We start from the raw sequence: 52,411 nt of genomic DNA, 5'->3' as shown, positions 1-52,411 counted from the left end.
CCGGCGAGAGCCGAAATAACAAGGAAGGTACGTGGCAAGTCCTGCCAACGACTTCTCGAAACGGGAAACCTGATGGTCCGGAAGGGCTTGAATGGAATCCTTAAACAAAGAGGCAAGCTTCGGGTTCTTCGGAACCTGGTGCGACTCTCAAGAGGAATGAACCAATGCGTTCAGGTGTGATTGCACAGAAAGTGGGAATGACGCGCGTCTACAACGACGCCGGCGAGCATATCCCGGTAACAGTTCTGCGTCTGGATAACGTACAAGTCGTTGCCCAGCGTACGACCGAGAAGAACGGCTACGTCGCCGTACAGCTCGGCGCCGGCCAGGCGAAGGTCAAGAATACCTCGAAGGGCCTGCGCGGCCATTTCGCCGCAGCAAGCGTCGAGCCGAAGGCGAAGCTCGTCGAGTTCCGCGTCTCGGAAGACAACCTCATCGACGTCGGCACCCAGCTCACCGCTGGCCATTTCACCGCAGGTCAGCTGGTCGACGTGACCGGCACGACCATCGGTAAGGGTTTTGCCGGCGCCATCAAGCGCCACAACTTCGGCGGTCTCCGTGCGACGCACGGTGTGTCGGTTTCCCACCGTTCGCACGGTTCTACCGGTTCCAACCAGGATCCGGGCCGCGTATGGAAGGGCAAGCGCATGGCTGGCCACATGGGTCAGACCCGCGTCACCACCCAGAATCTTGAAGTCGTTTCGACCGATGAAGATCGCGGTCTGATCCTTGTGAAGGGTGCCGTTCCCGGCTCCAAGGGTTCCTGGATCATCGTACGCGACGCCGTCAAGTCGGCAGCGAAGTAAGGGAGCCACACCATGGAATTGAACGTCACAACCCTCGAGGGCAAAGACGCCGGCAAGGTTTCCCTGTCGGATGCGATCTTCGGTCTCGACCCGCGCGAGGACATCCTCGCCCGCATGATCCGCTACCAGCTCGCCAACAAGCGTCAGGGCACCCACAAGGCCAAGACCCGCGCGGAAGTTTCGCGCACCGGCGCCAAGATGTACAAGCAGAAGGGCACCGGCCGCGCGCGTCACCATTCGGCACGCGCTCCGCAGTTCCGCGGCGGTGGCAAGGCTCACGGCCCGGTTGTTCGCAGCCACGCCCATGACCTGCCGAAGAAGGTTCGCGCGCTCGCTCTGCGTCACGCGCTTTCGGCCAAGCTGAAGTCGGAAGACCTGATCATCATCGATCAGCTCGTCGCCGCCGAAGCAAAGACCAAGGCTCTCGTCGGCAACTTCGAGACGCTCGGCCTCACCAATGCTCTGGTCATCGGCGGTGCCGAGATCGACAGCAACTTCAAGCTCGCAGCCGCAAACATCCCGAACATCGATGTTCTGCCGGTTCAGGGCATCAACGTTTACGACATCCTGCGTCGTGGCAAGCTCGTGCTTTCCAAGGCTGCGGTTGAAGCTCTGGAGGAGCGGTTCAAATGACTGATCTTCGCCACTACGACGTGATCGTCTCTCCGTCGATCACTGAAAAGTCGACCATGGTATCCGAACAGAACCAGGTTGTCTTCAACGTCGCCAAGGGTGCCAGCAAGCCGGAAATCAAGGCTGCTGTTGAAGCACTCTTCGGTGTCAAGGTCACCGCTGTGAACACGCTCGTCCGCAAGGGCAAGGTAAAGCGTTTCCGCGGCTTCGCCGGCAAGCAGAAGGACGTCAAGAAGGCGATCGTTACGCTCGCCGAAGGTCAGTCCATCGACGTGTCGACGGGCGTCTGAGGTAGGGAACAAGAACAATGGCATTGAAACATTTCAATCCGATCACGCCGAGCCAGCGTCAGCTCGTCATCGTCGACCGCTCCAGCCTCTACAAGGGCAAGCCGGTCAAGGCGCTGACGGAAGGTCTGTCCAAGAGCGGCGGCCGTAACAACCTGGGTCGCATCACCGCCCGCTTCATCGGCGGTGGTCACAAGCGCACCTACCGTCTGGTCGACTTCAAGCGTCGCAAGTTCGACGTCGAAGGCACCGTCGTGCGTCTGGAATACGACCCGAACCGCACCGCCTTCATCGCTCTGGTGAGCTATGCCGACGGCGAACAGGCCTACATCCTGGCTCCGCAGCGTCTGGCTGCCGGCGACAAGGTGATCTCGTCCGAGAAGGCCGTCGACGTGAAGCCCGGCAACACCATGCCGCTGCAGTCGATCCCGGTCGGTTCGATCATTCACAACGTCGAAATGAAGCCGGGCAAGGGCGGTCAGATCGCTCGTTCGGCTGGCACCTATGTACAGCTCGTCGGCCGCGATTCCGGCATGGCGATCCTGCGCCTGAACTCCGGCGAACAGCGCCTGGTTCCGGGCTCGTGCCTGGCCACCGTCGGTGCCGTATCCAACCCGGACCACGGCAACATCAACGACGGCAAGGCCGGTCGTACCCGTTGGCGTGGCAAGACCCCGCATAACCGCGGTGTCGTCATGAACCCGGTCGACCACCCGCACGGTGGTGGTGAAGGCCGTACGTCCGGTGGTCGCCACCCGGTTTCCCCGTGGGGCAAGCCGACCAAGGGCAAGCGGACCCGCTCGAACAAGTCGACCGACAAGTTCATCATGCGCTCCCGCCACCTGAAGAAGAAGTAAGAGAGGTTAGTCAGAAATGGCTCGTTCAGTATGGAAAGGCCCGTTTGTTGACGGCTATCTTCTCAAGAAGGCTGAGAAGGTTCGTGAAGGCGGTCGTAGCGAAGTGATCAAGATCTGGAGCCGTCGCTCCACGATCCTGCCGCAGTTCGTCGGCCTCACTTTCGGCGTCTACAACGGCAGCAAGCATGTTCCGGTCAGCGTCAACGAAGACATGGTCGGCCACAAGTTCGGTGAATTCTCTCCGACCCGGACCTATTACGGTCACGGTGCGGACAAGAAGGCGAAGAGGAAGTAACGATGGGCAAGGCAAAAGCCGAACGTCGGCTGAAGGACAACGAGGCGCAAGCTGTTGCGCGCACGATCCGCGTCAGCCCCCAGAAGCTCAACCTGGTTGCTGCGCTCATCCGCGGCAAAAAGGTCGAGCGGGCGCTCGCCGACTTGGAATTCTCGCGCAAGCGTATCGCTGGCACCGTTCGCAAGACTCTGGAATCGGCGATCGCAAACGCCGAGAACAACCATGATCTCGACGTCGACCAGCTGATCGTGGCGGAAGCCTATGTTGGCAAGTCGATCACCATGAAGCGTTTCCACGCTCGTGGCCGTGGCCGCGCATCGCGCATCGAAAAGCCATTCTCGCATCTCACCATCGTGGTGCGCGAAGTCGAAGCCAATGGGGAGGCCGCATAATGGGTCAGAAAATCAATCCAATCGGTTTCCGTCTGGGCATCAACCGCACCTGGGACAGCCGTTGGTTCGCCGACAACGCCGAATACGGCAAGCTGCTCCATGAGGATCTGAAGATCCGCGCTTACCTGATGGAAGAGCTGAAGCAGGCCGGTATCGCCAAGGTGGTCATCGAGCGTCCGCACAAGAAGTGCCGCGTCACGATCCACTCGGCTCGTCCGGGCCTGATCATCGGCAAGAAGGGCGCTGACATCGAGAAGCTTCGCAAGAAGCTCTCGGAGATGACCAACTCCGAAACGCACCTCAACATCGTTGAAGTGCGCAAGCCGGAAATCGACGCAACGCTCGTTGCCCAGTCGATTACCCAGCAGCTGGAGCGTCGTATCGCTTTCCGTCGCGCCATGAAGCGCGCCGTTCAGTCGGCCATGCGTCTCGGTGCCGAAGGCATCAAGATCACCTGCGCCGGCCGTCTCGGCGGAGCGGAAATCGCCCGTACCGAATGGTACCGCGAAGGCCGCGTGCCGCTTCACACCCTGCGCGCTGACATCGACTACGGCGTTGCCGAAGCCGAAACCGCTTACGGCATCTGCGGTGTCAAGGTCTGGATCTTCAAGGGCGAAATCCTTGAGCACGATCCGATGGCTTCCGAGCGTCGCGGCATGGAAGGCGATGCGCAGGGTCCCGCAAGCCGCGGTGATCGTGGTGATCGTGGCGACCGTCGCCGCGAGAACGCTTGATTAGCGCTGGCGAAAGATAAGTTCGGAGAATAAGAAAATGTTGCAGCCAAAGCGTACTAAGTACCGCAAGCAGTTCAAGGGCCGCATCAAGGGTGTTGCCAAGGGCGGTTTCGACCTGGCATTCGGCGAGTTCGGTCTCAAGTCTCTTGAGCCGAACCGCGTCAACGCCCGCGAGATTGAAGCTGCTCGTCGTGCGATCACCCGCTACATGAAGCGTGCAGGTCGTGTCTGGATCCGGGTATTCCCCGATGTTCCGGTCACTGCCAAGCCGACCGAAGTGCGTATGGGTAAGGGCAAGGGTTCGGTCGAGTACTGGGCCTGCAAGGTCAAGCCCGGCCGTATGATGTTCGAGATTGATGGTGTGTCCGAGGAAATCGCCCGCGAGGCGCTCCGTCTCGGTTCGGCCAAGCTCTCGGTCAAGACGCGCTTCGTTCAGCGCATTGCAGAGTAAGGATCAAGCCCATGAAAGCCGCAGACGTTCGCGCCATGAGCGCCGATCAGTTGAATGACGAGCTTGCCAAGCTGAAGAAGGAGCAGTTCAACCTGCGCTTCCAGAAGGCGACCGGCCAGCTTGAAAAGTCTTCGCGTATCCAGGAAGTCCGTCGTGACATCGCGCGCGTGAAAACCATTGCCCGCCAGAAGGCGGCAGAAGCCAAGGCCTAAAGGACCAGAATAATATGCCTAAACGCATTCTGCAGGGCGTCGTTGTCAGCGACAAGAACGAAAAGACTGTCGTGGTCCGGGTCGAGCGCCGATTCGCTCACCCGCTTCTTCAGAAGACGGTTCGTCGTTCGAAGAAGTACAAGGCACACGACGAGAACAACCAGTACAAGGTTGGTGACGTGGTTTCCATCGAGGAATGCGCACCGATCTCCAAGGATAAGCGCTGGACGGTTATCTCCGCCCACGCTTAATTTGCAGAGTTTTGCGCCTGGCCCTTGCGCCAAGCGCAGAAATCTGTATGAAGCAGGCCATTGGCGCAGGAACGCTCCGGCAACGGGCGTTCTTTTGCTTTGAGCGCACGGAAGGTCCTTAACCGGAAACCACCCTGGCAAGATCTTCTCGCGCGACGATAGAAATTACACATAAGCCGGAATAGGGGGCTTCCAGCCCAACCGTTCCGGTACAACAAGAAGGCGACCTGACATGATTCAGATGCAGACTAACCTCGACGTGGCGGATAATTCCGGCGCACGTCGTGTCATGTGCATCAAGGTGCTGGGCGGCTCCAAGCGTAAGTATGCTTCTGTCGGCGACATTATCGTCGTCTCGATCAAGGAAGCTATTCCGCGCGGCCGCGTAAAGAAGGGTGACGTGATGAAGGCGGTCGTCGTGCGCACCGCCAAGGACATCCGTCGCGCCGACGGCAGCGTCATCCGCTTCGATAACAACGCTGCCGTTCTTATCGACAACAAGAAAGAGCCGATCGGCACCCGTATCTTCGGACCGGTTCCGCGCGAACTTCGCGCCAAGAACCACATGAAGATCATCTCGCTGGCTCCGGAAGTACTGTAAGGAGCAATGGCGATGCAAAAGATCCGTAAAGGCGACAAGGTCGTCGTATTGACCGGTAAGGACAAGGGCCGTACCGGTGAAGTCGTTCAAGTGATGCCGAAGGAAGACCGCGCGGTCGTGCGTGGCGTGAACATGGTGAAGCGTCACCAGCGCCAGACCCAGACCGCAGAAGCCGGCATCATCAACAAGGAAGCCTCCATCCACCTTTCCAACCTCGCTGTCGCTGACAAGGACGGCAAGCCGACCCGCGTCGGCTTCCAGGTCATCGAAGGTAAGAAGGTGCGGGTGGCCAAGCGTTCGGGAGAAGTGATCGATGGCTGAGGCAAAGTATGAGCCGCGGCTCAAGCAGGAATATGTGACCCGCATCCGCAAGGCGCTGCAGGAACAGTTCTCGTTCTCAAACGAAATGCAGATCCCGAAGCTCGACAAGATCGTGATTAACATGGGCGTTGGCGAAGCGACTGCTGATTCGAAGAAGCCCACCGTTGCTGCCGCCGACTTGGCTGCCATCGCTGGTCAGAAGCCGGTCATCACCCGTGCTCGCAATTCGATCGCCGGCTTCAAGCTGCGCGAAAACATGCCGATCGGCGCAAAGGTCACCCTGCGCGGCGCTCGCATGTACGAATTCCTGGACCGCCTGATCAACATCGCGCTCCCGCGCGTTCGCGACTTTCGTGGTCTGAACCCGAAGTCCTTCGATGGCCGTGGCAACTTCGCCATGGGCATCAAGGAACACATTGTGTTCCCTGAGGTCAACTACGACAAGGTTGATCAGATGTGGGGCATGGACATCATCGTTTGCACGACGGCAAACTCGGACGACGAAGCACGGGCTCTTTTGAAAGAGTTCAACTTCCCGTTCCGTCAGTAACCGTAACGACGAGCGTAGAAGAGGAACTTCGATATGGCGAAAACAAGCGCAGTTGAAAAGAACAAGCGCCGCCGCAAGACAGTTGCCCAGCATGCTGTGAAGCGCGCTGCCCTCAAGGCAACTATCATGAACCAGTCGCTTCCGATCGAAGAGCGGTTCAAGGCAACACTGAAGCTGGCAGAACTGCCGCGCGATGGCTCCAAGACCCGCATTCGCAATCGTTGCGAAGTGACCGGTCGTCCGCGCGCATTCTACCGCAAGCTCAAGATGTCGCGTATCGCGCTTCGCGAGCTGGGCAATTCCGGCAAGGTGCCGGGCATTGTCAAGTCGAGCTGGTAAGGAGACGGGCAAATGACGATGACTGATCCGTTGGGCGATATGCTCACCCGTATCCGCAATGGCGCTGCACGCCGCAAGAGCTCGGTTTCGACCCCGGCCTCCAATCTTCGTGCACGCGTTCTCGATGTCCTTCAGGCTGAAGGCTACATCCGCGGTTATTCCGAAGTTAAGTTTGACAATGGCAAGGCCGAACTGCAGATCGAACTGAAGTACTACGAAGGTGCTTCGGTCATCCGCGAAATCGGCCGCGTCTCCAAGCCGGGCCGCCGAGTTTATGTCTCGGTTAAGTCCATCCCGCAGGTCGCGAACGGCCTCGGCATTACGATCCTTTCGACTCCGAAGGGTGTAATGGCCGATCACCAGGCTCGCGAACAGAATGTTGGTGGCGAGGTTCTTTGCTCGGTCTTCTAAGACTGAGCAAGGATCTCCCTAGCGAACAGACAGGATCAAAACATGTCTCGTATCGGTAAAAAGCCCGTTCCGGTTCCTGCAGGGATCACGGCCGTCGTCGACGGCCAGAAGGTGACTGCAAAGGGCCCCAAGGGCGAACTGTTCTTCGTCGCGAATGACGAAATCTCCGTAGCGCTCGAAGACAACGCTGTTGTTGTCATGCCGCGCAACGACTCCAAGGATGCTCGTTCCAAGTGGGGCATGTCCCGCACGATGGTCGAGAACATCTTCAAGGGCGTCAAGGACGGTTACGAGCGCAAGCTCGAAATCAACGGCGTCGGTTACCGCGCTTCTCTGCAGGGCAAGAACCTGCAGCTGGCTCTCGGCTTCAGCCACGATGTGGTCTATGAGCCGCCGGTCGGTATCTCGATCGCGGTTCCGAAGCCGACTGAAATCGTCGTCTCCGGCATCAACAAGCAGCAGGTCGGCCAGGTCGCTGCTGAAATCCGCGAATATCGCGGCCCCGAGCCCTACAAGGGCAAGGGTGTCAAGTATGCCGAAGAGCGGATCGTCCGCAAAGAAGGCAAGAAGAAGTAAGGAACGCGCGAAATGGCAAGCAGAAAAGAAGCACTTGTTCGCCGTGCGAACCGCGTACGGCGTCAGATCAAGGCGGTGGCAAATGGCCGTCCGCGTCTGTCGGTACATCGCTCTTCGAAGAACATCTACGCTCAGATCATCGACGACGTTGCTGGCAAGACCCTTGCCGCTGCCTCGACGCTCGATGGCGGCCTGAAGGCCGAGCTCAAGACCGGCGCCGACACAGCTGCAGCCGCAGCGGTTGGCAAGCTGGTCGCCGAGCGGGCCGTCAAGGCTGGCGTCAAGGACGTTGTATTCGACCGTGGCGCTTTCATCTACCACGGCCGCATCAAGGCCCTGGCGGAAGCAGCCCGCGAAGGCGGTCTGAACTTCTAAGAATTTCCGCCCGGGCTTGCGCTCGGGCGGATTTCCGGCTTATTGCCGGACACTCCCGGATTCGCGTCCATGCCCGAAGGGCAGGGCGGAATTATAAGTAATCTGCCGATTGCACCCGGAAAAGAAAAAGGAAAAGGACAATGGCACAAGAAAAGCGTGGTTCGCGGGACGACCGTCAGAACCGTGAAGAGCGTGACAGCGAATTCGTCGACAAGCTGGTCGCGATCAACCGCGTCGCCAAGGTGGTGAAGGGTGGTCGTCGTTTCGGCTTCGCAGCCCTCGTCGTCGTCGGCGACCAGAAGGGCCGCGTCGGTTTCGGCCACGGCAAGGCACGTGAAGTGCCGGAAGCCATCCGCAAGGCGACGGAAGCTGCCAAGCGCGAACTGATTTTCGTACCGCTGCGCGACGGCCGTACGCTCCACCATGACGTCAACGGTCGCCACGGCGCCGGCAAGGTTTTGCTGCGCTCGGCCAAGGCCGGTACCGGCATCATCGCAGGCGGCCCGATGCGCGCTGTCTTCGAAACGCTCGGCATGCACGACGTTGTCGCCAAGTCGACCGGCTCTTCGAACCCGTACAACATGGTTCGCGCCACGTTCGACGCCCTGAAGCATCAGGTGCATCCGAAGGACATCGCAGCTCAGCGCGGCATCAAGTTTGCCACGCTTCAGGCTCGCCGTGCCGCTTCCGGCAATGCGTCTGAAGAATAAGAGGAGTCTGATCCATGGCTAAGGCTACGAAGAAGACTGAAGCAAAGACGGTTACGGTCGAACAGATCGGCAGCCCCATTCGCCGTCCGGCGGTGCAGCGTTCGACGCTCATCGGTCTGGGCCTCAACAAGATGCACCGGGTCCGCACCCTGGAGGACACTCCTTCGGTTCGCGGCATGATCCGTGCTGTCCAGCATCTCGTTCGCGTCGTCGACGAGAAGTGAGACGGGGGAAATCATCATGAAACTGAATGAAATCAAAGACAACGAAGGTTCCAGCAAGGACCGTATGCGCGTAGGTCGCGGTATCGGTTCGGGCAAGGGCAAGACCGGTGGTCGCGGTGTCAAGGGTCAGAAGGCTCGTTCGGGCGTTGCGATCAACGGCTTCGAAGGCGGCCAGATGCCGATCTATCGTCGCCTGCCGAAGCGCGGCTTCACCAACATCTTCAAGACTGACTACGCCACCGTTTCGCTCGGCCGTATTCAGACCGCGATCGATGCCAAGAAGCTCGACCCGAAGGCAACGATCGATGCAGCTGCCCTCAAGGCAGCCGGCGTGATCCGTCGCGCCAAGGACGGCGTTCGTGTTCTCTCCGACGGTGAACTCACCGCCAAGGTAACCCTCGAGGTTGCCGGCGCGTCGAAGGCCGCCCTCGAGAAGATCGAAAAGGCCGGCAGCACGATCAAGCTGCTCGTCGCTGCGGCCGAAGTCGCTGAATAAGTCATGAATAGATCGCCCGGGGTGCTTCACACCGGGCGATTTTGCTCCCATATGTGAGCCTCACGATCCCAGGACGGAGTGACGTCGTTTCGTCTTCCGGGATATTCTGGAAAACAAGGGTGAGGCATGCGATTGCTCAGCAATCCCTCCGACGCCCGGTTTTCTTAAAAACATTGGACGATAGCCTCCGGCCCTGGCGTATGCACGCCGCCGGTTTTGGTTTTGCGGAGAATTTTATGGCTTCTGCAGCGGAACAATTGGCCTCGAACCTCAACTTCTCGACCTTCGCCAAGGCGGAGGATCTGAAGAAGCGTCTGTGGTTCACGCTGGCCGCCTTGCTTGTCTATCGCTTGGGCACTCACATTCCGCTGCCCGGCCTCAACCCCGAAGCCTATGCGGCGGCCTTCAAGGGCCAGTCCGGCGGCATCCTGGGTCTGTTCAACATGTTCTCCGGCGGTGCCGTCGAGCGCATGGCGATCTTTGCCCTCGGCATCATGCCCTATATCTCCGCCTCGATCATCGTGCAGCTGATGACCTCGGTCGTCCCGGCGCTCGAGAACCTCAAGAAAGAGGGCGAGCAGGGCCGCAAGATCATCAACCAGTACACCCGCTACGGCACTGTGCTGCTCGGCACGCTCCAGGCCTACGGCATCGCCGTCGGTCTCGAAAGCGGGCAGGGCATGGTTGTCGATCCGGGTTGGTTCTTCCGTATTTCGACCGTCGTGACGCTGCTCGGCGGCACGATGTTCCTGATGTGGCTCGGTGAGCAGATCACCTCGCGTGGTATCGGCAATGGCATTTCGCTGATCATCTTCGCGGGCATTGCCGCAGGTCTGCCGACGGCGCTTGCCCACACGCTCGAACTCGGCCGTACCGGCGCGCTTTCGACCGTGCTCATCCTGCTGGTCATCGTCGTCGCTATCGCCGTCATCGCCCTGATTGTCTTCGTCGAACGCGCCCAGCGCCGGCTGCTGATCCAGTATCCGAAGCGCCAGGTCGGCAACCGCATGTTCCAGGGCGATACCTCGCACCTGCCGTTGAAGCTCAACACCTCGGGCGTCATTCCGGCCATCTTTGCTTCGTCGCTGCTCCTGCTGCCGGCGACGGCCGCAGGCTTCGCCGGCACCTCGACGCTGCCCGGCTGGGCAACCACGATCGTCTCGGCGCTGGGCCATGGCCAGCCGCTCTACATGGCGCTCTACGGCGCGCTGATTGCCTTCTTCGCCTTCTTCTACACGGCCATCGTCTTCAATCCGAAGGACACGGCCGACAACCTGAAGAAGCACGGCGGCTTCATCCCGGGCATCCGTCCCGGCGAGCGCACCGCCGAATACATCGACTACGTGCTGACCCGCATCACCGTGATCGGCGCGCTCTACCTCGTCTTCGTCTGTATCCTCCCCGAGATCCTGGTTGCCCAGACGGGTATTCCATTAGCCCTTGGTGGTACTTCGCTTTTGATTGTTGTCAGCGTCACCCTTGATACTGTAGCACAGATCCAGGGTCACCTGATTGCCCAGCAATATGAGGGCCTGATCAAGAAGTCGAAGTTGCGTGGAGGAAAGAGGGGACGATGAGACTTATCCTTTTGGGGCCGCCGGGTGCTGGGAAGGGCACCCAGGCCCAGCGTATAGTCGAGAAGTACGGCATTCCGCAGCTTTCGACCGGTGACATGCTGCGTGCAGCGGTTACCGCCGGTACGGAAGTGGGCAAGCGGGCCAAGGCGGTCATGGATGCCGGCAATCTGGTGTCCGACGACATCGTCAACGCCATCGTCTCGGAACGCATCGATGCGCCGGACTGTGCCAAGGGTTTCATTCTCGACGGCTATCCGCGAACGCTCGTCCAGGCTGATTCGGTCGAGGCGATGCTTGCCGCCAAATCCATGCAGTTGGATGTGGTCATCGAGCTGCAGGTGAATGATTCGGTCCTCGTCGATCGCGTCTCGGGCCGCTACACCTGCGCCAAGTGCGGCACGGGTTATCACGACCGGTTGCAGAAGCCGAAGGTCGAGGGCGTCTGCGACAAGTGCGGCTCGACCGAGTTTAAGCGTCGTCCCGATGACAACGCGGAGACCATGACCACGCGGCTACAGGACTACTACAAGAAGACCTCGCCGCTGATCGGCTACTACTACGCCAAGGGCATTCTGAAGTCCGTGGACGGCATGGCCGAGATCGACGCCGTCACGGCGGACATAGAAGGGATACTCGCCGGGCTCTGAGCTTGGCGGGATCTTAAGAATCTTCGCGGGACCGGTTGCTTTCGGCAACTGATTCCGCTAAATAGCGCGCCAACTCGCGGCAATTATGCGATCGGCGCGTTCTTCCTTCGGGAAGACCGGGTTCGATCGTTTTGACTTGTTGAGAACCTTATATGTAATTGCGGCCCCCAAAGGCCGTGTAACGAGACACCACTTGCCGGATGGCAACTGGAAGCAAGGAGAATAGGCGTGGCACGTATCGCTGGCGTCAACATCCCGACCGCGAAGCGCGTAGTAATTGCGCTCCGCTACATTCACGGGATCGGTCCGAAATTCGCGCAGGAGATCATTGAAAAGGTCGGTATTCCGGCTGATCGCCGCGTACATCAGCTGACGGATGCCGAGGTTCTGGCGATCCGCGAAGCCATCGACCGCGACTATCAGGTCGAGGGCGATCTTCGTCGCGATACCGCGATGAACATCAAGCGTCTCATGGACCTGGGTTGCTACCGCGGCCTGCGTCACCGTCGTGGCCTTCCGGTCCACGGTCAGCGCACGCACACCAATGCCCGCACCCGCAAGGGTCCGGCAAAGGCGATCGCTGGTAAGAAGAAGTAATTTTTCGAGGCAGTAGCCAATAGGCGGTAGGCGGTAGTTTCAAACTGCCGCCTACCGCCTGAATGCTATTGCCTCGAATGGTGTAGCCGCTGGAACTACGGCGGTGTTCAGATCAACGAAAGGGAAGTCATGGCCAAGGAAGCCACCCGCATTCGCCGTCGCGAACGCAAAAATATCTCGTCGGGCGTTGCCCACGTCAACTCGACGTTCAACAACACCATGATCACCATCACCGACGCGCAGGGCAATGCGATTGCCTGGTCGTCTGCTGGTGCCAAGGGCTTCAAGGGTTCGCGCAAGTCGACCCCGTTCGCCGCCCAGATCGCCGCTGAAGATGCTGCCAAGAAGGCGCAGGAACACGGCATGAAGTCGCTCGAAGTGGAAGTCTGCGGTCCGGGTTCGGGTCGTGAATCCGCTCTGCGCGCTCTGCAGGCTGCGGGCTTCATGATCACCTCGATCCGCGACGTGACCCCGATCCCGCACAATGGTTGCCGCCCGCGCAAGAAGCGTCGCGTCTGATCATCTTTCATCCCGCCGATGAGCGCTAAGGCGCTCCTCTCGGTGTTAGCTCGGTAGCCACGATTGGATGGTGGCGACGAACGGAAGGTAAAATAATGATTCAGAAGAATTGGCAGGAACTGATCAAGCCGAACAAGGTCGAGTTCACCTCGTCCGGCCGCACCAAGGCGACCCTCGTCGCCGAGCCGCTGGAACGTGGTTTCGGCCTGACGCTCGGCAACGCGCTGCGTCGCGTGCTCTTGTCGTCGCTGCGTGGTGGTGCCGTTACCGCCGTCCAGATCGACGGCGTGTTGCATGAGTTCTCGTCGATCCCGGGCGTCCGGGAAGACGTGACCGACATCGTGCTCAACATCAAGGAAATCGCCATCAAGATGGACGGCGATGATCCGAAGCGCATGGTCGTGCGCAAGCAGGGTCCGGGCGTCGTGACCGCCGGTGACATTCAGACGGTTGGCGATATCGAAATCCTCAACCCGAACCATGTGATCTGCACCCTCGACGAGGGCGCCGAGATCCGCATGGAATTCACCGTCGCCAACGGCAAGGGCTATGTGCCGGCCGATCGTAACCGCGCTGAAGATGCTCCGATCGGTCTTATCCCGGTCGACAGCCTCTACTCGCCGGTCAAGAAGGTGTCCTACAAGGTGGAAAACACCCGCGAAGGACAGGTTCTCGACTACGACAAGCTGACCATGACCATCGAGACCGACGGTTCGATCACCGGTGAAGATGCTGTCGCTTTCGCGGCCCGCATTCTCCAGGACCAGCTCGGCGTCTTCGTCAATTTCGACGAGCCGCAGAAGGAAGTCGAAGAGGAAGCCGTCACCGAACTCGCGTTCAACCCGGCCCTCCTCAAGAAGGTCGACGAGCTCGAGCTTTCGGTCCGTTCGGCCAACTGCCTGAAGAACGACAACATCGTCTACATCGGCGACCTCATTCAGAAGACCGAAGCAGAAATGCTCCGCACTCCGAACTTTGGCCGCAAGTCGCTGAACGAAATCAAGGAAGTTCTCGCTTCCATGGGCCTGCACCTCGGCATGGAAGTGCCGGCATGGCCGCCCGAGAACATCGAAGATCTCGCCAAGCGCTACGAAGACCAATACTAAGAAACAAAAAGGCAGGTTCACCTCTGCCTTTCCAGTCAAACTGCAGGCGGATGCCTGTATGTGTCAGGAAACGGCAGGGCCGCCGCATAGAGCGGGAGCCTGCGTAGAAGGAGAATAGCAATGCGCCACCAGAAAGCCGGTCGCAAGCTGAACCGTACCGCCAGCCATCGTAAGGCGATGTTCGCCAACATGGCTGCTTCGCTCATCACCCATGAGCAGATCGTCACCACCCTGCCGAAGGCGAAGGAAATTCGCCCGATCGTCGAAAAGCTCGTCACGCTCGGCAAGCGCGGCGACCTGCACGCTCGTCGTCAGGCCATCTCGCAGATCCGCGACCTTGACGCCGTCAAGAAGCTGTTCGACGCCATCGCTTCGCGCTACGCCACCCGCAACGGCGGCTACCTGCGCATCATGAAGGCCGGCTTCCGCCAGGGCGACAATGCCGCCATGGCCGTCATCGAATTCGTCGAGCGCGACGTCGATGCCAAGGGCGCAGCCGACAAGGCCCGCGTCGCCGCCGAAGCCGAAGCTGAAGCAGCGTAAGGTTCTTCCCCGCAAGGGAATGCCATTGAAAAGCCGGGTGAGCGATCACCCGGCTTTTTTGCGTCTGTGGCGTTGCTGGCGGGTCGTCAGAACGTGGTCGATCGCTGCGGCGACGGCGATCCCGGTCAGATAGGCGACGATGTTCCAGACGGAGAAGATTCGCCCGAGCAGCAGCGCCCCGGCGAGCGTGAGGCGGAAATCGTCCAGCCACGGCGTGTGGTAGAGCCTCAGAAGTTCGACCGCGACCGCGATCGTCACCGATAGAACGAGCTGCAGTCTCGGGCGACGGGGCAGGATTGCCGTCACCAGCAGGTAGACCATGACGCCCCACAACAGCGAGCCGCCGTATTTCACGAAGCCATAGGGCAGGCCGGCTTCATAACCGGTCAGCCGCAGCGTCGTACCGGTTGCGATCACCGCAATCGCGGCGAAGAACCGTTTCAGTCGGTCTGGGGATATCGCCTTCATTTTGTCCATCCGCTCCTTCTAACTGGAGTATAGGGACAGGCAAGCGCGGAGCGAGTGGAGCGACAATGAGCATGACAACCTTGCCGACCCGGCGGCTCTCTGGGCTGGAGAGCCTCGACCGCATGCTGATCGATCCTCCGCCGGCACCGGGTCTTTCCGGTTTTCCGCGTTTCGTCGTCGAGTTCTTGCTGTTCGGGATCAAGGAGGCGCGCGCCTGCCTCTTTGCCGGGCTTTTCTTCGTATCGATCTTCGCCACCCCGCGTGAGGGGCTGTTCGGCATTCCGCGCTATGATCTGCTGCTGATCATCGCGATTGCCATCCAGGTCTGGATGGTCTGGGCGAAGCTTGAGACACTGGACGAAGCAAAGGCGATTTGCCTGTTTCACATCGTTGGCTTCGCGCTTGAGGTCTTCAAGACGTCCGGTGCGATCCAGTCCTGGTCCTATCCGGATTTTGCCTACACGAAGGTGCTGGGTGTGCCGCTGTTCTCCGGCTTCATGTATGCGGCCGTCGGCAGCTACATCATCCAGGCTTGGCGATTGTTGCATGTGAGGATACGGCACCATCCGCCTTACTGGATGGCGACACTGGTCGCGCTGGCGATATACGCCAATTTCTTCACCCATCATTTCATAGGCGACTACCGGTGGTATATCGCGGCGCTGGCGATCGGGCTCTATGCGCGCGCCACCGTGATCTACCGGCCTTTCGATCGGGATCGGAAAATGCCCCTCATCTTGTCGTTCATCCTCATCGGCTTCTTCATCTGGCTTGCCGAGAACATTTCAACCTTCTTTGCTGTCTGGCACTATCCGAACCAGCTCGGAGCATGGTCGACGGTTCACCTCGGCAAGTGGAGTTCGTGGACGCTTCTGGTGATCATGACCTTCACCATCGTGGCCTCGCTCAAGCACATCCGGGAGCGCATCTACATCCCGACGTAGGCATCGCGGACGGCTGTCGAATCACGGGGTTTGGCAGTCTTCCGCGCGCCGCATCAGGAACGCCCTTTCGCCGGCATTGCCGCTGAGTTCCGCCGCCCGCTCGAAGCAAGCTTGCGCCTCCGCCCGCCGCCCGGCCCGCAGCAGGAAATCACCCCGCGCGGCCGCCATCGGTGCGTAACCCTTGAGCGCCGGCTCGTCCTCCAGCGCATCCAGCAGCGCCAGCCCCGTTTCCGGCCCAAACGCCATCGCATGGGCGACGGCCCGGTTGAGCGCCACCACGGGGGAGGGCAGGACGGTGAGCAGCCGATCGTAGAGCCCGGCGATCATCCGCCAGTCCGTGTCCTCGAAGCGTCGGGCGCGGGCGTGGCAGGCCGCCAGCGCCGCCTGCAGGGCGTAAGCGCCGTCCTCTCCGCCGAGCGCACGGACCCGCTCCAGCGCCGCGAACCCCCGGTGAATGAGCAACTGGTCCCAACGCGACCGGTTCTGCGTCTCCAACGTCAGCGGCACGCCGTCCGGGTCATTGCGGGCGACAAGCCGTGACGACTGGATTTCCATGAGCGCCAGCAGCCCGTGCACCTCCGGTTCATCGGGTGCGAGACCGGCGAGAATGCGGCCAAGGCGCATGGCCTCGGCGCAGAGTTGCGGGCGGATCGCATCCTCGCCGGCGCTCGCCGCATAGCCCTCGTTGAAGATCAGGTAGACCACTTCCAGCACCGAGGCGAGACGCGCGTCGCGCTCGGCCCCGCGCGGCACCTCATAGGCGATGCCCGCTCCGCCGAGGCTCTTCTTCGCCCGGACGATCCGCTGGGCGATCGTCGTCTCGCTCGACAGGAAGGCGCGGGCGATCTCGTCCGTCGTCAGCCCGCCGATCAGCCTGAGCGTCAGCGCCACCCGCGCATCGGTCGAAAGCACCGGGTGGCAGGCGGTGAAGATCAGGCTCAGGCGTTCGTCGCCGATATCGTCGTCCATGCTCGCCTCGATCGCTTCGATCGTGCTGTCCTGTTCGAGCTCCAGATCGCGGCCGATCTCGTCATGCTTGCGTTCCATCATGCGGGCGCGGCGCAGCGTATCGATGGCGCGCCGCTTGGCGGTCGCCATCAGCCAGGCGGCAGGATTGTCGGGAATGCCGCTCGTCGGCCAGCGGTCGAGCGCCACCACCAGCGCATCCTGCGCCAGCTCCTCGGCCCGGCCGACATCGCGCACGATCCGGGCGAGCCCGGCGATCAGCCGGGCCCGTTCCATGCGAAAGACGGTCTCCGCCGTCCTGTGCGCTTCGGATGTCTCCATGCGGCGGCAGTATGCGGGCTCGACCGCTTCAGTCAACAGCCGGCCGTGACCGTGACCACAGCCGCAATCCTGCCTGCCGCATGGATCCGTCTAGGCGTCCGGCGGTCCGCCGGCCGCAGCCGCCGGATCCATCCACAGGATCTCCCAGACATTGCCGTCCGGATCCTCGACCGAGCGGCCATACATGAAGCCGAGATCCTGGGCCGGGTTGGGGTCTGCCCTGCCGCCGGCGGCAGCGGCCGCGCCAAGGACCGCCTCGACGCCGTCGCGCGTCTCGACGCTGAGCGCCAGCAACGCCTGGCTCTGCGCCTTGGCGTCGCCGATCGGCCGGCTGGTGAACTGCCCGTAGCGCCCATGCGTCAGCAGCATCACGCCGATCGCCTCCGAGAACAGCAGGCACTTGGCCTCTGCGTCGGAGAACATTGGGTTCAGCGTGCCGCCGAGGCCTTCATAGAAGGCCTGCGACGCGGCAAGGTCGCGCACCGGCAGGTTGACGAAGATCATCCTTGTCATGTCGGTTCCCTTCTGCCGATCCGGGCTCAACCGGCCTTGCCGTCGCGCGCGGCCAGCGTCTCGCCGGCGCGGTCATGGCTTGCCTGTCCCTCGGGCGAGGCGATCTCGGCGAAATCCGCCATCTCGTAGAACGGACGGATCTCGATCTCGCTCGGTCCGGGCATCGGATTGGGGCAGCGCTTGACCCATTCCACCGCCTCGGCCATGTCCTTGACCTCCCAGATCCAGTAGCCGGCGACCAGTTCCCGCGTCTCGGCGAAGGGGCCGTCCATCACCCGGCGGCTGGCGCCGTCGAACGCAACCCGCTTGCCGAGCTTCGACGGCTTCAGACCGTCGCCCGACATCATGATGCCGGCATTGGCCAGTTCCTCGTTGAACTTTCCCATCGCCTCGAACATCTCGGTCGAGGGCATGATGCCTTCTTCGCTGTCTTCCGTCGCCTTCACCATCACCATCACACGCATTTCTCATTCTCCTCTTTTTTTGAAACAGCGCTCCCAAGGGGGGCGTAATGTCATGACGAACGGCTGCGGATGGATTCGACATCGCGCCGAACTTTTTCTTCACATAGCGCGGCCGGCCGCCATGACACCCCATGGGTGTGCTGGACGCAAGGCTTGGCGCTTGATTTGCCCCTCGGGCGTGCTAGTCGATGAGTTCGGTCATCGGGGAAGGGAAGCGCATGTCAGTCGAATCCGGGGGAGCGCCGTTTGCCGCGCCCGCACGCCTGCTGATCGACGGGACGGCCGAAGGGCCGCTGCTCTTTTCCGACACGGCGCTCAGCTTCTGGGGCGGAGTCGATCCGGAAACGGGCATGGTGATCGACCAGGCGCACCCGCTGCATGGCCGCTGCCTTGAGGGCACGATCCTGGCGATTCCCGGCGGCCGTGGTTCCTGCACCGGCAGCGCCGTGCTGATGCAGCTCATCCTCAACGGCAAGGCGCCGGCCGGCATGGTCTTTTCCCAGGCCGAGGAGATCCTGACGCTCGGCGTCATGGTCGCCGAGGAAATGTACGGCCGCTCGCTGCCGATCGCCGTCCTCAGTCCGGAGGCTTTCGCCCGCCTCGACGGGCTGTGCAGCATCCGCATCGAGGCCGGCATGGTTTCCGAGCCCGGCGCCAGCCAGGGACCGGACGACGCTGCGCCGCCCGCAGCCTTGCCGAAACTCGCCTTGAGCGACAAGGACCGACACCTGCTCTCTGACGTCGTACCGCAGGCGACGCGCACCGCCATGCGGATCGTCGTGCGCATGGCCGAACTGCTCGGCGCCGAGAGATTGATCGACGTCGCCCAGGTCCATGTTGACGGCTGCATCTATACCGGCCCGGCGAGCCTCGACTTTGCTGAGAAGCTGGCGGACTGGGGCGGCAGGGTCGTCGTGCCGACATCGCTCAATGCCATTTCCGCCGACCAGGCCCGCTGGCGCGAGCAGGGCACCGATCCGGTTCTCTCGATGGCGGCCAGCGCGCTGGCCGATGCCTATGTCCGCATGGGCGCCCGCCCGACCTTCACCTGCGCGCCTTACCAGCTGGACGGCGCGCCGGCCGAGGGCGAGAACATCGCCTGGGCCGAATCGAACGCCGTCGTCTATGCCAATAGCGTGCTCGGCGCCCGCACGATGAAATATCCGGATTTCCTCGACATCTGCATCGCGCTCACCGGCCGGGCCCCCGAGGCCGGCTGTCATCTGGACGAGAACCGCAAGGCGCGGCTGGTCGTCGAGGTGGAGGCGATGGAGGGCCGCGACGACAGCTTCTGGCCGCTGCTCGGCTACCGGGTCGGCACGCTGGCACCGAACACCATCCCTGCGGTGACGGGCCTGGAGCAGGCCAGACCGAGCGCCGACGACCTCAAGGCCTTCGGCGCCGCCTTCGCCACGACGTCGGCTGCGCCAATGTTCCACATCATCGGCGTCACGCCGGAGGCGCCCGCGCTGTCCGCAGCGACCGGCGGCCAGGCACTTCCGACCGTCAGCGTGAGCCGAAGCGACCTTGCCGCCGACTGGCATCACTTCAACCCGACGATCGGCGAGCCGATCGATCTCGTCGCGCTGGGGAATCCGCATTTCTCGCTTGATGAGTGCCAGGCGCTGGCCAATCTCTGTGCCGACCGGACGAAACACGCGGACGTGGCGGTCACCGTCACCCTGAGCCGCGCCACCCATGCCCGCATCGTCGAGGCCGGCATTGCCGCCGCCCTCGAATCCTTCGGCATCACCTTCGTGCGCGACGCCTGCTGGTGCACGGTGATGCAGCCGATCGTCCCGCCGGCAGCCCGCACCATCCTCACCAATTCCGGCAAATACGCCCATTACGGCCCGGGCCTCAGCGGCAAGCAGGTGCGCTTTACCGCCCTTGCCGACTGCGTCACGGCGGCCGTCACTGGCCGGTCGCCTGCGGCCGCGCCGGCCTGGCTGGGCTGAGCGGCACACCGCCTGCCGCCCCGCCGGCCTGGCTGGCCTGAGCGGCACGCAGAGACCGGCGGCTCTTCGAGTCGTTTTCCGGGAAGCGTTCATCGAGGTGATGTCAGTACGACGGCCGCATTTTCGGGGCCGGCATTGGATCTCCCTCTTCTCCCCAGCGGGGAGAAGTGCCGAGCGCATGCGAGGCGATGAGGGGGGCGAAGCCACCATATGCACAGCGAACATGAGCTTCGCTCCCCCTCATCCGGCGCTACGCGCCACCTTCTCCCCGCTGGGGAGAAGAGGGACGGCCACCGCTCGCAATCATGCAGCGTCTTTCGCTTCCGCTAGGGTAATGGCCACCAATGCGCGCTCTTCTCATGGCTTTGCGTTGCAACTCGGATAGGGCGGTTCTTCGCCGGCGACGGCGTCGCAGAGGCGGATCGGCAGGAGCTGGGCGAGGCGTGGTTTCCAGGTGTCGATGTCGTACTCCGGCCGAGCGGCCACGGGCGGGCCGCGCTCGGCCCATTGCACCGTGACATAGCCGAAGGCCGATTTGACGTAGATTATCACTGCGGTTTCGCTCTGCGCGTCCTGCCCCTCCTCGGATGGCGCCACGGTGCCACAGCCGAGAAAGACCACCAGTCCGGCCAGGCCGTTGATCTCGGTCGCCCCGAACGAGGTTCCGGTGAAGGTCTCCGCACAGGCCTGCTGGAAATGTCCTGCCTGCACCTGGGCGGCGTCCTCCAGCATCTGGGCTTGCCCCTCGGCGTCCTTGATGCCCGTCATGGTGATCATCTGCGACCAGTCGTTCACGGTCTCGCCCGCCGGCACGGCTTCCTGGATGTAGCCGTCCGCGCCGGCCTCTTCGTAGCTCGGCTGAAAGCCCGCCGGCAGCTGGTAGGAGACGATCTGGCCGAATACCGGCGTCGTCGTCGTCATGCCGTCTTCGGAGTGTGCCGGCAACGGGGCGGCCAATGAGGTCATCGCCAGAAACAGAACCGCGACCTTCGCTTTCATGGACGTCTCCGCATGTGGTTGCCCCGGCATTCCGGGGACTGGTGCGGAGTCTATCGCATGGATGGGCCGCCTCTGTCGTTGCACGGCCGCGATTGTGCAGACTTTGATTGGTACGGAGAGGACGCCGCGCCGCGCGCGCCTGTCAGTCGCCGGTGCTTGCCACCGGCGCGCGGACGGTTCTGTTGCCTGGCTTGTTGGCCCGCTTCCAGGCCATGATCCTCGGCCGCACCAGCCGGTAGGCCAGAAGCACGATCACCACGGCGATGTAGAAGGCCGGTTCGGCGGTGATCGCCTTCAGCGACAGCGCATAGTGCAGCACGGCGGCGGCCGCGATCGCATAGACCAGCTTGTGCAGCCGGTTCCACTTCTGCCCGAGCCTGCGGATCGACCAGCGGTTCGAGGTGGCCGCCAGCGGAACCAGCATCGTGAGCCCCGCCATGCCGAGCATGATATAGGGCCGCTTCAGAATATCGCCGGCGATCGACGACAGGATCAGCCCGCGGTCGAGGGTCAGATAGACGGCGAAATGGGCGAGCACGTAGTAGAAGGCGAGGAGGCCGAGCGCACGCCGATAGCTAATTAGGTTAATGCCTAACAGGTCGCGCGCCGGCGTGACCGTGAGCCCGAGGCAGAGGAACCTGAGCGCCCAGAGCCCGAGCAGGTGTTCGAAGGTCCGCACCGGATCGGCGCCCAGCCCGCCGAAAATGCCGAGATAGAAGGCATAGAGCCCCGGCAGCAGACCGATCACATAGAGCCCCCAGACGGAGGCGGGCTTGTATCGGGCGGGCAGGGCAGGCATGGCCATCGTCAGGCTCCGGTATCAATGGGGCCGCGCCCTCGGCGTCCCATGCCTTGAAGGGGCAGGGCGGCGGCGTCACCTCTTCTCCCCATCGGGGAGAAGAGGTGACGCGCAGCGCCGGATGAGGGGGCGAAGCATTGTTCTGGGTTTCGTCAGTAGAACTTCGTCAGGTCCATGCCGGTATAGAGCCCCGCCACTTCGTCGGCATAGCCGTTGAAGGGCAGGGTATCGATGCGCGCCCCGCCGAACAGGCCGCTTTCCTCGCCGATGCGCCGCTCGGTCGCCTGGCTCCAGCGCGGATGGTCGACCGCCGGATTGACGTTGGCATAGAAGCCGTATTCGCCCGGCTGCATGACGTTCCAGCTCGCCGGCGGCTCGTTTTCGGTGAGCGTGATGCGCACGATCGACTTGATCCCCTTGAAGCCGTATTTCCACGGCACGACGAGCCTCAGCGGCGCGCCGTTCTGGTTCGGCAGGGTCTCGCCATAGAGGCCGGTCGCCAGTATGGTCAGCGGATGGCGTGCCTCGTCGAGGCGAAGGCCCTCGACATAGGGCCATTTCATCGGCTGGAACAGGCCGCGCTGACCCGGCATCTCGTCCGGCCGCACCACGGTTTCGAAGGCGACATATTTGGCCGAGCCGAGCGGTTCCACCCGGTCGAGCAGGCTTGCCAGCGGAAAGCCGACCCAGGGGACGACCATCGACCAGGCCTCGACGCAACGCATCCGGTAGACGCGCTCTTCCATCGGGAAGTCCTTGAGGATCGCCTCGATGTCGATCACCTGGGGCTTGGCCACCAGCCCGCCAACCTCGATCGTCCAGGGCCGCGTCTTGAAGGACCCGGAATTGTTGATCGGGTCGATCTTGTCGGTGCCGAACTCGTAGAAATTATTGTAGCTGGTGACGTCCTGCTTGGATGTCGGCTTTTCGGTCAGCACATAGGCGCTCGGCTTTGCGGCAATGGCCGCGGCAAAGGCCTTGGGCGCCGCCGCAAGCGCCAGTCCGCCCGCGGCCGCTCCGATGAGGCTGCGGCGGTTGAGGTAAAGCGATTGCGGCGTGATCTCGCTCGAGGCGATCTTCGGCGGGCGGTAGCGGGCCATGGTCTGCTCTTTCGCTGTGGATGCGGTCTATGTCTCTCTACGTAGCAAATCTCGCCAAAGTTTCATCGTAACGAAAAGAAACTCCCGACCACATTTTCGTGTAGGTGCCTTGAGCGACCGGTTCGGTCTGGCCGGCATGCCCCGGCGGGCTGCGCCGGATGAAGCGGCCGGGATGCCAAGCGTACCGTTTTACGCTATGCTGATAGTGACACAATGGGGGCCTTGCCCTATCACAAGGTCAAATTCCGGTGCGCAAACGCGTGCAGCCGATGCTTTTCGGCCAGCCCCAAGCCCGGCAAGAACCAAGAGAAGATCCGAGGTAACACCGATGCCAGCCTATCGTTCGAGAACCACGACCCACGGCCGCAACATGGCGGGTGCGCGCGGCCTTTGGCGCGCCACCGGCATGAAGGACAGCGATTTCGGCAAGCCGATCATCGCCGTGGTCAACTCGTTCACCCAGTTCGTCCCCGGCCACGTGCACCTCAAGGACCTCGGCCAGCTGGTCGCCCGCGAGATCGAGGCATCCGGCGGTGTCGCCAAGGAATTCAACACGATCGCCGTCGACGACGGCATCGCCATGGGCCATGACGGCATGCTCTATTCGCTGCCGTCGCGCGAACTGATCGCCGACAGCGTCGAATACATGGTCAACGCCCATTGCGCCGACGCCATGGTCTGCATCTCCAACTGCGACAAGATCACCCCCGGCATGCTGATGGCCTCGCTTCGCCTCAACATCCCGACGATCTTCGTCTCGGGCGGCCCGATGGAGGCCGGCAAGGTCGTCATGCACGGCAAGAAGGTCGCGCTCGACCTGGTCGATGCCATGGTCGCCGCCGCCGACGACAAGATTTCCGACGAGGACGTGCAGACCATCGAGCGCTCGGCTTGTCCGACCTGCGGCTCGTGCTCGGGCATGTTCACCGCCAACTCAATGAACTGCCTGACCGAGGCGCTCGGGCTGTCGCTCCCGGGCAACGGCTCGACGCTCGCCACCCATGCCGACCGCAAGGAACTCTTCCTTGAGGCCGGCCGCAGCATCGTCGGGCTCGCCAAGCGCTACTACGAGCAGGATGACGCAACCGCGCTGCCGCGCGTCATCGCCTCCAAGGGTGCCTTCGAGAACGCCATGGCGCTCGACATCGCCATGGGCGGCTCGACCAATACCGTTCTGCACATCCTCGCCGCCGCCCACGAGGCCGAGATCGACTTCACCATGGACGACATCGACCGCCTGTCGCGCAAGGTTCCGTGCCTGTCCAAGGTCGCCCCGGCCAAGGCCGACGTGCACATGGAAGACGTGCACCGCGCGGGCGGCATCATGTCCATTCTCGGTGAACTGAACCGCGCCGGTCTGCTCAATGCCGATCTGCCGACCGTTCACGCCAGGACCCTTGGCGAAGGACTGGCCAAGTGGGACATTTCCGTCTCGGAGGACCCGGCAGCCCTCAAGCTGTTCAGCGCCGCCCCGGGCGGCATTCCCACCCAGGTCGCCTTCAGTCAGGCGGCCCGCTGGGAAGAGCTCGACCTCGACCGCGAAAACGGCGTCATCCGCGATGCCCAGCATCCGTTCTCCAAGGACGGTGGTCTGGCCGTTCTCAAGGGCAATCTGGCGCTCGACGGCTGCATCGTGAAGACGGCCGGCGTCGACGAGTCGATCCTGAAGTTCACCGGTCCGGCCAAGGTCTATGAAAGCCAGGATGCGGCGGTCAAGGCGATCCTGTCCAACGAGGTCGTCGCCGGCGACGTCGTCGTTATCCGCTACGAAGGCCCCAAGGGCGGCCCGGGCATGCAGGAAATGCTCTATCCGACCAGCTATCTGAAGTCGAAGGGCCTCGGCAAGGTCTGCGCGCTGATCACCGACGGCCGCTTCTCCGGCGGCACGTCCGGCCTTTCCATCGGCCACGCCTCGCCCGAAGCCGCCAATGGCGGCACGATCGGCCTGGTGCGCGAAGGCGATACGATCGAGATCGACATCCCGAACCGCACCATCAACCTGGCCGTTGCAGAAGACGTGCTGGCCAAGCGCCGTGCCGAGCAGGATGCCTTCGGCTGGAAGCCGTCGAGCCCCCGCAAGCGCAATGTCACGACCGCGCTCAAGGCCTATGCCGCCTTCGCCAGCTCTGCCGACCGCGGCGCGGTGCGGATCCTGCCGGAGTAAGGACGCATCCTTTCTTCGAGTCCACAACCAGCGCATCGGCGGATGGAACCGCCGGCGCGTTGTGTTACAGTCGGTATGGCGCAATCGGCTTGAGGGAAGAACATGTCTGAACTGCATCGGATTACGGTGAATCCGGAACTGTGCGGCGGTCGGCCCACGCTGCGCCATCTGCGTATCCGCGTGAAGGACGTGTTGGATCTTCTCGCTTCGGGCGCCAGCCAGGAGGAAATTCTGGACGACTACCCCATACTGGAGGTTGGTGACATCGTCGCTGCGCTGGAGTTTGCGGCGCGGCAGAGTGATCATCCTGTACTCCGCGTGGCTTGATGCGCTTTCTCTTTCTGGTCGATGCGCAACTTCCCCCCGCGCTTGCGCGCTGGCTGTGTGATCTGGGCCATGACGCGATGCACGTCATGGATTGCGAGATGCAGTCAGCCTCCGATCGCGAGATTTGGGAACATGCGCTGAAGACCGGGTCGGTTATCGTCACGAAGGACGAGGATTTTGCTCAGCGCAAGGCATTGACCGTGCAAGGCCCAGCCATCGTGTGGGTCCGCCTGCCGAACGCACGCCGCCGGGATCTGCTCGTCTGGTTCGAAAAGGCGCTACCGGCAATCTTGCAGGCGTTGGAACGGGGCGAGACGCTGATCGAGGTTGTCTGAGAGCGCTAATTGCTACCGGAATCTATTGCCCGCGGAGCGCGCCAGTTCCAGGCTGGATTCCGCGTTCCGAGAAGGTTCAACGGCGCGAGCTTCGCTGCATTGGTAATTAGCTGATAGCCTAATTTTCCTGTCATCCTTCGATCCTCCCGCACCCGTCATTTCGGCCGCTCGATCTGGCCATAGACCAGGGTTAGCTGATTCACTCGCTCGGCATAGACCACCCTCAGACAGGCGAGATCGGCGTTAAAGGCCTGACGTTTCGAAAGCCATTCCACCTGCTCGTCCTGCACCACGCCGCGATTGCCCATCGGCAGAAGGCCGGTGATCAGTTCGAACATGGTCACCATCTTCACGTCCATGTCGTTGAGGTCGCGATTGGCGCAGATGGCGGTTTCGTCGGCGGCGAGGTCCGGCTTGTCGCAGTCGAAGCTGGCGGCCGTCGCCGACAGTGGAAATCCCGTGCCGAGGCTGGCCAGGATCGTCAGCGCGGCGATAGGCTGTGACAGGCGAGCGAACGGGCTGGTCGGCATGACGGATACTCCTTGATCATTTCGTCAGGCCCAACGCCCCCGCCTTGGAAAAGTTCAATTCGCGATTACCTTTGGGGAACGCGCCGTCCGGTGCGGCGCCGGCGCTTTTCTTTTGCTTGTCCGGCGCCTATTGATCCTTGGAAACAATGAGGAGTACCCCATGCAGGGCATCGTTCGTGGTTTGGCTGTCTCGGCGCTTGCGCTTCTCGTGGCGCTGCCGGTGCCGGCCTTCGCGCAGGAGCTTCGCGTTCCCCAGTCGGCCGCCGACATGCAGATGTCTTTTGCGCCGCTGGTCAAGCAGACCCATGGCGCGGTGGTCAACGTCTATGCCGAGCGCATGGTGCAGCGCCGCGTCTCGCCTTTCGCGGGTGATCCCTTCTTCGAACAGTTCTTCGGCCAGCGCATGCCGAACCGGACTGAGAAGCAGTCCTCACTCGGCTCCGGCGTCATCGTCGGCGCCAACGGCATCGTGGTCACCAACAACCACGTGATCGACGGTGCCGACGACATCAAGGTGGCGCTCTCCGACGGCCGCGAATTCCCGGTCAAGGTCGTACTGAAGGATGAGCGTCTCGACCTCGCGGTCCTCAAGATCGACGCGAAGGAAGAGCTTCCCGCACTTGCGATCGGCGACAGCGACAAGGTCGAGGTCGGCGATCTGGTGCTCGCCATCGGCAATCCCTTCGGCGTCGGCCAGACGGTGACCAGCGGCATCGTCTCGGCGCTTGCCCGCAACCGCGTGACGGAGGGCGATTTCGGCTTCTTCATCCAGACCGACGCCTCGATCAATCCGGGCAATTCCGGTGGGGCGCTGATGAACATGAAGGGCGAACTGCTCGGCATCAACACGGCGATCTTCACCAAGGGCGGCGGCTCGAACGGCATCGGTTTTGCCATCCCCGCCAATCTGGTCAAGGTCTTCCTCGCCGCTGCCGAGCGGGGCGATGCAAGCTTCGAGCGGCCCTATGTCGGCGCGAGCTTCGATCCCGTCACCTCCGACGTCGCCGAGGCGCTCGGTCTCGACAAGGTGCGCGGCGCGCTCGTCGTCCGTGTTGCCGAAGGGGGGCCGGCGGCCAAGGCCGGCCTGAAGGCCGGACAGGTGGTGGTCGCCATCGACGGCATCCCGGTCGAGCATCCCGATGCGCTGGGCTACCGCCTGACGACCGCCGGTCTGGGCAAGAAGGTGACGCTTTCCATCCGCGAGAACGGCCGGGAATCTGAGATCGCCATGACGCTTGCCGGCGCGCCGGAGACCACGCCGCGCGACGAGCGGCTGATCGAGGGCGGCAGTCCCTTTGCCGGCGCCAAGATTGCCAATCTTTCGCCGAAGCTTGCCTACGATCTGCGTATGCCGTCCGAAGTCACCGGCGTCGTGATCACCGAGATCGCTCCCGGTTCGCCGGCCGCCCGGCTCGGCTTTGCGCCGCATGACATCATCATCTCGGTCAACGGCGTCAACATCACCTCGACTGCCGCCATGGCTGAGGCAGCTGGAGAAGATCCGGGTTTCTGGCGTGTCGAGGTCGAGCGCGAGGGCCAGCGCATCCGGCAGATCTTCCGATGAGCGATCTCTTCGCGCCGCATCTTCCCAAGGACGTGGAGGCCCGCCGGCCGCTCGCCGACCGGCTGCGCCCGAAGACGCTGGCCGAAGTCACCGGCCAGGAGCACCTGACCGGCGAGGACGGCGTGCTGGCGCGCATGATCGCGTCCGGCTCGCTCGGCTCGATGATCTTCTGGGGCCCGCCCGGCACCGGCAAGACGACCGTGGCGCGGCTTCTGTCGGGCGAGGCCGGTCTTGCCTTCGAGCAGATCTCGGCTATTTTTTCCGGCGTCGCGGACCTCAAGAAGGTGTTCGAGGCTGCCCGCATGCGCCGCATGGACGGCCGCCAGACGCTGCTCTTCGTCGACGAGATCCACCGCTTCAACCGCGCCCAGCAGGACGGCTTCCTGCCGGTCATGGAGGACGGCACCGTGATCCTCGTCGGCGCGACGACGGAGAACCCGTCCTTCGAACTCAACGCCGCACTTCTGTCGCGCGCCAGGGTCCTGACCTTCAAGCCGCATGACGAGGAAAGTCTCGGTACGCTCCTGAAGCGGGCCGAGGAGGTGGAGGGCAAGCCGCTGCCGCTCGACGCCGACGCGCGGGCAAGCCTTGTCCGCATGGCCGACGGCGACGGCCGCGCCGTGCTGACGCTGGCGGAGGAAGTCTGGCGGGCGGCGAGGGAAGGCGAGGTGTTCGACACCGAGGGCCTGACCCGCATCGTCCAGCGGCGCGCCCCCGTTTACGACAAGGGCCAGGACGGCCACTACAACCTGATCTCGGCGCTGCACAAGTCGGTGCGCGGCTCCGATCCGGATGCCGCGCTCTACTATCTCTGCCGCATGTTCGATGCCGGCGAGGATCCGCTCTATCTCGGGCGGCGGCTGGTGCGCATGGCGGTCGAGGACATCGGTCTGGCCGATCCGCAGGCGCTCGTGATCTGCAATGCGGCGAAGGACGCCTATGACTATCTCGGCTCCCCGGAGGGCGAATTGGCGCTGGCGCAGGCCTGCGTCTATCTTGCCACCGCGCCGAAGTCGAACGGCGTCTACATGGCCTACAAGTCGGCGATGCGCGCCGCCAAGGAGAACGGCTCGCTGCTGCCGCCGAAGCACATCCTCAATGCGCCGACCAAGCTGATGAAGGCGGAAGGCTACAACGACGGCTATCGTTACGACCATGACGAGCCGGACGCCTTTTCCGGCCAGGACTATTTTCCCGAGAAGATGGGCCGCAAGACCTTCTACGATCCGCCGGAGCGCGGGTTCGAACGCGAGATCCGCAAGCGGCTGGACTGGTGGGCGAAGCTCAGGCGTGAGCGCGGCGGTTGAGGCCCCCGCTCAGGACGCCTTGGCCGCTGCCGGCGCGGCAATCATCTTGACCGAGGAGTCGGCAAGGCCGTGATGGCCTTCCATGTCGACGATCAGATGCCAGTGGCCGCTTTCCGGAATGGTGAGCTTGATCGGCGATTTCTTCGCCACGCCGCCGAGATACTTGAAATCGAGGGCTTCCTTGAAGCGCTGGAAATTGCCGGGCGTCATCAGCCGCACATTGTTGACGGCGGAAAGCGTCACCTCGATGATGGCGCCGGCGCGCTGTTCCTTGAGATCGTAGTGGGTAAAGCGGAAGGTCGGCTTGGCCATCTGCTCCTCGTCTGTCCGTTGAAATTGCGAACGGCAGTGTAGCACCTTCGCGGTTAAGGAAGCGTTTGCCGCGGCCCGCAAGGACCGCCTCGGCTCGGACTCGATCACGATCACGGAACAATCCGTCTGACGCCGCGTTGACAGTCAACAGTTCACACTCAGGAGCAGTCCGATGAAGACCGACACCTATCTGACCTTCTTCGTTTCGATGATGGTGAATGCCGTCATCTTCGGGACGGGCGCGATCACGGTCCTGTCCATCCCGGCTCTCGCCGAGAACGCCAAGTACCTGCTGCCGCTGGTCGTCGTCACCTCGTTCGTGGTGGCTCCGTTCATCGCCAGACTGATCGCGCCGCGCATGCGACTGCGCAACTGGCGCCGCCGCAACCCGATCAAGAGCTGACCCGAGCCTGACGGCACAGTCGGAAAATGCCACTCCCGCTCCACTTGAACCCCGGCCGACTCCACCGGGGTTCTTTTTCGTCTGCATCCGCCCGGTGCTTCATCCTCCGTCAAGCATATCGACCCAAGGCAATCTCCTGCCTCCCCAATTTAAGCGGGTCTTAAGCGCTCGCCGACATACTGCGCGGACCGACAAACAACGGGCGCGACGAGATGACGGCAGAGATTGGAACCGAGGGAGACGGCAAGCAGGTGTCGCCGCGACGGCTGTCACGGCTGGTGCTCGCCTTCGCGGCGACGCTGATCGGCCTGTCGACGCTGTCGCTGCTCTATGTCGGCCGGATCGCCTCCGAAGAGGCCGACCAGCAGGCCGCCGTCACCGAACGCACGCTGTTCGTCAACGCGCTGAAGGACCGCCAGAGCCTGATCGCCCGCGACCAGCTGAGCGTGTCGCGCTGGGACCGCTCGGTCAAATACATCACGCTGAAATTCCGCGAGGCCTTCATCGAGGAGGAGTTCGTAGGCTCGCTCTGGTTTGATTTCGGCCACGACCGCACCTTCCTGTTCGATCCGGGCGGTGAGATCGTCATGTCGGCCCACGAGGACCGCGTGGATTTCACCCGCCGCGCCGCTGACCCGGCCGGCGATCTGGCCCTGATCGCCAAGCGCGCCGTCGACCGCCACAACGCCAATCGCATCGCCATTGCCGGCGGTTTTGGCCAGAAGCAGGTGACGAGCAGCGAGGTCGGCAGGATCGCCGAATTCGCCATCGCCGAGATCGACGGCGAACCGATGATCGCCACCGCCATGGCGGTGGTTCCGGACGACGAGGAGGTGGCGCTGCCCGATGGCGCGCCGTTCATCGTCGTCTCGGCCAAGCCGATCGACGGCGATCTCGTGCGCGACCTGAATTCGCAGCTCGACTTTGCCGACCTGACCTTCAGCTCGGGCGCCGGCGGCAAGGTGCCGCTGGTCTCCGCTTCCGGCCGGGCGATCGGCAGCTTCGACTGGAAGGGAGCGGCCCCCGGCTCGCATATCTGGGAGGTGGTGGTGCCGGTCAGCATCCTTCTCTCCTCGCTTCTGGCGCTCGCCAGCCTGTTCATCGTCCATCATATCCGCCGGTTGTCGCTCATGCTCGAGGAGAGCGAGCAGCGCAACCGGGCGCTCGCCCTTCGCGACCCGTTGAGCGGCCTTGCCAACCGGCTGAGCTTCGGCCATGCGCTCGAGGCGGCGGCCGAGAAGGCGGCGGGCTCGCGCTTTGCCGTAATCGCCGGCGATCTCGACCGCTTCAAGACGATCAACGACACCTGGGGCCACGCCGCCGGCGATCTGGTGATCCGGACCGTTGCCGACCGCTTGGCCGAAGTCGTCGGCACAAGCGGCCTGGTCGGCCGCATCGGCGGCGACGAATTCGTCATCCTTGTCGACGCCTTCAGCGACCGTGCTCGTCTTTCGTTGCTCGCCAGCCAGATCATGACCGCGGTTGGTCAGCCGATCACGCTCGACAACGGCATCACCACCGATGTCGGCATCAGCCTCGGCGTCGCGATCGCTCCCGACGATGCGGCGGGCGCCAATGCCATCATGGCGACGGCCGACCGGGCGCTCTATGCCTCGAAGGACGGCGGCCGCGGCCGTGCCTGCTTCGCCGCCGACGAGCGCAGCGAGGATCATCGCCGTGACGGCGACGCGCCACGCCATGCGCACGGAGCAATCCATGCCGCCTGAGCTGACGCGGCGACGCCTGCTCGCCCTATCCGCGGGCACTGCCGGCACGCTGCTGGCGAACCCGGCGCTCAGGCCGGCCTTTGCCGCTTCGGTGGGCAAGCCGCGGGTGATCGTCGTCGGTGCCGGGATCGCCGGGCTTTCCGCCGCCCGCACGCTCAAGGAGCGCGGCATCGAGGTGATCGTCATCGAGGCCCGCGAGCGGATCGGCGGCCGTATCAGCACGGACCGGAGCCTCGGGGTCGCGGTCGAGCGCGGCGCGAGCTGGATGCACGGCATGAACGGCAATCCGCTCGCCGGCCTGGTGCGGGACCTGAAACTTTCCACCTTCTTCAGCAATTACGACGACTACGAGGTCTGGCTTCCGGACGGCGAGCGCCCGGAGGAATGGGAGCTGGAGGACGCGGTCGACGCCTTCGAGGCCGTCCTCGAGAAGGCCGCCGACGAGGCGGAGGAGGGCAGCGACCTGTCGCTGCTGGAAGCGATCGACCAGCTTGATCCGGGCATGCTGAAGGATCCGCTCTCGGGCTGGATGCTGTCGAGCGAGATCGAGGACGACGGCGGCGCGCCGCTGTCGCGGATCTCCGCCCTGCAATATGGCGAGGATCGCGGTTTCGACGGCCCGGAAGCCCTGTTGCCGGACGGCCTCGGTCGCGTCGTCGAAGGGTTGGCCAAGGGGCTCGACATCCGGCTCGGCGAACCGGTCCGACGCATTTCCCATGGCGGCGGCCAGGTGGTGGTGGAGACGGCGAAGGAGCGCCACAGCGGCACGCATGTCATCTCGACGCTGCCGCTCGGCGTGCTCAAGGCCGGCCATGTGGTCTTCGATCCGCCGTTGCCGAAGGGCCATGCCGGCTCGATCGCCAGCCTCGGCTTCGGCGCGGTCACCAAGGTTTCGCTGAAGTTCGACCGCTGCTTCTGGCCCAAGGAGACGCAGTTCCTGAGCTATGCCGCCAGGGAGCGCGGCCGCTGGCCGACCATGATCAACCTCATGCCGGTGAGCGGCGCCAGCATCCTCACCCTGGTCTCGACCGGCGATTATGCGCTGAAGTCCGAAGCCATGAGCGAGGCCGAGCTCCAGGCCGACATCAGCGCCGTGCTGGGCGAGATGTTCGGGGCCGAGGCGCGGCCGCCGGAGAAGATGGTCACCGCGCAATGGTCGCGCGATCCCTTCGCGCTCGGCGTCTATTCCTATCCCGCGGTCGGCTGCACGCCCGCCGATTTTAACCGGCTGGCCGAACCGGTGGCCGCCCGGCTGTTCCTCGCCGGCGAGCACACGATCTTCGAACATCACGGCACGGCGCACGGCGCCTTCATGAGCGGCGAGCGCGCCGCCGGTCAGGTGATCGCCGCGCTCGGCGGCTGACGGCGGCCGCGGCCGGCGGGCTCTCCGTCCGGCGTGATGGCCGGTGTTATGGCCGAGACGACGCGATGGCGGAGGTCAGAAGCGTTTCTTCAGGAAGAACTGGCCGTGGGCGCCGTTGCCGCCTTCGAGTTCGCCGAAGACATGATAGCCGAGCTTCTCGTAGAACGGCCGGGCCTGGAACTCGTAGGTGTCGAGCCAGATGCCGACATAGCCGCGATCCCGGGCGATCTTTTCCGCCTCCGCCATCAGCCGGCTGCCGATCCCCTGGCCGCGATAGGCCTCCGGCACGACGAGATAGCGGATGAAGGCCCAGCCAAAACTTTCCTCGCCATAGAGCCCGCCCTCGACGGCGCGGGTCTCCGGATGGCGCACCAGCACGGCGAAATCCGGCCGGTCGCTCTTTCCCGTCTGGGCGGTGTTGTAGTCTCTCAGCGCGGTGTAGACCGCATAGCGGTCTTCCTCGGCCGGGTGATCGGGCACCGCTTCGATGATGGGGCTCGGCATGGGGTTTTCCTTCCTGCAGACCGACTCGCGGGTCGGGGCAATGCTGGTGGCCTTGATGGCCGGACAGGACGCGGCTGTCCAGTCGCGCATGCGGTGAATACGGCTATTCCTTCACGCGGGCGGTTCCGCCCCGTGGCATGGCTTCATTGCGGTGCCTCCCTTTTCTTGGGAGGGGTAGTCGGCCGGGACACGATCGCGTGCCGCGACTAAGTTAGATTACATGACACCCGATCGTGTCCCGTTCGGTGTCTTTTGCCGGGCAAACTTGGTCTCTCTGCGCGGATGACGGCACCTTTTCCAGGGTTGCGCTCGCGGGTGCTTGTTATTCTTATCCCCGCCGCGCCACGAAAGCCGGGGGAGACCCCCGCCAGTCGCCGGTCCAATCATGTGTGCCCCACAGGCACGCCCCGCCCTGTTTCAGGCGAGAGGGAGACCCTTCATGCCAGGCCCCGGAGAAGCGGTCCGCGTCTCGACCGCGCCCCCGGGCACCGGTCCCGCCTCGCCGGCAACGCTAACCGGTGTAACCGATGGCGGGACGGGGGGCAGTATCGGGCATGGCGCGGGGGCGGGGAAGATCTTCGCTGCGCTCTGTTGTTTTTGCTGGGGAAACGGGATGGATCTTCCCCGGTCTTGAGGTGGTGGCGGGCGGTCACCCCCCTCTGTCGGCTACGCCGACATCTCCCCCACAAGGGGGGAGATCGCCCGCCGGCCGGATTGCTGGCCTGACGGAGGGTTGGGGGGCTGACCGGCATGGGTGGGCTGACCGACGATTGGTGGGCGCCGGAGGATATGTGCGGTGGCCGGGCATTCGGGTGGTTGGTGGCCGGGCTTTGGATGGTTGGCAGTGGACAGGACGGTGCCGCGCGCCGATCTCCCCCCTTGAGGGGGAGATGCCCGGCAGGGCAGAGGGGGGTATGGCTGGATGCTTCGAGGTCCTCGTCTTGCTCGGGCCGCTCAGCGTGAGGGGTGCATAGGGAAGCCTCGCCCTGAGGTGGGAGCGCGACCGAGCCACGAAAAGTGAGGGCGCTCGCACGCGGTCACCCCCCTCTGTCGGCTACGCCGACATCTCCCCCTCAAGGGGGGAGATCGCCCGCCGGCCGGTTGCAGGCCTGACCGAGGACTGGTGGGCCGACCGGCGATTGGTGCGCTGGCGGAGAATTGGCGGGTCGACCGAGAATTGTCGGGCGCTGGAGGATACCGCCGAAAGCAGGGAACAGACCGGCGCCGCCGGTGTTTCCCCATGGCGACAGGCAGTCTGCGCAAATCGGCAAGGAGAACAGCAAATGGTCATTCAGAAACATGGTTCCGCCCAGTGGAGCGGCGGGTTGAAGGACGGGCGCGGCAGCGTTTCGACCGAAAGTGGCGCGTTGAAGCAGCATCCCTACGGCTTCAAGATCCGGTTCGAGGGCGTCGCCGGCACCAATCCCGAGGAATTGATCGGTGCGGCGCACGCCGCCTGCTTCACCATGGCGCTATCGAAGATGCTGGAGGAGGCGGGGTCGCCGGCCGAGAGCCTGGAAACGCTCGCCAAGGTGTCGCTCGACAAGGTCGGCGAGGGTTTTGAGATCACCGCGATCGCGCTCTCGCTCGAAGGCCGGGTGCCGGGCATGGACGAGGCGAAGTTCAGGCAAATCGCCGAGCAGGCCAAGGTCGGCTGCCCGGTGTCGAAGGCGCTGAAGGCGGTGCCGATCACCCTTTCGGCGGCGTTCGCCTAGCGGCGGGCCTTCGGTGCGCGACCGGCCGGCGCATTGCGGCAAAACGTCTCGCTCGAATCTTGAGAACGCGCCGCGTCGGTTAAGGATGTGTTTATTGATTCATGAAATTTAGAAGCAACCTGCCGGTCGCGCGGGATCGTCGGGGGGCAATGGTCCGGCGAGAGGGACCGCGCCGCGGCAGGCTTGTGTAGTTGAGTGTTCGCCCGCTCCCTTCGGATGCGGGCTCTGTATGGAGTAAACCTATGACCAAGACCGTGAAGTCCTTCGCGCTGGCGCTGACGGCGGCAATTGCAACCACCCCTGTCATCGCCGCCGACCTGACCTACAACGAACCCGCCCCTTCCTATGAAGAGCCGGCCGCGACATCCTCCGGCTTCACCGGTGCCTATGCCGGTATCCATGCCGGCATGTCGTCCGAGAAGATCAACCCGTTTTCCGGCGACAAGGAATTCATGGGCGGCATCCAGGGCGGCTACAACACCGAAATGGGCGGCGCCATCGTCGGCGGCGAATTGGAATATTCGCATCTCGGCGACACCCGCGTCGGCGTTCCCGGCGGTGAGCTCGTCGAACGTCACCGCCTGGCCGCCAAGGCCAAGGCCGGTGCCGCCATGGGCGAAACGCTGATCTACGGCACCGCCGGCATGGCCATGACCAGCCTGCGCGACGGCAAGAACGCCGAAGGCCCGGATGGCTGGAAGCCCGGCTACCTGCTCGGCGTCGGCGTCGAGCAGAACCTCAACGCCAACCTCTCGGCCAAGGTCGAATACAACTATGTCCGCACCAACGACGTGCGCAGCTTCAACGGCGTCTCGACCTCCAACACCGACATCAGCGACCATGTCATCAAGGGCGGCGTGAACTACAAGTTCTAGTCTTTTCAGAGGCTTGGATATGCAAAGGGCGCCGGGTGACCGGCGCCTTTTGTGTTTTTTTGGCTGGGGGTTGGCGTTCAGGCGGCGCCTTTGGCCAGTGCCTTTGCAGCCCCTTCCGGGTCTACGGCGATCACCTTCAGATAGGCGCGGGCAGGGGCATCGGGCTCGGAGCGACCCTGTTCCCAGTCGCGCAGCGTGCCGAGCGGGATCTGGTAGCGCGTGGAAAACGCTTCCTGGGTCAGACGCAAGGCCCGGCGGATGACCTTGATCTGGGGCATGCGCGGCGCAGCACGGAGCTGATCCGCCGTCAGGGGCGGGTTGTCGGGGTCGCTGAGCGCGTTGGCTTCGGCTTCCGCGTCGCTCATGGCGTCGAGGCGGGACCAGTCCGACGGCGTGGTTTTACCATCTGGCATTGTCATACTCCCTGCGTTCCGCACGGGTCGCCCGTCTGGCTGAGATGATCCGGATCGTCTCTCCGCGCTCGGTATAGGCGACGGTGAGATGCCGTCCGTGGCCGATGCCGACAACACGGCGCCTGACTTCCCCGTAGTCCATCGATCGGTCCTCGATGTCGAGGGCGAATGGGTCATCGAACACGGTCGAGGCATCCGCGAAGCTGACACCGTGCTTTGCAAGATTGGCCACCGCCTTGTCGTCGTCCCACTCGAAATCTAGCATAGGTAGGTACGGGTTTCCAGTAGTGTCACTCCGAAGTATGATGAGGCTGTTCCGGAAGGCGGGGAAGCCCCGGCAATTGAGGGGGCAGGATTTGAGATGATTGCAGGTAGTCGCGCTCTTGTGCCCGCCTGCCGCCCCCCTCACCAACAAAATCTGCGACTTAGCGGGCGCTAAGACCGCGATTTTGTAACCTCTCCCACAGGGGGAGAGGTGAGCGTCGAGGCTTGCGGCTTTTTCCTCTCCCCTTGTGGGAGAGGAAGCAATTTCAGCATCTTAGCTTTAGCTAAGTGCTAGAAATTGCAGGTGAGGGGGATCGTTTGTCCCATTCTCCATGAAATGCCCCCGTGTTATTCTCCTACGCGACAGGGGGATCGAATGCGCCACCGTCCGCCGGAGCTTCATCGCAAGCGGGCCCGCGACATGCGGGCGGACGGCACGCGCCCGGAAGATATCTTGTGGCAAATGCTGAAGGACCGGCGCCTTGAGGGCTTCAAGTTCCGCCGCCAGGTGCCGCTCAAGGGCTATATTCTCGATTTCGTCTGTTTCGAGGCGCGGCTGATCGTCGAGGTTGATGGCTGGCAGCACGCCGAGAGCCCGACCGATGCCGTGCGCGACGCGACGTTTCGCGCCGAAGGTTTTCGGATCCTGCGTTTCTGGAACGACGAGGTGACGGACAGTCCCGACGCCGTGTGCCGCGCCATTCTTGGTGAATTGAGGAATACCGGGGAGTGAACGGGTGGCCTGTTCCTCTCCCCTTGTGGGAGAGGAAGCAATTTCAGCATCTTAGCGTCAGCTAAGTGCTAGAAATTGCAGGTGAGGGGGTGCGTTGGTGCCCACTGACCTACCCCCTCACCAACAAAATCTGCGACTTAGCTGACGCTAAGACCGCGATTTTGTAACCTCTCCCACAGGGGGAGAGGTGGGGCGGCGTGTTTCGGCTTAACTCAGGTATCCAACGAGCTTTCCGTGTCTTCCGGCTTCTCTGGTGCAATTCCGTTCCAAGCTAACCTGAACCGTTGCGTTTCCGCCGGAAGTATGTCCGCTACCGTTATCTTGAAAATCGCGCAGTATGCGTCACCGCATGCATCGGTGAAATGCCACGTAAGATCAGCGAGATCGCGATAGGTGCTAAGGTAGATGTCTTCGTTGAAATGAGGCCCCATATGAAATTGGGCGCCGTCGTGATGAGCAACGATCGACGTCGTTGATGGATGGGTTCCATAGTCGGAGAACAATCTGAATCTTTCGTCCAGATAGGCAAGCTTGTAGCTGCCCTGCAGATCTCCTTTTCGGAGAACTTTTGGTCCAAACTTGTTTGACTGGTTTGGGCCGCTCAGCGATCTCCAAAGCGTTATATCCCGCGGTGATACTGCGAAATGAAGGGCTAGGATCCCGATCTCGGCTATATCGCGCAGTAGGCTCGCAGCTTGCACGAAATATCCGCAGTCAAGAAGCTTCATAGCGGCGCCGACGTCGTTGACAGCTCGAAATCCGAGTTGTGAGACAGCGAGATAGTCCCCGTGATCTTTTGGATCGTGTCTGCCGATGTCCTGATACAGAAGAGCTTTTCGTATTAGGTCCACCGACGCCGCCAAGGCTTCAACTTGGGCAGAAACAGAAGAGGCGAGCCGGTTATGGCTCGCCTCCACTGAACTTTCGTCAAAGATGCTCATTTAGAACCCGCGCTCAAGAGCACCCGCTCGTCGCGCCGCACGTGTCGCACTTCTCGCAGGTCCCATTGCGCACCATCGTAAAATTCTGGCACTCGGAGCACATGTTGCCGGTATAGCCCTGGGCTATCGAGCGCATGCGGCGGTCGGCTTCCTTTTTCTTGGCGTCGGCCTTGGCGGCTGCGGCGTCGGCGGCGGCCTTGTCGGAGAAGAGGGCGGTCGCCTCCTCGGTGCCGGATTCGGCGATCTCTTCCACCGCGCGTTCCTCGTAGTCGCGCTTGAACGAGACCACTTCCGAGGTCGCAATCGCGGTCGTCACTTCCAGCTTGCGGGCGGCCGAGCCGGCGAAGGCGGAAATGTTGCCGCCGGACGAGGCCTTGGTCGGCGCGCCGGTGGCCGCTCCCTTCGGTTCGCCGAGCGTGCGGTCGAGATTGCTTCCCGACACGAGCGTCGGCTTGTAGCCGCGGGTCCAGCCGGTCGAGATCAGGTTGGTCTTGCCTTCGGAAATCCCCTTGCCGAGCGCGGTGTTGGAGAAGTCGGAGGTGTCGACATGCGCCAGATCGTGGCGGCCGAGATAGGAGACGGCGAGTTCGCGGAACACGTAGTCGAGGATCGACGTGGCGTTCTTGATCGCGTCATTGCCCTGCACCATGCCGGCCGGCTCGAACTTGGTGAAGGTGAAGGCCTCCACATATTCCTCGAGCGGCACGCCGTACTGCAGGCCGAGCGAGATCGCGATGGCGAAATTGTTCATCATCGCGCGGAAGGCGGCCCCTTCCTTGTGCATGTCGATGAAGATCTCGCCGATGCGGCCGTCGCCGAATTCGCCGGTGCGCAGATAGACCTTGTGGCCGCCGACGGTGGCCTTCTGGGTATAGCCCTGGCGGCGGTTCGGCAGCTTTTCGCGCTCGCGCACCACCCGCTCGACGACGCGCTCGACGATCTTCTCGGTGATGGTGACGGCCTGGGCGGCGAGCGGCTGCTGGATCAGGTCGTCCAGTGCATCCTCGTCTTCCTCGTCCTCGATCAGCGAGGCGTTGAGCGGCTGGGAGAGCTTGGAGCCGTCGCGATAGAGCGCGTTGGCCTTGATCGCCAGCTTCCACGACAGCATGTAGGCCGCACCGCAATCCTCGACGGTTGCGTCGTTCGGCATGTTGATGGTCTTGGAGATCGCGCCTGAGATGAACGGCTGGGCGGCCGCCATCATGCGGATGTGGGACTCGACCGACAGGTAACGCTTGCCGATCTTGCCGCACGGATTGGCGCAGTCGAACACCGGCAGGTGCTCGGCCTTGAGGAAGGGCGCGCCTTCGAGCGTCATCGCACCGCAGACATGGATATTGGCGGCCTCGATGTCCTTCTTCGAGAAGCCGATATGCTCGAGCAGGTTGAAGCTCATGTCGGCGAGCTGGTCGTCGGTGACCTTGAGGGTGTCCTTCAGGAAGTCGGCGCCGAGCGTCCACTGGTTGAAGACGAACTTGATGTCGAAGGCGGCCTTGGTCGCGCCGTTGATCGCCTCGATCTTGTCGGCGGTGAAGCCCTTGGCGGCCAGCGTCCCGGGATTGACGCCCGGTGCCTGGTTGATATTGCCGTGGCCGACCGCATAGGCCTCGATCTCGGCGATCTGGCTTTCGGTGTAGCCGAGCGTGCGAAGGGCCTCCGGCACGGCGCCGTTGATGATCTTGAAGTAGCCGCCGCCGGCGAGCTTCTTGAACTTGACCAGTGCGAAGTCGGGCTCGATGCCGGTGGTGTCGCAGTCCATGACGAGGCCGATCGTGCCGGTGGGCGCGATGACCGAGACCTGGGCATTGCGGTAGCCGTGCTTTTCGCCGAGCTCCAGCGCTTTGTCCCAGGCGGCGGTGGCATGGGCGACGAGCGCCGGGTCGGTGCATTCCGAATGCAAGAGCGGGACCGGGTTGACCGACAGGCCTTCATAGCCATCCGACAGGCCATGGGCGGCGCGGCGGTGGTTGCGGATGACGCGCAGCATGTTGTCGCGGTTCGGCTGATAGCCCGGGAAGGGGCCGAGTTCCGAGGCGATCTCGGCCGACGTCGCATAGGACACGCCGGTCATGATGGCGGTCAGCGCGCCGCACAGCGCACGGCCTTCTGCCGAATCATAGGGAATGCCTGACGACATCAGGAAGCCGCCGATATTGGCATAGCCGAGGCCGAGCGTGCGGTATTCGTAGGACAGTTCGGCAATCTGGCGCGACGGGAACTGCGCCATCATGACGGAGATTTCCAGGACGACGGTCCACAGACGAACGGCATGTTCGTAGTCGGCGATGTCGATCTTCTTGGTCTTGGCGTCCTTGAACTGCAGGAGGTTCAGCGAGGCGAGATTGCAGGCCGTGTCGTCGAGGAACATGTATTCCGAGCACGGGTTGGACGCGCGGATCGGGCCGGCGGCCGGGCAGGTGTGCCAGTCGTTCATCGTCGTGTTGAAGTGCAGGCCCGGATCGGCCGATGCCCAGGCGGCATAGGAGATCTTGTCCCACAGGTCGCGGGCCTTCAGCGTCTTCATCACGCGGCCGTCCTTGCGGGCGGTGAGATTCCAGTCGCCGTCATCTTCCACGGCGCGCAGGAAGTCGTCCTTCAGCGAGACGGAATTGTTGGAGTTCTGGCCGGACACGGTCAGATAGGCTTCGGAATCCCAGTCCGTGTCGTAGGTCTTGAACTCCATGTCCTTGTAGCCCTGCTGGGCGAACTGGATGACGCGCTTGACATAGCTTTCCGGAACCTGATCCTTCTTGGCGGCGCGGATTTCGCGCTTCAGGGCCGGGTTCTTGTTCGGGTCGAAGCAATCGTCATTGTCGGCCGAGCAGTTGACGCAGGCCTTCATGATCGCCTTCAAGTGCCGGGCGACGATCTTGGAACCGGTGACGAGGGCCGCCACCTTCTGCTCTTCCTTGACCTTCCAGTTGATGTATTCCTCGATGTCCGGATGGTCGATGTCGACCACGACCATCTTGGCGGCGCGGCGCGTCGTGCCGCCCGACTTGATGGCGCCGGCGGCGCGGTCGCCGATCTTGAGGAAGCTCATCAGGCCGGACGAGCGGCCGCCGCCCGACAGCTTCTCGCCTTCGCCGCGCAGATAGGAGAAGTTGGAGCCGGTGCCGGAGCCGTATTTGAACAGGCGCGCCTCGCGAACCCACAGGTCCATGATGCCACCCTCGTTGACGAGGTCGTCGCCGACGGACTGGATGAAGCAGGCATGCGGCTGCGGATGCTCATAGGCCGACTTCGACTTGACGAGCTTGGCCGTGAACGGATCGATGTAGAAATGGCCCTGGCCGGGGCCGTCGATGCCATAGGCCCAGTGCAGGCCGGTGTTGAACCACTGCGGCGAGTTCGGGGCGACGCGCTGGGTGGCGAGCATGTAGGCGAGTTCGTCGCGGAAGGCGAGGGCGTCTTCTTCCGAGGTGAAATACTTGCCCTTCCAGCCCCAGTAGGCCCAGGTGCCGGCAAGACGGTCGAACACCTGGCGGGCATCGGTTTCCGAGCCGAAGCGCTCGTTTTCCGGCAGCGCCTTCAGCGCTTCGGCGTCGGGCACGGAGCGCCAGAGGAAGGAGGGAACGTCGTTCTCCTCGACCTTTTTCAGCAGTTTCGGCACGCCGGCCTTGCGGAAGTACTTCTGTGCCAGAACGTCGGTGGCGACCTGGGAGAACTGCGCCGGCACGGCGATGTCGGCCAGACGGAAGACGATCGAGCCGTCGGGATTCTTGATCTCGCTCACCGCCTGGCGGAATTCGATTTCCGCATATCGCGATTGGCCCGGCTTGGTGAAACGTCTCTCAATGCGCATCTTCGTCCCTCGAAATTTAAGCGCCGCCGACGGCGCATGAAGTCCCCGTCCGGCCGCACGGTTTGAACGCGCGCAGCCAGTTTTTCATCCGTCAGTCAGGTGAATCATCCGGAGATGGACACTCTGTATCTTGTGGTGATTTTGGCTGCAAACGCTAAATATAGTATTAACAGTTTATTGCCGCCAGTCCCCGCATCATGTTTTCGGCGGTTAAATATCGCGCAGAAAGGCTGGTCGGGTGGCAGGCCTCATGGCCCGGACCCGTGCTTACGCCTCGCGATTTTACTGGAACGAACCGGCCTCGTTATGTCCGGTTCAGTCGCCGCCGCAACATAAGAATGCATTAACTTTAAAAGGCCTGATTCCGTCAAGGGGTGGGTTATGACGAATTTATTAATACAAGATATTGTGGTTACCGCCTGTGGAAAACGGGGAAAGGAGCCATGTCGATGGAATCGTTTGGATTTTCCTTGGACCGCCGCCGGCGGCAGGATTCGGCGGGTCTCGTTCGCCGACCGCATTAACCTTCATGAAAGGATTTCGGCCACAGTTTTTTGGGGCAGGCCGGTTCCGGCAGGGCGGACGGATTTGCCCAAACATGGTCTGATCCGCCGCGCTTCTCGGATTGCTAATTTGCGTCGATCCGATAGAGTCTTGCGCATATCCGACGCGCGCGCAACGCGTTCTCCAGAGCTTGGTCAATCTATGAAATATTTCACCTGGATGGTTCCCTTTGTGATGGCGATTGTCGGGACGGGCAGTGCTTCCGCTGCCGGCGTGCCCGTGCTTTATTGCGATACGCCTGCGACGGCCAAGAACGCCGACGCCTACAGGGCGGCCTGCGCCGAGGTGGCCAAGGAGGTGCGGCTGAAATACCCGCAGCTTATGGTGCGCGAGGGCGCCGCCGCGGAAAAGCCTGTCGGCAATGTCATCAGGCTCGATATCCTCAAGATCGACAAGTATGCGATCGCCGGGCGGCTCGCCTGGAGCGGCAAGAAGAATTCGCCGGGCGGCTACGTGCTTGGACCCGTCATCACCACGACAATCTCGGATGCAGAATTGAACAAGCGGTCGCTGCGCGAATTTGCGCGCGGTCTTGTCATGGCATCGAAAATCCAGTTCCCAAAACCCTGATTTAGGCGAGGAGATTTGCCGCAATGGGCATCAACGACAGTTCTTCCGTGCTCGCGGCAACGTCCGCCAACACGAATGCAAGCTTTACCGAGACTACCGACGCCGCCGCGAGCACCGGCACCGGCTATACCATGGCGGCGGGCGACAGCTTCACCGGTACTTTGGCGGCGGTCGGTGATAATGACTGGGTCCGGATCCAGCTGACCGCGGGGCAGACCTATACGTTCACCCTGAACGGTTCGGGCGGCAGTCCCGTCTATGACACCTACCTCGAATTGCTGAATTCGGGTGGTTCGATCCTGGTCGGAGACGATGATGGCGGTACGAGCGGCTATAATTCCGCCATCACCTTCACCGCGACGGCCAGCGGCACCTACTATCTGAACGCACGCGGCCTGAACAACGCCTACTCTGGCGGCTACACGCTGACGGCTGCCGTCGCACCGCCGCCGACCGTCTACACCAACGACCAGATCGCCAACCAGCTGACGAACGGCTATTGGGAATCGGAGGGCGCGAGCCGTCGTGCCTTCGACATCAATGCCGGACAGTCCCTGACCGTCAACATCACGGCGCTGACCGCTGCCGGCCAGCAAATGGCGATCTGGGCGTTCAATGCCTGGACGGCGGCTACCGGCATCCGCTTCACGCTCACATCCGGCACGGCGCAGATCACGTTCGACGACAGCGATCCTAATAGTGCCTACTCGACCTCTACGACGACGGGCAATACGATCGTGTCGTCGTTCGTCAACGTATCGACCGACTGGCTCGATTCCTACGGCACGACGCGCAACAGCTATTCGCTGCAGACCTATATCCACGAAATCGGTCACGCTCTGGGCCTTGGTCATGCCGGCAACTACAACGGCAACGCGACCTACGGCGTCGACAACAACTATGCCAACGATTCGTGGCAGGCCACGATCATGTCCTACTTCTCGCAAACCGATAACACCTATGTCGAGGCGAGCTATGCCTTCATCGTGACCCCGATGATCGCTGACATTCTGGCCATGCGCGACCTCTATGGCGTCACCGCGATCAACGCCGGAAACAACACCTACAACTTCCAGTCGGATTTCGGCGATCACGTGGCACGCACGATCGTTGATACTGGCGGTATCGACACGCTCAACTTCAGCTGGGTGACGGCCGCGCAACGCATCGACCTCAATCCGGAAACCTATTCCGATACCGGCGGGCTGATCGGAAACCTCGGTATCGCCCGTGGAACGATCATCGAGAATGCGACCGGCGGATCCGGAAACGACATCCTCTATGGCAACAGTGCAGCCAACGTTCTCAACGGCGGCAGCGGCAATGACGTCCTGTTCGGGCGGGGCGGCGCCGATACGCTGAACGGCGGCATCGGCAACGACACCTATGCGCTGACGAACGAAAACGACACCGTCATCGACAGCGGCGGCACGGATACCATCACCTCGACGATCAGCCGCACGCTGGCTGCCTATGCGACGATCGAACGCCTCACGCTCACCGGGTCCGCGAATATCAACGGCACGGGCAATGGACTTGCCAACATCATCACCGGCAATGCCGGCAACAACGTGCTCGATGGCGCTGCCGGTCTTGATACGTTGATCGGCGGTCTGGGCAACGATACCTACATGCTCGGCGCCGAGAACGACACGGTCACCGACTCGGGCGGCAATGATGCGATCGTCTCGACCATCACGCGCTCGCTGGTGGGCTATGCGACAATCGAACGGCTGACGCTTCGCGGTTCCAGCAGTATCAACGGCACCGGCAATGCGTTGGACAATGTCATTGTCGGCAACGGTGCCAACAACACCATCAACGGTGGAGCAGGCGATGACACCATTCTGGGCGGAGCCGGCGTTGACAGGCTGTATGGCAGTATCGGCAATGATACGCTGACGGGCGGCACAGGTATCGACGCCTTCGTCTTCCACTCGGCGCCCAACGCCGCCACCAATGTCGACACGATCACCGACTTCTCGGTCGCCGACGACGTGATCTGGCTGGAGAACAGCGTGTTCACTGCGCTCGGCGCGGCAGGCGCGCTCGCGTCGACGGCTTTTGTTCGCAACACCAGCGGTCTGGCCGAGGATGCGAGCGATCGGTTGATCTACGAGAGCGATACCGGCGAGCTCTACTATGACACCAATGGCAGCGCGGCCGGCGGCAGCACGCTGATCGCCGTGCTCAACCCGAGCCTGCTGCTGACCCACCTGGACTTCGCCGTCATCTGAGGTCCAGCCTCTGGCCGGAACGAAAACGACCAAGGGCGCGAGAATATCGCGCCCTTGGTCGTTTCTTGTCGTGCAGCGCTTAAGCCGCCCGGTGTGGCTCAGCCGCCATGTTTTTTGGCGATCGGTTCCTGGTAGGTGAAGCCCATGTCCCAGGGGAAATAGATCCAGGTGTCCTGGCTGACTTCGGTGACGAAGGTGTCGACGGTCGGCACGCCCTTCGGCTTGGCATAGACGCAGGCGAAATGCGCATTCGGCATCATGGCCCGGACCTCGGTCGCCGTCTTGCCGGTATCGGTCAGGTCGTCGATGACCAGCACGCCCTTGCCACCTTCAGTGGTCAATTCGGCGGAAATGCCCTTCAAGAGGTTCATGTCGCCCTGGCTGGTATAGTCGTGATAGGAGGCGATGCAGACCGTTTCGATCAGCCGGATGTTCAGTTCGCGCGAGATGATCGCCGCCGGTACCAGGCCGCCGCGGGTGATGCAGACGATGGCGCGGAAATCCTGTTTGAGGCCGGCGAGCCGCCAGGCCAGCGCCCGGGCATCGCGGTGGAACTGATCCCAGGAAACGGGAAAGGCTTTATCGGGCAGGGACATCGATCTGGGGCTCCGCGCAGGCGTGTTTTTTGAATTGCCGGCGTTTCCCGGCGGTTTCGAGACCGGCCGGTTGCGGGAAATGCGACAGCGTCCGGCCTGACCGGTGACGCCGATCGCGCGGCTGGCGCCGCGCGAAACTTGCCCGCAAGGGCCTGGGTCCTTGCCCGCTGCTATTAGCGGTATTTGAAGGGGCAAGGCAAGGGCTTGCCCCTTGGCGTCAGCGCGAAAGCAGCGTCAGCGCCGTCATTGATTCGAGCACGGTGCGGGTGACGCCGCCGAACAGCATTTCCCACCAGCGCTTGTGGCTGTAGGCGCCCATGACCAAGAGGTCGATCGAGCTGTCGGAGAGACGGTTCTCGATCGCCGCCGAAGCCGGTAGATGATCCGTTTCCTGGCGAACGACGGTGATGTTGACGCCGTGGCGCGCAAGTGTCGCGGCAATCTCGGCGCCTGCCATGGTCGACGACTGGGTGCGGGTCTCCGGCGGGTCGACCGAAAAGACCTCGACGGAATCGGCTGCCTTGAGGAAGGGCAGGGCGTCGAAGGTGGCGCGGGCCGCCTCGCGCGAGCCGTTCCAGGCGATCAGTACGCGCTTGATCGGCTTCGGCTCCTTCAGGATGTAGGGAACGAGAATCACCGGACGGCCGCTCTCGAACAGGAAGTGCTCAAGGTCGGCCCGGCTCTCCGACAGGATGGTGTTCTCACCCTGCGCGGCGATCACCAAATCGCAATTGCGGGCGCTGTCGACCAGCGAGGAGGCGCCGTAGCCGGCAGAGGAGACGAAGCTGCGCCACTCATAGGAAGTGCCGTTGCGTTCGGCCCGTTCGCGGAAGATCTTCTCGACGTCGAGCGTCTCGGCATGGGCCATGTCCTGCAGGGCCTGGACGGTCGACGGGTCGGGGATTTCCATTGGTGCGACCAGCGGCACGGTGGCCAGCGCTTCGGCATGCAGGCCGATCACATGCGACTGGAACTGCTCGGCGAGCGAAATAGAAAAATCAGTGATTTGCTGCGCGTTCCTGGGCGTGTCCAAGACGGCAAGAATGGTTTTGTAGCCCATAATTATCTCCCTCGAGCGGTGATGGTCACATCCCGCGTGATCGATTAATGGCGCCAATCCTTGGGGCCTTCCTTGACTTCGGTCAATAGCGGCCATGCCTTCGCCCGAAGTTCTCAGGCAAGTTCGCCGGTGCCGAGATCTTTCGCCCGGGCACCTTCCCGCGCGGTGGTCAGCGCGTCGATCATGGCCACGACAGCGCGTGCCGCGGATTCAAGCGCTTCGCCGTCGCGCGCCCGCACCACCAGTTCGGTGGAAAAGCGCTGTCCGTCGAAATGCGGATAGGAACCGATCGAGGTCTGAGGATGGGCCTTCTGCACCGCGCCGAGCAGCGTGCCGATGTCGCCTTCGCCGAACGGGCAGGCGATGGAGCGCGACAGGACCTTGGCGCCGGCCGGAAGCGTGGAAACGACCGAATCGAGCATGGCCTGGAAAACCTGCGGCACGCCGGCCATCACATGGACATTGCCGATGATGAAGCCCGGCGCGACCGACACCGGATTGGCGATATGGCGGCTGCCCTCGGGCATGCGCGCCATGCGCTGGCGGGCCTCGGTGAATTCCATGTTGCGCCGCTCGTACATCTCGCCCAGCAGCCGCATGGCCCCGGCATCGTGCAGGCACGGCACGCCGAAGGCCTTCGACACGGCATCGGCGGTGATGTCGTCGTGGGTCGGCCCGATGCCGCCGGAGGTGAAGACGTAGGTGTAGCGGGCGCGAAGGGCGTTGAGGGCCGCGACGATCTCGTCCTCCTCGTCGCCGACGATCCGTACCTCCTTGAGGTCGATCCCGGCCAGTGTCAGCACTTCGGCGAGATGGCCGATATTCTTGTCCTTGGTCCGGCCGGACAGGAGTTCGTCGCCGATGGCGAGCATGGCGGCAGTCTTGATGGTCGTGTCAGTCATGAGTCTGTCCCGATCGGTTGGCAGAGCAGTTCTATCGGCTCGGCTTGGCTTGGCAAGAGCGCTGAGCCGCAGGCGGAGCCGTTCACGAAATATGACGCCAATATGCGATTTCCTTCGCGGATGAGTGAACAGTGCGTCGCCGCGGCGGTGGCTGGTCCGCAACGCACAGTGGGCTACATATCCGTCATGGAATTCAACGCGGGCGTTCGACGTCCATCCCACAAGGAGATACGAAATGGCTAAGGTACTGGTTCTCTACTATTCCGCTTACGGCCACATCGAAACCATGGCCTACGCCGCTGCCGAAGGCGCGAAGTCGGCCGGCGCAGACGTCACCGTCAAGCGCGTTCCGGAACTGGTTCCGGAAGACGTCGCCAAGGCTTCCTACTTCAAGATGGACCAGACGGCCGAAATCGCCACGCCCGCCGAACTCGACCAGTATGACGCGATCATCGTCGGCGCCGGCACCCGTTTTGGCACGGTCGCCTCGCAGATGCGCAACTTCTGGGACCAGACCGGCGGCCTTTGGGCGCAGGGCAAGCTGGTCGGCAAGGTCGGCTCGGTCTTCACCTCTTCGGCGACCCAGCACGGCGGCCAGGAATCGACCATTCTCGGCTTCATCCCGACCCTCATGCACCACGGCATGGTCGTCGTCGGCCTGCCTTACGCCTTCCAGGGCCAGATGGGCGTCGAAGCCGTCAAGGGCGGTTCGCCCTACGGCGCCTCGACCATCACCGATGGTGATGGCTCGCGTCAGCCCTCCGAGATCGAGCTGGAAGCCGCCCGCTACCAGGGCGCCCATGTCGCCAAGGTCGCGGCCAAGCTCGCCTGAACATTGCACCTGGCATTAGCCCCTTGCGGGCTGAAAGAGGGGCGGGGGTTTCGACCTCCGCCCCTCGTTTATTTTCGCCGCGGCCGGAATTAGCCCTCGCGGCCAAGGAAAAATTAGCGAATGGCGATATAGCGTTCGGACGAACCGAACGGGAAGCAATGCCATGGACGAGAGACGCACCGCAACGAGGCTTCGCGCGCTGAAAGCGGCCCGTATCGTGCTGCCGGGCGGCTATTCCACCTTCGACTGCATGGTCCGCAATCTATCGGCCGTGGGCGCCAAGCTGGTGCTCGAACAGACCTTCGACGTCCCCGACGCCTTCCAGCTGAATTTCGAGGATGGCAGCGTGCGCCACTGCACCGTCAAATGGCGCAATCCGAAGGAACTGGGCGTCGCCTTCGAGGGTTGATGTCAAGCCGGCCGCGGGTGTTCATGCCTGGAAGACGTGAACGTCCTCCGGCGCCAGGGCGATGTGGACGGTATCTCCGACACGAATATCGCTCACCTCCCGCGCCGGCCAGTCGGCCCGCAGATGCATGACATCCCCGTCGTGGTCCAGCCGGAGATAGAATCGGGTGGTCTGTCCCTGGAACATCCGGCTTTCCACCTGGGCAGGTTCGCCGCAACCGGGTGGCGATCGCTTCACGTCTTCGGGACGCACGAAGATCGCCGCCGTTGCGGCTGTCACGGTTTCCAGAGCGAGGGCCTTTCCGAGCCGGACGGTCCCGCCCACCACAGGCAGACGGAGCGCGTTGCGGTTGCCGATGAACGAGGCGCTGAAGGCCGTCCGCGGATGGTCGTAAAGCACTTCCGGCGTCGCCAGCTGCTCGATCCGCCCGTCCTGCATGACCACGACGCGATCCGCCACCGCGAGTGCCTCGGCCTGATCGTGCGTGACGAGCAGTGCGGTCGTCCTGACCTTCTGCTGGATACGCCGCAATTCGTCGCGCAGATTGTCGCGCACGACGGCGTCCAGCGCCGAGAGCGGCTCGTCGAGCAATAGGACCTGCGGTGCGGGCGCAAGCGCTCGGGCAAGGGCCGTGCGTTGCTGCTGGCCGCCGGAGAGCTCGTTCGGATAGCGTCCGGCCAGCGCGGTCAGTTCGACGAGGTCGAGCAGTTCCTCGATCCGGTCTGCGATCTCCCGGGCCGGGCGCGCGCGAACCTTCAGCGGAAAACCGATATTGCCTGCCACCGTCATGTTGGGAAAGAGGGCGTAGCTCTGGAACACCATGCCGATCGGCCGCTCCTGAGGCGGCAACCGGGTCACGTCTTCGCCGCCGAAGCGGATGGTGCCGGAATCCGGAGTGACGAGACCGGCCAAGCATCGCAGCAGGGTCGTCTTGCCGCAGCCGGAGGACCCCAGGATTGCGATCATCTCGCCGGAGTGGACATCGAGCGACAGGCCGTCCAGCGCCAGTTTCGGGCCATAGGCCTTGCTGACCTCTTCGATGGTTATGGTGCTCATCGTTTTCTCTTCATATCGAGGGAGGCGCCAAGGCCGGCGGAGCTGCCGGCACCGCGCGAAAGGTAGGCGACGGCCGCAGTCAGCACGAGCGTGATGACGAAGCTGATCATGGTGATGACCGCCAGGATGTTGAAGTCGGCATCCGCGCTCTTCAGCATGTTCAGCATGTAGAGTTCGAGCGTTTCGAAACGGCTGCCGACCAGGATCTGCACCAGGGCCAGTTCGCCGAAGCTGACTCCGAAGGCGAGGATCGCGCCGCTGACGATGCCGGCCCGGACATTGGGCAGGATGACATGACGAAGCGTCTGCCACAGGCCGGCGCCGCAGGTTCGTGCGGTTTCGGTCAGCGCCACCACATTGGTGGCGGTCATCGAGGCGTCGATCGACCAGTAGGCGAAGGAAAAGGCGACGGATACCTGAGCCAGCAGCAGCAGACCCGCCGTACCCTGAAGCCAGGGGGCGATCTCGCCGGTGACTTTCAGCAGGCCGAAACCGATCACCACGTAAGGCAGGGCGAAGGGGATGCCGGCGAGCAGGCCGAGCACGGTGCGAATACGCGGATTGCGCACATGCTGCCAATAGACCGCCGGCGTGACCAAGGCCACGGTGAGCGCCGAGACCGCGACGGCCAGCAGGAAGGTGCGCACAAGAACGGTGAGGAAACGCGGGTCGCGGACCGCCGCCAGCCAGTGGCTGAGCGTATAGCCGTCCGGCAGGATCGAGGTCGTCCAGCGGGTCGCGACACTGTAGAGGACGACGGCGACGATCGGGACCGCCACGAAGGCCAGATAGGTCGCGAGCATCAGCCAGGAGGGCCAGACCGCGGTGGCGGGGCCGCTGGCGAGCCGTGCCCGCGTCGCGGCGACGGGCTGCGAAAGTATCGGTGCGGAGGATGTCAGCTCAGCCATCGTGTGCCCCTTCGCAGAATGAACTGGTAGCAGCCGAGCGTCAGGCCGGCCGACAGCATCAGAACCACGGCATAGACCGGCATGTAGTTCTTGCCGAAGAAGGAGCCGGTCAGCGACTTGGCCATTTCCAGCGTGATGAGACGGAACGAACCCGGCGCGGAGCCGTTGAGCGCGACCGGAAGGCCGTAAAGCCCGACGGCCCAGGTGAAGATCAGCAGCCACGAACCGATGAAGAACGGCCCGAGGATGGGCAGGCCGATGTGGCGCCAGAACTGCGCGCGGCTCGCAGACGCGGTCTGGGCTGCTTCCCACCACTCGGTCTTGAGGGCCGCGACCGCCGGCAGCGTCAGGATGACGAAGAGCGGGATGTTGGAATATTCATAGGCGAGGACGAGGCCCCAGAAGGAATTCTGCTTCGGCGGGACGAAGGGTATGCCGAGCGCGTTGAGGCTGAGCGTCACCATGCCATAGGTGCCGAGCGCGGCGATGAAGCCGAATCCGAGGCCGATGCCGCCGAAGTGCGAGGCAACGTTGAGGATGCCCATGTTGAGCGAGCGGCCGAAACCGGGCATTCGGGCGATGATCAGCGACAGCGGTATGCCGACGGCCGCCGCGATTGTCGCGACCGTGAAGCCGAGCAGCAGGCTGCCGGTAATGGCGCTGACGGCGGACTTCGACGAAAAGGTGTCGATCCAGTTCTTCAGAGTCAGGCTGCCGTCGGCGGCCGAAAAACTCGACAGCACCATGGCGAAACAGGGAATGAGGAGGACCGTGCCGGCAACCAGAATCAGCGGCAGCGCCAGCGCCCAATCGCCGAGAAAGGCGCTGATCCGGGTCGCGGCAGGGGAAAGGGAGCCTTCGCCCGCCTTGACGGCGAGCGAAGGGGTGTTTGCGGAGCGCATGCGGTGCATCAGCCGCCGAGGACCTGTTCCTGCCAGGCGGTGACGATGGCT

General features: G+C 63.0%; 64 protein-coding genes (1 of these 64 running past the window's edge). 43 read left to right on the top strand and 21 right to left on the bottom strand.

Translation table 11 applies throughout. The features are described from left to right. The first annotated feature begins 164 nt into the window (after positions 1-164). The 26 genes from rplC to rplQ all read left to right on the top strand — a co-directional run bounded on the left by rplC (position 165) and on the right by rplQ (position 14,510). On the top strand, positions 165-806 hold the full coding sequence (gene rplC, locus L867_RS0105260) for a 50S ribosomal protein L3 (RefSeq protein ID WP_028735905.1): 642 nt from the start codon (positions 165-167) through the stop codon (positions 804-806). A 12-nt stretch (positions 807-818) separates the two neighbouring features. Then, positions 819-1,439 carry a 50S ribosomal protein L4 gene (gene rplD, locus L867_RS0105255; protein ID WP_028735904.1) on the top strand — a complete coding sequence of 207 codons (621 nt, stop codon included), beginning with the start codon at positions 819-821 and terminating at the stop codon, positions 1,437-1,439. Then, positions 1,436-1,729: a 50S ribosomal protein L23 gene (locus tag L867_RS0105250; protein WP_028735903.1), complete on the top strand. Its 294-nt coding sequence runs from the start codon at positions 1,436-1,438 to the stop codon at positions 1,727-1,729. The genes rplD and L867_RS0105250 overlap by 4 nt, the downstream gene beginning before the upstream one ends. Positions 1,730-1,746: 17 nt before the next feature. Then, the gene (gene rplB / locus L867_RS0105245) at positions 1,747-2,583 is read left to right on the top strand and encodes a 50S ribosomal protein L2 (RefSeq protein WP_028735902.1); all 837 of its coding nucleotides are present in this window, start codon (positions 1,747-1,749) and stop codon (positions 2,581-2,583) included. 16 nt (positions 2,584-2,599) lie between these two features. Next, the gene (gene rpsS, locus L867_RS0105240) at positions 2,600-2,878 is read left to right on the top strand and encodes a 30S ribosomal protein S19 (RefSeq protein WP_028735901.1); all 279 of its coding nucleotides are present in this window, start codon (positions 2,600-2,602) and stop codon (positions 2,876-2,878) included. Positions 2,879-2,880: 2 nt separating this feature from the next. Beyond that, positions 2,881-3,270, top strand: a complete 390-nt coding sequence (rplV, locus tag L867_RS0105235; RefSeq protein WP_037172647.1) for a 50S ribosomal protein L22 — start codon at positions 2,881-2,883, stop codon at positions 3,268-3,270. Then, the gene (gene rpsC, locus L867_RS0105230; protein ID WP_028735899.1) at positions 3,270-4,004 is read left to right on the top strand and encodes a 30S ribosomal protein S3; all 735 of its coding nucleotides are present in this window, start codon (positions 3,270-3,272) and stop codon (positions 4,002-4,004) included. Before rplV ends, rpsC begins: the two co-directional genes overlap by 1 nt. Positions 4,005-4,041: 37 nt before the next feature. Then, entirely contained in the window at positions 4,042-4,455 is a 414-nt protein-coding gene (gene rplP / locus L867_RS0105225; RefSeq protein WP_009109534.1) for a 50S ribosomal protein L16, read from the top strand. Positions 4,456-4,466: 11 nt separating this feature from the next. Then, on the top strand, positions 4,467-4,667 hold the full coding sequence (gene rpmC / locus L867_RS0105220) for a 50S ribosomal protein L29 (protein WP_028735898.1): 201 nt from the start codon (positions 4,467-4,469) through the stop codon (positions 4,665-4,667). A gap of 14 nt (positions 4,668-4,681) precedes the next feature. Continuing rightward, positions 4,682-4,918 carry a 30S ribosomal protein S17 gene (gene rpsQ, locus L867_RS0105215; RefSeq protein ID WP_028735897.1) on the top strand — a complete coding sequence of 79 codons (237 nt, stop codon included), beginning with the start codon at positions 4,682-4,684 and terminating at the stop codon, positions 4,916-4,918. A gap of 232 nt (positions 4,919-5,150) precedes the next feature. Continuing rightward, complete coding sequence (rplN, locus tag L867_RS0105210; RefSeq protein WP_003495199.1) at positions 5,151-5,519, top strand: 50S ribosomal protein L14; 369 nt, start codon at positions 5,151-5,153, stop codon at positions 5,517-5,519. Between the two features lie 12 nt (positions 5,520-5,531). Further along, positions 5,532-5,840, top strand: coding sequence for a 50S ribosomal protein L24 (gene rplX / locus L867_RS0105205; protein WP_028735896.1), 309 nt, complete (start codon positions 5,532-5,534; stop codon positions 5,838-5,840). Next, positions 5,833-6,390, top strand: coding sequence for a 50S ribosomal protein L5 (rplE, locus tag L867_RS0105200; RefSeq protein WP_037172640.1), 558 nt, complete (start codon positions 5,833-5,835; stop codon positions 6,388-6,390). The genes rplX and rplE overlap by 8 nt, the downstream gene beginning before the upstream one ends. Positions 6,391-6,423: 33 nt before the next feature. Next, positions 6,424-6,729 carry a 30S ribosomal protein S14 gene (rpsN, locus tag L867_RS0105195; RefSeq protein WP_028735894.1) on the top strand — a complete coding sequence of 102 codons (306 nt, stop codon included), beginning with the start codon at positions 6,424-6,426 and terminating at the stop codon, positions 6,727-6,729. 12 nt (positions 6,730-6,741) lie between these two features. After that, a complete protein-coding gene (gene rpsH / locus L867_RS0105190; RefSeq protein WP_028735893.1) occupies positions 6,742-7,140 on the top strand; it encodes a 30S ribosomal protein S8 in 399 nt (132 codons plus the stop codon). A gap of 42 nt (positions 7,141-7,182) precedes the next feature. Further along, the gene (gene rplF, locus L867_RS0105185) at positions 7,183-7,716 is read left to right on the top strand and encodes a 50S ribosomal protein L6 (protein ID WP_028735892.1); all 534 of its coding nucleotides are present in this window, start codon (positions 7,183-7,185) and stop codon (positions 7,714-7,716) included. 12 nt (positions 7,717-7,728) lie between these two features. After that, positions 7,729-8,091, top strand: a complete 363-nt coding sequence (gene rplR / locus L867_RS0105180; protein ID WP_028735891.1) for a 50S ribosomal protein L18 — start codon at positions 7,729-7,731, stop codon at positions 8,089-8,091. 140 nt (positions 8,092-8,231) lie between these two features. Further along, complete coding sequence (gene rpsE / locus L867_RS0105175; RefSeq protein WP_028735890.1) at positions 8,232-8,801, top strand: 30S ribosomal protein S5; 570 nt, start codon at positions 8,232-8,234, stop codon at positions 8,799-8,801. Positions 8,802-8,815: 14 nt separating this feature from the next. After that, positions 8,816-9,025, top strand: coding sequence for a 50S ribosomal protein L30 (gene rpmD, locus L867_RS0105170; RefSeq protein WP_028735889.1), 210 nt, complete (start codon positions 8,816-8,818; stop codon positions 9,023-9,025). Between the two features lie 16 nt (positions 9,026-9,041). Next, positions 9,042-9,521, top strand: coding sequence for a 50S ribosomal protein L15 (gene rplO / locus L867_RS0105165; protein ID WP_028735888.1), 480 nt, complete (start codon positions 9,042-9,044; stop codon positions 9,519-9,521). Between the two features lie 236 nt (positions 9,522-9,757). Next, positions 9,758-11,098 (top strand): preprotein translocase subunit SecY, encoded by a 1,341-nt coding sequence (gene secY, locus L867_RS0105160; protein WP_028735887.1) that lies wholly within the window; start codon positions 9,758-9,760, stop codon positions 11,096-11,098. Then, the gene (locus L867_RS0105155; protein ID WP_028735886.1) at positions 11,095-11,745 is read left to right on the top strand and encodes an adenylate kinase; all 651 of its coding nucleotides are present in this window, start codon (positions 11,095-11,097) and stop codon (positions 11,743-11,745) included. The genes secY and L867_RS0105155 overlap by 4 nt, the downstream gene beginning before the upstream one ends. 228 nt (positions 11,746-11,973) lie before the next feature. Continuing rightward, positions 11,974-12,342 carry a 30S ribosomal protein S13 gene (gene rpsM / locus L867_RS0105150; protein ID WP_028735885.1) on the top strand — a complete coding sequence of 123 codons (369 nt, stop codon included), beginning with the start codon at positions 11,974-11,976 and terminating at the stop codon, positions 12,340-12,342. A 129-nt stretch (positions 12,343-12,471) separates the two neighbouring features. Then, positions 12,472-12,861, top strand: a complete 390-nt coding sequence (rpsK, locus tag L867_RS0105145) for a 30S ribosomal protein S11 (RefSeq protein ID WP_028735884.1) — start codon at positions 12,472-12,474, stop codon at positions 12,859-12,861. Positions 12,862-12,956: 95 nt separating this feature from the next. Then, on the top strand, positions 12,957-13,967 hold the full coding sequence (locus L867_RS0105140) for a DNA-directed RNA polymerase subunit alpha (RefSeq protein WP_028735883.1): 1,011 nt from the start codon (positions 12,957-12,959) through the stop codon (positions 13,965-13,967). A 120-nt stretch (positions 13,968-14,087) separates the two neighbouring features. Continuing rightward, a complete protein-coding gene (rplQ, locus tag L867_RS0105135) occupies positions 14,088-14,510 on the top strand; it encodes a 50S ribosomal protein L17 (protein WP_028735882.1) in 423 nt (140 codons plus the stop codon). 45 nt (positions 14,511-14,555) lie between these two features. Here rplQ and L867_RS24630 read toward each other — a convergent pair whose 3' ends face one another. Then, positions 14,556-14,987 (bottom strand): ribosomal maturation YjgA family protein, encoded by a 432-nt coding sequence (locus L867_RS24630; RefSeq protein ID WP_051438836.1) that lies wholly within the window; start codon positions 14,985-14,987, stop codon positions 14,556-14,558. 56 nt (positions 14,988-15,043) lie between these two features. On the opposite strand from L867_RS24630, the gene L867_RS0105125 reads away from it, so the two are divergent. Further along, complete coding sequence (locus L867_RS0105125; protein WP_408605953.1) at positions 15,044-15,922, top strand: DUF817 domain-containing protein; 879 nt, start codon at positions 15,044-15,046, stop codon at positions 15,920-15,922. Between the two features lie 21 nt (positions 15,923-15,943). On the opposite strand, the gene L867_RS0105120 is transcribed toward L867_RS0105125, so the two are convergent. The 3 genes from L867_RS0105120 to L867_RS0105110 all read right to left on the bottom strand — a co-directional run bounded on the left by L867_RS0105120 (position 15,944) and on the right by L867_RS0105110 (position 18,186). Continuing rightward, the gene (locus L867_RS0105120; RefSeq protein WP_408605952.1) at positions 15,944-17,164 is read right to left on the bottom strand and encodes an RNA polymerase sigma factor; all 1,221 of its coding nucleotides are present in this window, start codon (positions 17,162-17,164) and stop codon (positions 15,944-15,946) included. A 135-nt stretch (positions 17,165-17,299) separates the two neighbouring features. Further along, entirely contained in the window at positions 17,300-17,722 is a 423-nt protein-coding gene (locus L867_RS0105115; protein ID WP_028735879.1) for a VOC family protein, read from the bottom strand. A gap of 26 nt (positions 17,723-17,748) precedes the next feature. After that, positions 17,749-18,186: a YciI family protein gene (locus tag L867_RS0105110; protein WP_028735878.1), complete on the bottom strand. Its 438-nt coding sequence runs from the start codon at positions 18,184-18,186 to the stop codon at positions 17,749-17,751. 218 nt (positions 18,187-18,404) lie between these two features. Here L867_RS0105110 and lhpI point away from each other — a divergent pair, with 218 nt between their 5' ends. Beyond that, positions 18,405-20,144 (top strand): cis-3-hydroxy-L-proline dehydratase, encoded by a 1,740-nt coding sequence (gene lhpI / locus L867_RS0105105; protein WP_051438835.1) that lies wholly within the window; start codon positions 18,405-18,407, stop codon positions 20,142-20,144. 357 nt (positions 20,145-20,501) lie between these two features. Here lhpI and L867_RS0105100 read toward each other — a convergent pair whose 3' ends face one another. The 3 genes from L867_RS0105100 to msrP all read right to left on the bottom strand — a co-directional run bounded on the left by L867_RS0105100 (position 20,502) and on the right by msrP (position 23,042). Continuing rightward, complete coding sequence (locus tag L867_RS0105100; protein ID WP_028735876.1) at positions 20,502-21,143, bottom strand: hypothetical protein; 642 nt, start codon at positions 21,141-21,143, stop codon at positions 20,502-20,504. Positions 21,144-21,285: 142 nt separating this feature from the next. Then, positions 21,286-21,948, bottom strand: a complete 663-nt coding sequence (gene msrQ, locus L867_RS0105095; protein WP_037172639.1) for a protein-methionine-sulfoxide reductase heme-binding subunit MsrQ — start codon at positions 21,946-21,948, stop codon at positions 21,286-21,288. 146 nt (positions 21,949-22,094) lie between these two features. Further along, positions 22,095-23,042, bottom strand: coding sequence for a protein-methionine-sulfoxide reductase catalytic subunit MsrP (msrP, locus tag L867_RS0105090; RefSeq protein ID WP_028735874.1), 948 nt, complete (start codon positions 23,040-23,042; stop codon positions 22,095-22,097). Between the two features lie 328 nt (positions 23,043-23,370). Here msrP and ilvD point away from each other — a divergent pair, with 328 nt between their 5' ends. The 3 genes from ilvD (at position 23,371) to L867_RS0105075 (ending at position 25,868) form a co-directional block, all read left to right on the top strand. After that, positions 23,371-25,206, top strand: coding sequence for a dihydroxy-acid dehydratase (gene ilvD, locus L867_RS0105085; RefSeq protein WP_028735873.1), 1,836 nt, complete (start codon positions 23,371-23,373; stop codon positions 25,204-25,206). Positions 25,207-25,308: 102 nt separating this feature from the next. Then, entirely contained in the window at positions 25,309-25,533 is a 225-nt protein-coding gene (locus L867_RS0105080) for a DUF433 domain-containing protein (protein ID WP_028735872.1), read from the top strand. Then, positions 25,533-25,868 carry a DUF5615 family PIN-like protein gene (locus tag L867_RS0105075; RefSeq protein ID WP_037172631.1) on the top strand — a complete coding sequence of 112 codons (336 nt, stop codon included), beginning with the start codon at positions 25,533-25,535 and terminating at the stop codon, positions 25,866-25,868. The genes L867_RS0105080 and L867_RS0105075 overlap by 1 nt, the downstream gene beginning before the upstream one ends. 155 nt (positions 25,869-26,023) lie before the next feature. Here the strand turns inward: L867_RS0105075 and L867_RS0105070 are convergent, their stop codons facing one another. Continuing rightward, positions 26,024-26,398 carry a lysozyme inhibitor LprI family protein gene (locus tag L867_RS0105070; RefSeq protein WP_051438834.1) on the bottom strand — a complete coding sequence of 125 codons (375 nt, stop codon included), beginning with the start codon at positions 26,396-26,398 and terminating at the stop codon, positions 26,024-26,026. A gap of 160 nt (positions 26,399-26,558) precedes the next feature. Between L867_RS0105070 and L867_RS0105065 the strand changes: the two genes are divergently transcribed. Both L867_RS0105065 and L867_RS0105060 read left to right on the top strand, forming a co-directional pair. Continuing rightward, entirely contained in the window at positions 26,559-27,962 is a 1,404-nt protein-coding gene (locus L867_RS0105065) for a DegQ family serine endoprotease (protein ID WP_028735869.1), read from the top strand. After that, positions 27,959-29,269 (top strand): replication-associated recombination protein A, encoded by a 1,311-nt coding sequence (locus L867_RS0105060; RefSeq protein WP_028735868.1) that lies wholly within the window; start codon positions 27,959-27,961, stop codon positions 29,267-29,269. Before L867_RS0105065 ends, L867_RS0105060 begins: the two co-directional genes overlap by 4 nt. Positions 29,270-29,278: 9 nt before the next feature. Here L867_RS0105060 and L867_RS0105055 read toward each other — a convergent pair whose 3' ends face one another. Next, on the bottom strand, positions 29,279-29,581 hold the full coding sequence (locus L867_RS0105055; protein WP_028735867.1) for a DUF1883 domain-containing protein: 303 nt from the start codon (positions 29,579-29,581) through the stop codon (positions 29,279-29,281). Between the two features lie 172 nt (positions 29,582-29,753). On the opposite strand from L867_RS0105055, the gene L867_RS0105050 reads away from it, so the two are divergent. The 3 genes from L867_RS0105050 (at position 29,754) to L867_RS0105040 (ending at position 33,074) form a co-directional block, all read left to right on the top strand. Then, positions 29,754-29,984 carry a hypothetical protein gene (locus L867_RS0105050; RefSeq protein WP_028735866.1) on the top strand — a complete coding sequence of 77 codons (231 nt, stop codon included), beginning with the start codon at positions 29,754-29,756 and terminating at the stop codon, positions 29,982-29,984. Positions 29,985-30,196: 212 nt separating this feature from the next. Continuing rightward, positions 30,197-31,711: a diguanylate cyclase domain-containing protein gene (locus L867_RS24625; protein ID WP_051438833.1), complete on the top strand. Its 1,515-nt coding sequence runs from the start codon at positions 30,197-30,199 to the stop codon at positions 31,709-31,711. Next, the gene (locus L867_RS0105040; protein WP_051438832.1) at positions 31,701-33,074 is read left to right on the top strand and encodes a flavin monoamine oxidase family protein; all 1,374 of its coding nucleotides are present in this window, start codon (positions 31,701-31,703) and stop codon (positions 33,072-33,074) included. The genes L867_RS24625 and L867_RS0105040 overlap by 11 nt, the downstream gene beginning before the upstream one ends. Positions 33,075-33,149: 75 nt before the next feature. Here L867_RS0105040 and L867_RS0105035 read toward each other — a convergent pair whose 3' ends face one another. Then, on the bottom strand, positions 33,150-33,578 hold the full coding sequence (locus L867_RS0105035; RefSeq protein ID WP_028735864.1) for a GNAT family N-acetyltransferase: 429 nt from the start codon (positions 33,576-33,578) through the stop codon (positions 33,150-33,152). A 1,283-nt stretch (positions 33,579-34,861) separates the two neighbouring features. On the opposite strand from L867_RS0105035, the gene L867_RS0105025 reads away from it, so the two are divergent. Next, positions 34,862-35,293 carry an OsmC family protein gene (locus L867_RS0105025; protein WP_028735863.1) on the top strand — a complete coding sequence of 144 codons (432 nt, stop codon included), beginning with the start codon at positions 34,862-34,864 and terminating at the stop codon, positions 35,291-35,293. Positions 35,294-35,535: 242 nt separating this feature from the next. Continuing rightward, positions 35,536-36,168 (top strand): outer membrane protein, encoded by a 633-nt coding sequence (locus L867_RS0105020; RefSeq protein ID WP_028735862.1) that lies wholly within the window; start codon positions 35,536-35,538, stop codon positions 36,166-36,168. Positions 36,169-36,245: 77 nt separating this feature from the next. Here L867_RS0105020 and L867_RS0105015 read toward each other — a convergent pair whose 3' ends face one another. After that, on the bottom strand, positions 36,246-36,587 hold the full coding sequence (locus L867_RS0105015; RefSeq protein WP_028735861.1) for a helix-turn-helix domain-containing protein: 342 nt from the start codon (positions 36,585-36,587) through the stop codon (positions 36,246-36,248). Then, a complete protein-coding gene (locus L867_RS0105010) occupies positions 36,568-36,846 on the bottom strand; it encodes a BrnT family toxin (RefSeq protein WP_028735860.1) in 279 nt (92 codons plus the stop codon). Before L867_RS0105010 ends, L867_RS0105015 begins: the two co-directional genes overlap by 20 nt. A 375-nt stretch (positions 36,847-37,221) precedes the next feature. Here L867_RS0105010 and L867_RS0105005 point away from each other — a divergent pair, with 375 nt between their 5' ends. Next, on the top strand, positions 37,222-37,578 hold the full coding sequence (locus tag L867_RS0105005) for an endonuclease domain-containing protein (protein WP_028735859.1): 357 nt from the start codon (positions 37,222-37,224) through the stop codon (positions 37,576-37,578). A gap of 212 nt (positions 37,579-37,790) precedes the next feature. Here the strand turns inward: L867_RS0105005 and L867_RS0105000 are convergent, their stop codons facing one another. Together L867_RS0105000 and L867_RS0104995 are read right to left on the bottom strand one after the other, a co-directional pair. Continuing rightward, positions 37,791-38,519, bottom strand: coding sequence for a hypothetical protein (locus L867_RS0105000; protein ID WP_028735858.1), 729 nt, complete (start codon positions 38,517-38,519; stop codon positions 37,791-37,793). A gap of 13 nt (positions 38,520-38,532) precedes the next feature. Then, positions 38,533-42,324, bottom strand: coding sequence for a vitamin B12-dependent ribonucleotide reductase (locus L867_RS0104995; protein WP_028735857.1), 3,792 nt, complete (start codon positions 42,322-42,324; stop codon positions 38,533-38,535). Positions 42,325-42,705: 381 nt separating this feature from the next. Between L867_RS0104995 and L867_RS27280 the strand changes: the two genes are divergently transcribed. Next, the gene (locus L867_RS27280) at positions 42,706-43,458 is read left to right on the top strand and encodes a hypothetical protein (RefSeq protein WP_146086585.1); all 753 of its coding nucleotides are present in this window, start codon (positions 42,706-42,708) and stop codon (positions 43,456-43,458) included. Between the two features lie 23 nt (positions 43,459-43,481). Beyond that, entirely contained in the window at positions 43,482-45,695 is a 2,214-nt protein-coding gene (locus L867_RS26340; RefSeq protein ID WP_051438831.1) for a M10 family metallopeptidase C-terminal domain-containing protein, read from the top strand. A gap of 98 nt (positions 45,696-45,793) precedes the next feature. Here the strand turns inward: L867_RS26340 and gpt are convergent, their stop codons facing one another. From gpt to L867_RS0104970, 3 genes are all read right to left on the bottom strand, one after another. After that, positions 45,794-46,291 carry a xanthine phosphoribosyltransferase gene (gpt, locus tag L867_RS0104980; RefSeq protein WP_028735855.1) on the bottom strand — a complete coding sequence of 166 codons (498 nt, stop codon included), beginning with the start codon at positions 46,289-46,291 and terminating at the stop codon, positions 45,794-45,796. Positions 46,292-46,508: 217 nt separating this feature from the next. Then, the gene (locus L867_RS0104975; RefSeq protein WP_028735854.1) at positions 46,509-47,351 is read right to left on the bottom strand and encodes a universal stress protein; all 843 of its coding nucleotides are present in this window, start codon (positions 47,349-47,351) and stop codon (positions 46,509-46,511) included. A gap of 113 nt (positions 47,352-47,464) precedes the next feature. Then, entirely contained in the window at positions 47,465-48,253 is a 789-nt protein-coding gene (locus tag L867_RS0104970; protein ID WP_028735853.1) for a competence/damage-inducible protein A, read from the bottom strand. 235 nt (positions 48,254-48,488) lie between these two features. Here L867_RS0104970 and wrbA point away from each other — a divergent pair, with 235 nt between their 5' ends. Together wrbA and L867_RS0104960 are read left to right on the top strand one after the other, a co-directional pair. Then, positions 48,489-49,085: an NAD(P)H:quinone oxidoreductase type IV gene (gene wrbA, locus L867_RS0104965; RefSeq protein WP_028735852.1), complete on the top strand. Its 597-nt coding sequence runs from the start codon at positions 48,489-48,491 to the stop codon at positions 49,083-49,085. Between the two features lie 163 nt (positions 49,086-49,248). Continuing rightward, entirely contained in the window at positions 49,249-49,494 is a 246-nt protein-coding gene (locus L867_RS0104960) for a PilZ domain-containing protein (protein WP_028735851.1), read from the top strand. Positions 49,495-49,515: 21 nt separating this feature from the next. On the opposite strand, the gene L867_RS0104955 is transcribed toward L867_RS0104960, so the two are convergent. The 4 genes in view from L867_RS0104955 to L867_RS0104940 are tightly spaced (at most 8 nt apart) and all read right to left on the bottom strand, a layout consistent with a single transcriptional unit that may run on beyond the window. Next, positions 49,516-50,550, bottom strand: a complete 1,035-nt coding sequence (locus L867_RS0104955) for an ABC transporter ATP-binding protein (protein ID WP_028735850.1) — start codon at positions 50,548-50,550, stop codon at positions 49,516-49,518. Further along, positions 50,547-51,458 (bottom strand): ABC transporter permease, encoded by a 912-nt coding sequence (locus L867_RS24615; RefSeq protein ID WP_051438830.1) that lies wholly within the window; start codon positions 51,456-51,458, stop codon positions 50,547-50,549. Before L867_RS24615 ends, L867_RS0104955 begins: the two co-directional genes overlap by 4 nt. Further along, a complete protein-coding gene (locus L867_RS0104945; protein ID WP_146086584.1) occupies positions 51,446-52,360 on the bottom strand; it encodes a hypothetical protein in 915 nt (304 codons plus the stop codon). The genes L867_RS24615 and L867_RS0104945 overlap by 13 nt, the downstream gene beginning before the upstream one ends. Before the next feature lie 8 nt (positions 52,361-52,368). Then, on the bottom strand, positions 52,369-52,411 hold the end of the coding sequence (locus tag L867_RS0104940) for an ABC transporter substrate-binding protein (RefSeq protein ID WP_051438829.1). 1,079 nt of this gene lie beyond the right edge of the window; only the last 43 of its 1,122 coding nucleotides appear in the window; the start codon falls outside the window, past its right edge; the stop codon is at positions 52,369-52,371.

Source organism: Paenirhizobium selenitireducens ATCC BAA-1503 (assembly GCF_000518785.1).
Taxonomy (GTDB): domain Bacteria; phylum Pseudomonadota; class Alphaproteobacteria; order Rhizobiales; family Rhizobiaceae; genus Allorhizobium; species Allorhizobium selenitireducens.
Note: the sequence above shows the minus strand (reverse complement) of the source record. Positions and strands in the feature narration are given on the sequence as shown.

What these genes read in the sequence shown, in the direction of transcription:
- rplC (WP_028735905.1), top strand. Translation starts at nt 165, where the DNA reads ATGCGTTCAGGTGTGATTGCACAGAAAGTGGGAATGACGCGCGTCTAC.
- rplD (WP_028735904.1), top strand. Translation starts at nt 819, where the DNA reads ATGGAATTGAACGTCACAACCCTCGAGGGCAAAGACGCCGGCAAGGTT.
- L867_RS0105250 (WP_028735903.1), top strand. Translation starts at nt 1,436, where the DNA reads ATGACTGATCTTCGCCACTACGACGTGATCGTCTCTCCGTCGATCACT.
- rplB (WP_028735902.1), top strand. Translation starts at nt 1,747, where the DNA reads ATGGCATTGAAACATTTCAATCCGATCACGCCGAGCCAGCGTCAGCTC.
- rpsS (WP_028735901.1), top strand. Translation starts at nt 2,600, where the DNA reads ATGGCTCGTTCAGTATGGAAAGGCCCGTTTGTTGACGGCTATCTTCTC.
- rplV (WP_037172647.1), top strand. Translation starts at nt 2,881, where the DNA reads ATGGGCAAGGCAAAAGCCGAACGTCGGCTGAAGGACAACGAGGCGCAA.
- rpsC (WP_028735899.1), top strand. Translation starts at nt 3,270, where the DNA reads ATGGGTCAGAAAATCAATCCAATCGGTTTCCGTCTGGGCATCAACCGC.
- rplP (WP_009109534.1), top strand. Translation starts at nt 4,042, where the DNA reads ATGTTGCAGCCAAAGCGTACTAAGTACCGCAAGCAGTTCAAGGGCCGC.
- rpmC (WP_028735898.1), top strand. Translation starts at nt 4,467, where the DNA reads ATGAAAGCCGCAGACGTTCGCGCCATGAGCGCCGATCAGTTGAATGAC.
- rpsQ (WP_028735897.1), top strand. Translation starts at nt 4,682, where the DNA reads ATGCCTAAACGCATTCTGCAGGGCGTCGTTGTCAGCGACAAGAACGAA.
- rplN (WP_003495199.1), top strand. Translation starts at nt 5,151, where the DNA reads ATGATTCAGATGCAGACTAACCTCGACGTGGCGGATAATTCCGGCGCA.
- rplX (WP_028735896.1), top strand. Translation starts at nt 5,532, where the DNA reads ATGCAAAAGATCCGTAAAGGCGACAAGGTCGTCGTATTGACCGGTAAG.
- rplE (WP_037172640.1), top strand. Translation starts at nt 5,833, where the DNA reads ATGGCTGAGGCAAAGTATGAGCCGCGGCTCAAGCAGGAATATGTGACC.
- rpsN (WP_028735894.1), top strand. Translation starts at nt 6,424, where the DNA reads ATGGCGAAAACAAGCGCAGTTGAAAAGAACAAGCGCCGCCGCAAGACA.
- rpsH (WP_028735893.1), top strand. Translation starts at nt 6,742, where the DNA reads ATGACGATGACTGATCCGTTGGGCGATATGCTCACCCGTATCCGCAAT.
- rplF (WP_028735892.1), top strand. Translation starts at nt 7,183, where the DNA reads ATGTCTCGTATCGGTAAAAAGCCCGTTCCGGTTCCTGCAGGGATCACG.
- rplR (WP_028735891.1), top strand. Translation starts at nt 7,729, where the DNA reads ATGGCAAGCAGAAAAGAAGCACTTGTTCGCCGTGCGAACCGCGTACGG.
- rpsE (WP_028735890.1), top strand. Translation starts at nt 8,232, where the DNA reads ATGGCACAAGAAAAGCGTGGTTCGCGGGACGACCGTCAGAACCGTGAA.
- rpmD (WP_028735889.1), top strand. Translation starts at nt 8,816, where the DNA reads ATGGCTAAGGCTACGAAGAAGACTGAAGCAAAGACGGTTACGGTCGAA.
- rplO (WP_028735888.1), top strand. Translation starts at nt 9,042, where the DNA reads ATGAAACTGAATGAAATCAAAGACAACGAAGGTTCCAGCAAGGACCGT.
- secY (WP_028735887.1), top strand. Translation starts at nt 9,758, where the DNA reads ATGGCTTCTGCAGCGGAACAATTGGCCTCGAACCTCAACTTCTCGACC.
- L867_RS0105155 (WP_028735886.1), top strand. Translation starts at nt 11,095, where the DNA reads ATGAGACTTATCCTTTTGGGGCCGCCGGGTGCTGGGAAGGGCACCCAG.
- rpsK (WP_028735884.1), top strand. Translation starts at nt 12,472, where the DNA reads ATGGCCAAGGAAGCCACCCGCATTCGCCGTCGCGAACGCAAAAATATC.
- L867_RS0105140 (WP_028735883.1), top strand. Translation starts at nt 12,957, where the DNA reads ATGATTCAGAAGAATTGGCAGGAACTGATCAAGCCGAACAAGGTCGAG.
- rplQ (WP_028735882.1), top strand. Translation starts at nt 14,088, where the DNA reads ATGCGCCACCAGAAAGCCGGTCGCAAGCTGAACCGTACCGCCAGCCAT.
- L867_RS24630 (WP_051438836.1), bottom strand. Translation starts at nt 14,987, where the DNA reads ATGGACAAAATGAAGGCGATATCCCCAGACCGACTGAAACGGTTCTTC.
- L867_RS0105125 (WP_408605953.1), top strand. Translation starts at nt 15,044, where the DNA reads ATGAGCATGACAACCTTGCCGACCCGGCGGCTCTCTGGGCTGGAGAGC.
- L867_RS0105120 (WP_408605952.1), bottom strand. Translation starts at nt 17,164, where the DNA reads ATGGAACGGGCCCGGCTGATCGCCGGGCTCGCCCGGATCGTGCGCGAT.
- L867_RS0105115 (WP_028735879.1), bottom strand. Translation starts at nt 17,722, where the DNA reads ATGACAAGGATGATCTTCGTCAACCTGCCGGTGCGCGACCTTGCCGCG.
- L867_RS0105110 (WP_028735878.1), bottom strand. Translation starts at nt 18,186, where the DNA reads ATGCGTGTGATGGTGATGGTGAAGGCGACGGAAGACAGCGAAGAAGGC.
- lhpI (WP_051438835.1), top strand. Translation starts at nt 18,405, where the DNA reads ATGTCAGTCGAATCCGGGGGAGCGCCGTTTGCCGCGCCCGCACGCCTG.
- L867_RS0105100 (WP_028735876.1), bottom strand. Translation starts at nt 21,143, where the DNA reads ATGAAAGCGAAGGTCGCGGTTCTGTTTCTGGCGATGACCTCATTGGCC.
- msrQ (WP_037172639.1), bottom strand. Translation starts at nt 21,948, where the DNA reads ATGGCCATGCCTGCCCTGCCCGCCCGATACAAGCCCGCCTCCGTCTGG.
- msrP (WP_028735874.1), bottom strand. Translation starts at nt 23,042, where the DNA reads ATGGCCCGCTACCGCCCGCCGAAGATCGCCTCGAGCGAGATCACGCCG.
- ilvD (WP_028735873.1), top strand. Translation starts at nt 23,371, where the DNA reads ATGCCAGCCTATCGTTCGAGAACCACGACCCACGGCCGCAACATGGCG.
- L867_RS0105080 (WP_028735872.1), top strand. Translation starts at nt 25,309, where the DNA reads ATGTCTGAACTGCATCGGATTACGGTGAATCCGGAACTGTGCGGCGGT.
- L867_RS0105075 (WP_037172631.1), top strand. Translation starts at nt 25,533, where the DNA reads ATGCGCTTTCTCTTTCTGGTCGATGCGCAACTTCCCCCCGCGCTTGCG.
- L867_RS0105070 (WP_051438834.1), bottom strand. Translation starts at nt 26,398, where the DNA reads ATGCCGACCAGCCCGTTCGCTCGCCTGTCACAGCCTATCGCCGCGCTG.
- L867_RS0105065 (WP_028735869.1), top strand. Translation starts at nt 26,559, where the DNA reads ATGCAGGGCATCGTTCGTGGTTTGGCTGTCTCGGCGCTTGCGCTTCTC.
- L867_RS0105060 (WP_028735868.1), top strand. Translation starts at nt 27,959, where the DNA reads ATGAGCGATCTCTTCGCGCCGCATCTTCCCAAGGACGTGGAGGCCCGC.
- L867_RS0105055 (WP_028735867.1), bottom strand. Translation starts at nt 29,581, where the DNA reads ATGGCCAAGCCGACCTTCCGCTTTACCCACTACGATCTCAAGGAACAG.
- L867_RS0105050 (WP_028735866.1), top strand. Translation starts at nt 29,754, where the DNA reads ATGAAGACCGACACCTATCTGACCTTCTTCGTTTCGATGATGGTGAAT.
- L867_RS24625 (WP_051438833.1), top strand. Translation starts at nt 30,197, where the DNA reads ATGACGGCAGAGATTGGAACCGAGGGAGACGGCAAGCAGGTGTCGCCG.
- L867_RS0105040 (WP_051438832.1), top strand. Translation starts at nt 31,701, where the DNA reads ATGCCGCCTGAGCTGACGCGGCGACGCCTGCTCGCCCTATCCGCGGGC.
- L867_RS0105035 (WP_028735864.1), bottom strand. Translation starts at nt 33,578, where the DNA reads ATGCCGAGCCCCATCATCGAAGCGGTGCCCGATCACCCGGCCGAGGAA.
- L867_RS0105025 (WP_028735863.1), top strand. Translation starts at nt 34,862, where the DNA reads ATGGTCATTCAGAAACATGGTTCCGCCCAGTGGAGCGGCGGGTTGAAG.
- L867_RS0105020 (WP_028735862.1), top strand. Translation starts at nt 35,536, where the DNA reads ATGACCAAGACCGTGAAGTCCTTCGCGCTGGCGCTGACGGCGGCAATT.
- L867_RS0105015 (WP_028735861.1), bottom strand. Translation starts at nt 36,587, where the DNA reads ATGACAATGCCAGATGGTAAAACCACGCCGTCGGACTGGTCCCGCCTC.
- L867_RS0105010 (WP_028735860.1), bottom strand. Translation starts at nt 36,846, where the DNA reads ATGCTAGATTTCGAGTGGGACGACGACAAGGCGGTGGCCAATCTTGCA.
- L867_RS0105005 (WP_028735859.1), top strand. Translation starts at nt 37,222, where the DNA reads ATGCGCCACCGTCCGCCGGAGCTTCATCGCAAGCGGGCCCGCGACATG.
- L867_RS0105000 (WP_028735858.1), bottom strand. Translation starts at nt 38,519, where the DNA reads ATGAGCATCTTTGACGAAAGTTCAGTGGAGGCGAGCCATAACCGGCTC.
- L867_RS0104995 (WP_028735857.1), bottom strand. Translation starts at nt 42,324, where the DNA reads ATGCGCATTGAGAGACGTTTCACCAAGCCGGGCCAATCGCGATATGCG.
- L867_RS27280 (WP_146086585.1), top strand. Translation starts at nt 42,706, where the DNA reads ATGACGAATTTATTAATACAAGATATTGTGGTTACCGCCTGTGGAAAA.
- L867_RS26340 (WP_051438831.1), top strand. Translation starts at nt 43,482, where the DNA reads ATGGGCATCAACGACAGTTCTTCCGTGCTCGCGGCAACGTCCGCCAAC.
- gpt (WP_028735855.1), bottom strand. Translation starts at nt 46,291, where the DNA reads ATGTCCCTGCCCGATAAAGCCTTTCCCGTTTCCTGGGATCAGTTCCAC.
- L867_RS0104975 (WP_028735854.1), bottom strand. Translation starts at nt 47,351, where the DNA reads ATGGGCTACAAAACCATTCTTGCCGTCTTGGACACGCCCAGGAACGCG.
- L867_RS0104970 (WP_028735853.1), bottom strand. Translation starts at nt 48,253, where the DNA reads ATGACTGACACGACCATCAAGACTGCCGCCATGCTCGCCATCGGCGAC.
- wrbA (WP_028735852.1), top strand. Translation starts at nt 48,489, where the DNA reads ATGGCTAAGGTACTGGTTCTCTACTATTCCGCTTACGGCCACATCGAA.
- L867_RS0104960 (WP_028735851.1), top strand. Translation starts at nt 49,249, where the DNA reads ATGGACGAGAGACGCACCGCAACGAGGCTTCGCGCGCTGAAAGCGGCC.
- L867_RS0104955 (WP_028735850.1), bottom strand. Translation starts at nt 50,550, where the DNA reads ATGAGCACCATAACCATCGAAGAGGTCAGCAAGGCCTATGGCCCGAAA.
- L867_RS24615 (WP_051438830.1), bottom strand. Translation starts at nt 51,458, where the DNA reads ATGGCTGAGCTGACATCCTCCGCACCGATACTTTCGCAGCCCGTCGCC.
- L867_RS0104945 (WP_146086584.1), bottom strand. Translation starts at nt 52,360, where the DNA reads ATGCGCTCCGCAAACACCCCTTCGCTCGCCGTCAAGGCGGGCGAAGGC.